Annotated in this window: 31 protein-coding genes and 2 pseudogenes (1 of these 33 running past the window's edge); 18 read left to right on the forward strand and 15 right to left on the reverse strand. The window is 72.8% G+C overall.

The features are described 5' to 3' along the window. Positions 1-334 precede the first annotated feature (334 nt). Together ACF1BE_RS13410 and ACF1BE_RS13415 are read right to left on the reverse strand one after the other, a co-directional pair. Positions 335-1,291, reverse strand: coding sequence for a hypothetical protein (locus ACF1BE_RS13410; RefSeq protein ID WP_392199145.1), 957 nt, complete (start codon positions 1,289-1,291; stop codon positions 335-337). A 238-nt stretch (positions 1,292-1,529) separates the two neighbouring features. After that, positions 1,530-2,324 (reverse strand): alpha/beta fold hydrolase, encoded by a 795-nt coding sequence (locus tag ACF1BE_RS13415; RefSeq protein ID WP_392199146.1) that lies wholly within the window; start codon positions 2,322-2,324, stop codon positions 1,530-1,532. Positions 2,325-2,425: 101 nt separating this feature from the next. Between ACF1BE_RS13415 and ACF1BE_RS13420 the strand changes: the two genes are divergently transcribed. After that, entirely contained in the window at positions 2,426-2,890 is a 465-nt protein-coding gene (locus tag ACF1BE_RS13420; RefSeq protein ID WP_392199147.1) for a MarR family winged helix-turn-helix transcriptional regulator, read from the forward strand. A 219-nt stretch (positions 2,891-3,109) separates the two neighbouring features. Further along, a pseudogene (locus ACF1BE_RS13425) lies at positions 3,110-3,422 on the forward strand (VOC family protein). A 385-nt stretch (positions 3,423-3,807) separates the two neighbouring features. Here the strand turns inward: ACF1BE_RS13425 and ACF1BE_RS13430 are convergent. Further along, complete coding sequence (locus ACF1BE_RS13430) at positions 3,808-4,002, reverse strand: antitoxin (protein WP_392199148.1); 195 nt, start codon at positions 4,000-4,002, stop codon at positions 3,808-3,810. 436 nt (positions 4,003-4,438) lie between these two features. Here ACF1BE_RS13430 and ACF1BE_RS13435 point away from each other — a divergent pair, with 436 nt between their 5' ends. From ACF1BE_RS13435 to ACF1BE_RS13445, 3 genes are read left to right on the forward strand one after another with little or no spacing between them, the layout of a single operon-like run. Further along, complete coding sequence (locus ACF1BE_RS13435) at positions 4,439-5,401, forward strand: ABC transporter ATP-binding protein (protein WP_392199149.1); 963 nt, start codon at positions 4,439-4,441, stop codon at positions 5,399-5,401. Beyond that, a complete protein-coding gene (locus tag ACF1BE_RS13440) occupies positions 5,398-6,792 on the forward strand; it encodes an ABC transporter permease (RefSeq protein ID WP_392199150.1) in 1,395 nt (464 codons plus the stop codon). Before ACF1BE_RS13435 ends, ACF1BE_RS13440 begins: the two co-directional genes overlap by 4 nt. A 55-nt stretch (positions 6,793-6,847) precedes the next feature. After that, complete coding sequence (locus ACF1BE_RS13445) at positions 6,848-9,598, forward strand: alkaline phosphatase family protein (protein ID WP_392199151.1); 2,751 nt, start codon at positions 6,848-6,850, stop codon at positions 9,596-9,598. Between the two features lie 283 nt (positions 9,599-9,881). Here the strand turns inward: ACF1BE_RS13445 and ACF1BE_RS13450 are convergent, their stop codons facing one another. After that, positions 9,882-10,247, reverse strand: coding sequence for a hypothetical protein (locus tag ACF1BE_RS13450; protein ID WP_392199152.1), 366 nt, complete (start codon positions 10,245-10,247; stop codon positions 9,882-9,884). 322 nt (positions 10,248-10,569) lie between these two features. Here ACF1BE_RS13450 and ACF1BE_RS13455 point away from each other — a divergent pair, with 322 nt between their 5' ends. From ACF1BE_RS13455 to tpg, 6 genes are all read left to right on the forward strand, one after another. Then, a complete protein-coding gene (locus ACF1BE_RS13455) occupies positions 10,570-10,890 on the forward strand; it encodes a hypothetical protein (RefSeq protein WP_392199153.1) in 321 nt (106 codons plus the stop codon). 24 nt (positions 10,891-10,914) lie between these two features. Then, a complete protein-coding gene (locus ACF1BE_RS13460) occupies positions 10,915-11,124 on the forward strand; it encodes an MBL fold metallo-hydrolase (RefSeq protein WP_392199154.1) in 210 nt (69 codons plus the stop codon). A 47-nt stretch (positions 11,125-11,171) separates the two neighbouring features. Next, the gene (locus ACF1BE_RS13465) at positions 11,172-11,765 is read left to right on the forward strand and encodes a hypothetical protein (RefSeq protein ID WP_392199155.1); all 594 of its coding nucleotides are present in this window, start codon (positions 11,172-11,174) and stop codon (positions 11,763-11,765) included. 173 nt (positions 11,766-11,938) lie between these two features. Beyond that, entirely contained in the window at positions 11,939-12,460 is a 522-nt protein-coding gene (locus tag ACF1BE_RS13470) for a GNAT family N-acetyltransferase (protein ID WP_392199156.1), read from the forward strand. A 203-nt stretch (positions 12,461-12,663) separates the two neighbouring features. Continuing rightward, a complete protein-coding gene (gene tap / locus ACF1BE_RS13475) occupies positions 12,664-14,868 on the forward strand; it encodes a telomere-associated protein Tap (protein WP_392199157.1) in 2,205 nt (734 codons plus the stop codon). Positions 14,869-14,881: 13 nt separating this feature from the next. Then, the gene (tpg, locus tag ACF1BE_RS13480; protein ID WP_392199158.1) at positions 14,882-15,439 is read left to right on the forward strand and encodes a telomere-protecting terminal protein Tpg; all 558 of its coding nucleotides are present in this window, start codon (positions 14,882-14,884) and stop codon (positions 15,437-15,439) included. 158 nt (positions 15,440-15,597) lie between these two features. Here the strand turns inward: tpg and ACF1BE_RS13485 are convergent, their stop codons facing one another. Both ACF1BE_RS13485 and ACF1BE_RS13490 read right to left on the reverse strand, forming a co-directional pair. Further along, complete coding sequence (locus ACF1BE_RS13485) at positions 15,598-16,179, reverse strand: SRPBCC family protein (RefSeq protein WP_392199159.1); 582 nt, start codon at positions 16,177-16,179, stop codon at positions 15,598-15,600. 337 nt (positions 16,180-16,516) lie between these two features. Then, positions 16,517-20,209, reverse strand: coding sequence for a hypothetical protein (locus tag ACF1BE_RS13490; RefSeq protein ID WP_392199160.1), 3,693 nt, complete (start codon positions 20,207-20,209; stop codon positions 16,517-16,519). Between the two features lie 390 nt (positions 20,210-20,599). Between ACF1BE_RS13490 and ACF1BE_RS13495 the strand changes: the two genes are divergently transcribed. From ACF1BE_RS13495 to ACF1BE_RS13505, 3 genes are all read left to right on the forward strand, one after another. Beyond that, complete coding sequence (locus tag ACF1BE_RS13495) at positions 20,600-21,106, forward strand: hypothetical protein (protein ID WP_392199161.1); 507 nt, start codon at positions 20,600-20,602, stop codon at positions 21,104-21,106. Positions 21,107-21,446: 340 nt separating this feature from the next. Then, positions 21,447-22,859, forward strand: a complete 1,413-nt coding sequence (locus ACF1BE_RS13500; protein ID WP_392199162.1) for a hypothetical protein — start codon at positions 21,447-21,449, stop codon at positions 22,857-22,859. A 928-nt stretch (positions 22,860-23,787) separates the two neighbouring features. Then, a complete protein-coding gene (locus tag ACF1BE_RS13505) occupies positions 23,788-24,660 on the forward strand; it encodes an NAD(P)-dependent oxidoreductase (protein ID WP_392199163.1) in 873 nt (290 codons plus the stop codon). Positions 24,661-24,863: 203 nt separating this feature from the next. Here ACF1BE_RS13505 and ACF1BE_RS13510 read toward each other — a convergent pair whose 3' ends face one another. From ACF1BE_RS13510 to ACF1BE_RS13530, 5 genes are all read right to left on the reverse strand, one after another. After that, a complete protein-coding gene (locus ACF1BE_RS13510) occupies positions 24,864-25,094 on the reverse strand; it encodes a ferredoxin (RefSeq protein WP_392199164.1) in 231 nt (76 codons plus the stop codon). Between the two features lie 50 nt (positions 25,095-25,144). Next, a complete protein-coding gene (locus ACF1BE_RS13515) occupies positions 25,145-26,362 on the reverse strand; it encodes a cytochrome P450 (RefSeq protein ID WP_392199165.1) in 1,218 nt (405 codons plus the stop codon). Between the two features lie 21 nt (positions 26,363-26,383). Further along, positions 26,384-27,559: an acyl-CoA dehydrogenase family protein gene (locus ACF1BE_RS13520; protein ID WP_392199166.1), complete on the reverse strand. Its 1,176-nt coding sequence runs from the start codon at positions 27,557-27,559 to the stop codon at positions 26,384-26,386. 198 nt (positions 27,560-27,757) lie between these two features. Then, positions 27,758-28,174 (reverse strand): YybH family protein, encoded by a 417-nt coding sequence (locus ACF1BE_RS13525; RefSeq protein WP_392199167.1) that lies wholly within the window; start codon positions 28,172-28,174, stop codon positions 27,758-27,760. Between the two features lie 52 nt (positions 28,175-28,226). Then, positions 28,227-28,604 carry a YybH family protein gene (locus tag ACF1BE_RS13530; RefSeq protein ID WP_392199168.1) on the reverse strand — a complete coding sequence of 126 codons (378 nt, stop codon included), beginning with the start codon at positions 28,602-28,604 and terminating at the stop codon, positions 28,227-28,229. 333 nt (positions 28,605-28,937) lie between these two features. Between ACF1BE_RS13530 and ACF1BE_RS13535 the strand changes: the two are divergent. From ACF1BE_RS13535 to ACF1BE_RS13550, 4 genes and pseudogenes are all read left to right on the forward strand, one after another. Next, a pseudogene (locus ACF1BE_RS13535) lies at positions 28,938-33,107 on the forward strand (type I polyketide synthase); the annotation flags it as partial. A gap of 49 nt (positions 33,108-33,156) precedes the next feature. Further along, the gene (locus tag ACF1BE_RS13540; RefSeq protein ID WP_392199169.1) at positions 33,157-39,618 is read left to right on the forward strand and encodes a type I polyketide synthase; all 6,462 of its coding nucleotides are present in this window, start codon (positions 33,157-33,159) and stop codon (positions 39,616-39,618) included. A 276-nt stretch (positions 39,619-39,894) separates the two neighbouring features. Continuing rightward, the gene (locus ACF1BE_RS13545; protein ID WP_392199170.1) at positions 39,895-41,331 is read left to right on the forward strand and encodes a flavin monoamine oxidase family protein; all 1,437 of its coding nucleotides are present in this window, start codon (positions 39,895-39,897) and stop codon (positions 41,329-41,331) included. A 110-nt stretch (positions 41,332-41,441) separates the two neighbouring features. Beyond that, complete coding sequence (locus tag ACF1BE_RS13550) at positions 41,442-42,071, forward strand: TetR/AcrR family transcriptional regulator (RefSeq protein ID WP_392199171.1); 630 nt, start codon at positions 41,442-41,444, stop codon at positions 42,069-42,071. A gap of 258 nt (positions 42,072-42,329) precedes the next feature. Here the strand turns inward: ACF1BE_RS13550 and ACF1BE_RS13555 are convergent, their stop codons facing one another. The 4 genes from ACF1BE_RS13555 to ACF1BE_RS13570 form a co-directional block, all read right to left on the reverse strand. Next, a complete protein-coding gene (locus ACF1BE_RS13555; protein ID WP_392199172.1) occupies positions 42,330-42,809 on the reverse strand; it encodes a hypothetical protein in 480 nt (159 codons plus the stop codon). A 20-nt stretch (positions 42,810-42,829) separates the two neighbouring features. Further along, on the reverse strand, positions 42,830-43,360 hold the full coding sequence (locus ACF1BE_RS13560) for a flavin reductase family protein (RefSeq protein ID WP_392199173.1): 531 nt from the start codon (positions 43,358-43,360) through the stop codon (positions 42,830-42,832). A gap of 114 nt (positions 43,361-43,474) precedes the next feature. Beyond that, positions 43,475-57,346 (reverse strand): SDR family NAD(P)-dependent oxidoreductase, encoded by a 13,872-nt coding sequence (locus ACF1BE_RS13565; protein WP_392199174.1) that lies wholly within the window; start codon positions 57,344-57,346, stop codon positions 43,475-43,477. 246 nt (positions 57,347-57,592) lie between these two features. After that, positions 57,593-57,671, reverse strand: partial view of an aspartate aminotransferase family protein gene (locus tag ACF1BE_RS13570; protein ID WP_392199175.1) — the final stretch only. 1,511 nt of this gene lie beyond the right edge of the window; only the last 79 of its 1,590 coding nucleotides appear in the window; the start codon falls outside the window, past its right edge; it ends in the stop codon at positions 57,593-57,595.

A 57,671-nucleotide genomic window follows, 5' to 3' on the forward strand; every position in this document is an offset into this window, starting at 1 on the left:
CGCACGTGGGAACCTGCTGGCCCCTCTGGTTGTAATCGGGGGGGGCTGGGGGGCGTTATCCTAACTAAACACCCTCCCCCCCCCCACCCGGCGGGGGGGGGTCGACCATCACTCGACCCGCACCGACTCGGGGAAGAACACCGCGGCGACCCCTGCCCCGGCCGGGTCGGCGGCGCCGAGTGCGGCAGCGGCCGTCATGGCTGCCGGGTCACCAGTTGCACGGCAGTTGTTCGAGCGGCCTGCCGGACACCGGGCGGTCCGCGCTCGACGACGCCTCGGACCATCTCGCCCCCCTGCTCACCGACGCGTTGCGGAACCGGGCACCGGGTGCGGGTCACATACCGGCCGTCGCTCTGCGGCGCGCTTGCTCGAACTCCTGGACCGGGTCGCCGCCGGCCTGCCAGGGCCAGGCGGTGACGGTGCCGTCGAGCGCGTCGAAGACCGCACGGGCCTCCGCCCGCCGGTCGGCGGCCAGCAACGCGTAGGCGAGGGTGTTGAGATCGGCCAGGGCCGCGGCGTGGTTCAGGAATCCCGGCCGTACCCAGGTGGGGGCGACCCGGTCGAGGGCCTGGGCCGCCATCGCCTGGGACCAGTGGTTGCGCGCCACCAGCGCCTCGAACCCTCCCCGGTCGAGCACGGCGTGGTACTGCTGGACCTGGGCCGTGAGTTCCGTCGCCGCGCAGGGTGCGTTCGCGGGCATGCGGGCCCGCAGGGTGTCGACGAACTCCAGGACCTGGATGCGCGATCCGGCCTCCTCCGGGCTCAGGTAGCCCAGCATGCCCAGGTAGGCCTCACGGTTCCAGCGGTCACGCGCGAGCACCTCGTTCCACACCCCGAACACCCGGGGCTGCGCCCAGCGTTCCACGCGTGCCACCGCCAGGAGAGCGACCCAGGGGGTGGGGTCCTCCGGTGCGAGTTCGGCGGCCCGCAGACAGCTGTCCACGGTGCCGGCCGCGTCCTGCAGGCCCCCTTGCCTGCGGGCGTGGGCGACCTCGGTCCAGGCGTGCAGGACGAGTGCGTTCGCGTCGCGCGGCTCGCGCGTGGCCCAGGACCGCGCCAGATGCGATCCGGCGAGGAAGCCGGCCAGCACACCGATGCGGTGCGACCGGCGGTCCCAGTCGCCGGGCTCCTGGCTCAGCAGCCGGGACAGTTGCGCGGTGCACAGGTCCGTCGTCGCGATCGTTCCGGTCCTCGTGGTCGCCAGCAGGGACTTCAGCAGCCTGCCCAGGTCCTGGTCGCCGAGTTCCGGCGCCAGGCGTGCCCCTCGACGGCGACGCGATAGAAAAGCCATGGTCGGAGGCTAGAGGGGCATTCATATTACGCAAGGTGTGCGCCGAGATCGTTATCTGTCACCGGCCGTCGTGTCCCTGCGCGCACGACCACCGGCCTTGAGCAAGCCGCTCCCGACGGGAAGGCCAGCCAGGAGGTCCCGTCCGGGGGCGGTGACAGAGCCACCGGGTACGGCGACCTCGGCCGGGGCAGGCCTGGCGGGGGATCGACGCGCCGCGCCGGCAGGTACTGCCCTGTGCTCACTGCCGGCCCGACACGGCCCTCGGCATCCTCGACCAAGGCGTGGTGAACTCCGCGACGGCTGCGAGCACCGTCTCCGGCGTCTCCAGTTGCGGGAGGTGCCCGGTGCCGGCCAGCGGCCGGAACACGGCGCCGGGGATGGCGGCGGCGTACGCCTCGCCGTAAGCCGGCGGTGCGATCCGGTCGGCGGTGCCCCATGCCACCAGGGTGGGCACGCGCGTCGCCGCCAGCCGCCCGGCCAGCGTCGTGTCGGCCATCTCCCGGCCCGCGTACGCCGACAGCGTCTCGCGGTTGGCGGCCATCGCGGCACGCTGAACGTCGGTGAGCCGGTCGGCGGCGGCGAGCGGGGAGCGGGCCGGGTCGTGGAAGGAGAGCGCGGCCACCTCGTCGGGGCGGAGGGCGAAGAAGTCGGCGAGCGGGTGGCCGGGCACGGTGATTCCGACGCCGTTGAGGATGACGGAGGCAGTGATCCGCACCTCGTCCAGCAGGCCCATCTCGGCGGCGATCCAGCCGCCGATCGAGTTGCCCACCACGGTGACGCCGGTCAGCCCGCGCTCAGCCAGCAGTGCGGTGTACGCGGCGGCCAGCGCACGGATGTCGTCCAGGGCGGTGGGGCGCGGTGTCCCGTCGAAGCCGGGATGGGTGGGGAGCAGCACCCGGGCGGAGTGGCGTTCGGCCAGCAGGGCGGCGAACGGCCGCATGGAGGCGGGCCCGGCGCCGCCGTGCAGCAGCAGGACGGGACGGCCGGAGCCGGTCTCCTCGACGGTGAACGGGACGGGTGCGGTGGTGTTCATGAGGTCTCCCGGGCAGGTGCGGCGACATCTCGACTCGTATGTCAACATGCTTATATAAGCGACCTTAGATCAGCTTCCTGAGTTTGCGCTAGCCTGAATCTGTGACCCGAACCCCGCAGCAGGTCGCGCTCGCCGTGAAGCGCCTCCAGAACCGCCACCACCGCGCGCTGACCTCCGCCCTCGCCCCGCTCGGCGTCTCTCTCGCGCAGTGGGACACCCTCCGCCATCTGCACGCACACCCGGACGCCTCGCTGCACGAGCTGGCCCAGCTCACCTTTCAGACCGACCAGGCGTTCGGCACCCTCGCCGCCCGGATGGCGGCCCGGGGCCTCATCGAACGCGTCCCGAGCCCCGGCCGGGCGGTCCGGCACGCCCTCACCCAGCACGGTGAAGAGATCCGGCGGGAGGGCGAGCGCCGGGTCGCCGCCGAGGTGGAGCGCTCACTCGCCCCCCTCACGAAGTCGCAACTCGACCAGCTCGGCGCACTGCTGGAGCAGGTACTCGCGGCCGGGGAGGGACAGGCCCTCTCGTTCCCGGTGCCGGGGGCGGAGGGCTTCACGGACTGATGTGATCTTCGCCCGAGCCGGTACGGACAACTCCGCGCGGCCCGCGGGGCGGGGCGCGGAGCCGAAGCCAGGGTGCCTCACTCGGGTGGCCCCTCGACACCCGCATACGAGCGGGTCCTGCGAACTCAGCTCGTGTGCGGGTGTCGAGAATGTGGCGCCGGCTCCGTCCTAGGGGTACCAGTGGCCACGACGGCCGGCGCGACGGAGAAGAAGAACCACATGACGCTCCAGCGGATGGACAACGTCGGCGTCGGCGTCGATGACCTGGAAGCCGCCATCGCCTTCTTCACCGAACTCGGCCTGGAGCTGGAAGGCACGGCACAGATCGAGGCCTCTTCGCGGACCGCACCGTCGGACTCGACGGCGTCCGCAGCGTCATCGCGATGATGCGGACCCCGGACGGCCACAGCAAGCTGAAGCTGACGAAGTACCACACCCCCGCGTGGTGGCACAGTACGAGGACAGTTACCGGCTGTGCTACCTCCGGGGCCCCGCGGGCATCATCGTCGCCCTGGCCGCACGGATCAGCTGACGGCCCGTCGCGATCGGCACGCGACCAACCACAACGTTGCTGCTTCCGGGTGGCATCCTCACCTGCTTCGCCTGTCTCGGCACCTGCGCAGCCCGCCGCACGGGCCGAGCCCGCCGCCACGCCTCGGTGGATGCGGTGACGGCCGCCTACCAGCGTGCGTACGGCACCGGCCGGCCGTTGGACGGTGTGGGCCACATCTGGCACCTGCAACGCCCCCTCGCCTCCACCGGCCGGCCCGAGCCACAGTCCGACGGGGCCGCACTCGAGTGGCGCCGCTCCGCTCGTCCTGCCATTCGACCGGGCCGTGGCGTGCGGTGAGTCGGGGACAGAGCGGGTCCCCGGCGCGTGGCGCCGGGGACCCGGATCGAACCTTGAGCGCTCGTGACTACCGCTCCGTCGTCCCGTCGCCCTCGTAGGAACGGCGCACCGCGTCGGCAGCCTTGTCGGTCTGGGCGTCGTACTTGTTGCCCGTACGCTCGTCGACCATGCGCTCAGCGCCCGTGACGCCCTTGTCGGCCTGGTCCGGGTGGCTCTTCGCCATCTCCTTGGCCTTGTTCGCCATGTCGCCCAGCTTGCCCATGGGTACCTCCTGAGAGCTTGCGTGCGTTGTGCCAAGGCGACGGGTACCCGCAGTGTCCGGCCTCTCACCACCTTTGTCTGCCCGGACCACTCAGTGCCGACAAGCTCCGCACGACCGGGGCGCCCCCTCGCCGGCGTCTTCGGCCGGTCCGGGACGTGATCCGGACGAGACGGCCCGCTCGCGGTCGTACGCGTCCGGCAAGAGCGAGGGCCCCTGCGGGCAATTCCGCCGCCACCGCAGGATCCGGGCACTGTGGGACCAGATCTGTTTCCTCTGCGCCGGCGTCCCGTCAGACCGCGGGCAGGACGACCAGCGGCGCGGCGGACGCCGGTTGACTCGCGTTTGGGATTCCGTTCGCTGAGCGTTCAACCGGTCATCCCTGCCAGTGTCGTGTGTGCTTCCTATGGTCCCTAAGACTTTCCGAAAGAAGGGGCTCATGGGCTCACCGCTCGCGATCCGGGCTCGCGGCATCACCAAGTGCTTCGGTGATGTCGTCGCGCTCGACGGCGTCGACCTGGATGTGACGCAGGGACAGATCCACGGCTTGGTCGGCCCGAACGGCGCCGGCAAGACGACGCTGCTCGGCCTCCTGCTCGGCCTGGCCGTGGCCGACAGCGGAAGTCTGGAGATCCTCGGCACGCCGGTGGGCCGGGCCGTCGAAGCGCCCGGCGGTGTCGCCGGTTTCGTGGACGGGCCGGGGCTGTACCCCTCGCTCACCGCCCGGCAGAACCTCGCCGCGCTCGCCGCTCTGCGGGGTGAGGACACACGGTCGGGCGCGATCGACGACGCACTCCGACAGGTGGGGCTCACGGACGTCGCCGACGACCGCACCCGCGGCTTCTCCCTGGGTATGCGCCAACGGCTCGGCCTCGCCGCGGCCCTGCTCACCGAGCCGCGGCTGCTCGTCCTGGACGAGCCCTCCAACGGATTGGACCCGGCGGGAAAGAAGCATGTCCACGGTGTTCTCACCCGGCTCGCGCGGCAGGGAACGAGCGTCGTGATCTCCAGCCACCGCATGGACGACCTGGAGGCCCTGTGTTCCGAAGTCACCATCCTCGCGACCGGGCGGACCGTCTTCTCAGGGCCGCTGGGCGAACTGGCCACCGAGAACCGTGAACTCGACTACCGGCTGACGACGTCCGACCCGCAGCGCGCACGTCGGCTGGCCGCCGACACACCGGGAGTCCGCGCGGTCGACGGCGGAGCGGGACGCCAGGGCGGGGAGGTCCTCGTGGTGCGCGCGTCGGTGCCCGCCGTCGACGCCTTGGTGGTGCGGCTCGTCCACGAGGGCATCGCGCTTCGCGAACTCACCCCGCTCGTGTCTCCGTTGGAGGCGGCGTTCCTGGCTCTGACCGGGCAGCGGGAGAGCGAAGCCCAGCGTCAGGAGGCCGGTCGATGACCGCAACCACAACTCCCGCCCCGACCTCCGTGCCACCTGCTCAAGCGGACACGTCCGCATCGGGCCGCGTCACGGTCGCCCGCAGCTACCGCTTCGAGATCGTCAAGCTCCTCTCCCAGTGGCGGATCCGCCTCCTGCTCCTCGCCTGCTGGCTCGCGCCGGCGTTCTTCGTGGCCGGGGTGAGCGCGCAGAGCACGCTGCCCACGGACACCCTGTTCGGCCGCTGGATGCACGCCACCGGGTGGGCCGGGCCGCTGGTGACGCTAGGTTTCGCCGGCACCTGGGCGCTTCCGCTGCTCACCGCCGTCGTCGCCGGCGACGTGTTCGCCTCCGAGGACCGGCTCGGCACGTGGCGGCACCTTCTCGTCGCCGTCCGTTCGCCCCGGCGGATCTTCGCGGCGAAGGTGCTGGCCGGCCTCACCGTCATCCTGCTGCTCGTGGCCGGGCTGGCCGTCTCCGGCACGGTCGGCGGCCTGGTGGCCGTCGGCAACCGGCCGCTGGTCGGCCTCGACGGCCATCTGCTCGCGCCGGGGGACGCCGCCGGCACGGTCCTGCTCGCCTGGGCCTGTGTGCTCGCCCCGACCCTGGCCCTTGCCTCGATCGGACTCCTCGGGTCGGTCGTACTCGGGCGCTCCCCGATGGGTCTGCTGCTGCCCGCGGTCATCGCGCCGGCGATGCAGCTCGCCCAGATGCTGCCGCTCCCCGTCGCCGCACGTCTCGCCCTGCCCGGCGACGCCTTCCTCACCTGGAACGGCCTGTTCACCAGCCCGGCGCAGGTCACCCCGCTCCTCATCGGCATCGCTGTCAGTCTCCTGTGGGCCGTGGCGGCGACGGCGCTGGCCCGAGTCCTCTTCCTGCGGCGTGATTTCACCAACCCCACCGACGACGGCTCGGCGCGCCGCGCGGTCACCACGGCCGCCCTGCCGCTCGCGGGACTGCTCGGCGTGACGGTCGCGGTCGTGGCGGCGACGACCACGGCCACCGGCTCCGGGATCGAGCAGGCCAAGGTGCAGCACTCGCTCGCCACCGAGTTCGCTCACCTGTACCGCGTACAGACCGACCAGCTTCACCGACCCGCCGTCACCGAGGCGCAGTTGAGGGCTTCGGCGGCGTGCACGAAGGCCGGTGTCCAGGACCGTGACCAGGGCCCGGGCAACGACTGGCGGTGTGTCGTCTCCTGGCATCTGCCGGGCGTCGCGGCCACCGGGTCGGCCGTCTACCAGCTCGACATCACCGCAGACGGGCGGTTCGTCGCCGACGGCGACGGGCCGAAGGAGGTGAACGGCTACTTCCTGGTGCGGACCCCGACCGGAGACGCACCGAACCCGCTGTGGCAGTTCGACGGCGGCATCGACCTGCTCGCCACCTCCCCGGACTCCCCGGCTCCCTGAACTCTTCCTCTCCGGCCACCCCCCGAACTCTCCGAATCACCGAAGGAATGAGGTCATGCAGATAGCACGCCGCCGTCGGCAGGCCGAGAAGAAGTACCACGACCTGCTGGGCAGACGTGTCAGCCACCGGGCCACGCTGGTCACGGCATGCATCACCACGGCCGCCCTGGCCACCGGCACCGCCGTCGCCGAGACCCGCCAGTTCGGCACCGCCCAGGTCGGCCAGGTCACGGACAGCGGCCAGGTCGTCTCCGCCGACCAGTACATCGCCCCCTACGGCGACCGCCTCGTCATCGACGACGGCAAGATCATGTCGTCGGCGGTCAGCCCGGACGGCAACCACCTCGCCGCCGCGGTCACCGACGGCGACGCCACGCTGATCGTCATGGACCTCACGACCGGGCAGGTCAAGCAGCGTGTCGGCACCAGTGCCGCCGACGACCTGCGCATCAGCAGCGGATCCGTCGGCCAGGAAGGCCCGACGTACTCACCCGACGGCAAGCAGCTGTGGCTGGGCCAGGCCGACGGCTACACCAGGTTCACCGTGAACGCGGACGGCACCCTCGCCGACCCGGTGACCGTCAAGGTCCCGGCCGACGGCGGCAAGCAGGCACTGGTCGCCGCGGCGGTGTTCTCCGCCGACGGGTCCACCGTGTACGCCGCGGTCAACGGGCAGAACCGGGTGGTGGCGATCGACGTGGCGACCGGGGCCGTCACCCGGAGCTGGGCGGTGGGCAACGCCCCGCGCGGCATGGCCCGGGTCGGTGACAGGCTCTACGTCAGCAACGAGGGCGGACGGCCCGCGAGGGCCGGGGACTCCACGCTCAACTCCTACGGCACCCAGGTGCCGGCCGACCCCGAGACCGGCGCCACCACCACGGGCACGGTCAGCGTCATCGACCTGGCCGAACCGTCCGCCGCCGTCGCCACCATCGACGTCGGCCTGCACCCGACCGCCGTGTACGCCCGGCGCGGCGCGGTGTTCGTCACCAACACCGCCGACAACAACGTGTCGGTCATCAACACCGCCAACGACAAGGTCGTACAGACCATCTCCACCCAGCCGTGGCCGGAGGCATCCGTCGGCTACGAGCCCGACGCCGTGACCCTCACCGACGACGGCCACCTGCTGGTGACGCTCGGCCGCGCCAACGCCGTCGCCGTCTACCGCTACACCTCCCCGCAGGAGCCGGTCAGCTACATCGGCCTCCTCCCGACGGACTACTTCCCCGCCGAGATCGCCACCGCGGGCAAGAAGGTCGTCGTCTCCCACACCCGCGGCATCGACGCGCGCCGCCCCGACAGCGCCGGCCACGGCACCCACGACACGACCTCCAGCCTGACGCAGTTCACCCTTCCCAGCGACCGTGTCATCCGCTCCCGGACCGCCAAGGTCTTCCGGCAGAACGGCTGGAGGGCCGCCTCCGTCCCGCTGGCCGAGGGCCACCGCCACGCCAGGCCGCAGCCGGTCCCGGCGCGGATCGGCGACCCGTCGACGATCAAACACGTCTTCCTGATCGTCAAGGAGAACCGCACCTACGACCAGGTCCTCGGTGACATCCCCCAGGGCAACGGCGACCCGTCACTGACGCAGTTCGGCGAGAACGTGACGCCGAACCAGCACGCACTGGCCGAGCAGTTCGGGCTGTACGACAACACCTACGACATCGGCACCAACTCCGCCGAGGGCCACAACTGGCTGATGCAGGCCGACAACCCGGAGTACACCGAGTCCTCGGCCGGCGAGTACAAGCGCAGCTACGACACCGAGGACGACGCCCTCGGCCACCAGAAGACCGGCTTCCTCTGGACGGGCGCGCAGGCGGCCGGCAAGAGCGTGCGGAACTTCGGCGAGTTCCAGCAGTTCCTGACCAAGCCGTCCGGCGCCAGCTGGCAGAACCTGTACTGCGACGCCAGGAACATGGACACGACCGGCCAGGCCACCGCCTACCCCCTGAACTCCTCATCACCGATCCCGTCGCTCAACAGCGTGTCGGTGCCCGGCTTCCCGAAGTTCGACACCAGCGTCCCGGACCTGTACCGGTACGAGATCTGGAAGCAGGACTTCGAGAAGAACGGCCCGGCGAACCTGAACATGTTCTGGCTCTCCAGCGACCACACCGGCGGCCCGGCGAGCCCGGCCGCCCAGGTCGCCGACAACGACCTCGCCACCGGCAAGATCATCGACAGGATCTCGCACAGCAAGTACTGGAAGGACTCGGCGATCTTCGTCGTCGAGGACGACTCCCAGGCCGGCCTGGATCACGTCGACGGCCACCGCGCCCCGGTCCAGATCATCAGCCCCTGGGCCCGGCACAACACCGTCGACAGCCACTACTACTCGCAGATCACGATGATCCGCACCATCGAGCAGATCCTCGGGATCCACCCGATGAACCAGAAGGACAGCGCGGCCACCCCCATGCGGGACGCGTTCACCCGCCACGCCGACGACACGCCGTTCACCGCCCTGCCCAACCGCACCTCACTGACCGACGGCCTGAAGACCCCGCCGTCCTGCGGCGTGGACTCCCCCGCCGCACAGGACCCCAAGGCAGCGGCCGTACCGGCGGCGAAGACACCGGCGGACAAGAAGTCCCTCGCCGCAGCGTGGGACGCCTGGAAGTCCAAGCAGCATCTGACCGGCCCCCACGCCATCCCCGACTACGCCAACCCGGCCCAGATGAACCACCTCACCTGGTACCAGACCCACAACTGGACGCGCCCGTACCCCGGCGAAAGCGAGATCCACAGCCCCAGCGACGTACCCGGCGCCTACCTCCCGTCGCCGGAGTCCGACAACTGACACACCGCATCACCCGCTCGGCTCCGCGCAACGGGCTCGCGGTGCGGCCGGCCGTCCGGGCGCGGACGGCAGAACGGCCCGTCGCGGCCAGGCGGCGCCGACCGGGTGCTGCCCGGAGTGCGGCTTGCGCCGGCCAGGAGCAGCGGCCGCACCGGGCCGGGCCGAACGCAGGAGCCGGCGGGAACAGCCAGCGGTGCGCAGTGGCATCGCCGGCGGCCGGTCTCGGCGCCGGGCGGCCCCGCCCACGAGCCGCTGGACGGCTGAGGAAGGGGTTGCCGTCAGTTCAGGTGAGCGACCAGCGGAGTGCACTCGTGGGGTCCTCGGCCCATGCGTACTGGGTGGTGCCGCTGTCCGTGACGGTCATCCCGAAGTCGTACGGGTCAGGGCCGCCCAGCTCCAGCCACATGTCCCAGGCTGCCTCCAACTCGTCGGCCAGCCGCCGGGGGCCGCCCTGGAGGGGGATCGTCCGACCGCCGGCGACAGCAGAGAGCACCGCCCAGGACTGCCCGGAGTCGTGGATCCAGGCGTTGAGTCCGTCAGCGTCCTCAGCGAGGGCGATCCCGAGGTGGGTCAGGGCGACGTGCAGCGCGAACCGCAGATGCACGTCGCCCCGAAGTGGGGTGAGGTCGCGCAAGAACGCGATCGTCACGACCACGGCCTACTTCCTCGCGGGATCCACCCGAGCTGGACAGGACTGCGCCCAGGCGTACGAGGGGCACGCCGGCGCTTGGTAGGGCACCTCGCCTGAGCTCCGAAATGGACGGCCTTTGCTCGTTCTGACCCTGACCTGCTCCGATGCGCCGACTACGGAAAGCACCCGTTTCAGCGTCGATCCGCCTCGTCGGGGCGCCCGGGCAGATCCTGTGAAGTAGCCCGCTGGCAGAGGGGTGGGAAATAGGCTTGGCACCGCGGTCGTCGGGCGCAGATCGGCTGCGCTCGCGCTGTCGCCACAGACGGGAGTGAAGGCCGGCATGGGCTACCTGGACGGTATGGAACCACGCCTCAGGACAGCGTTGAAGCTCCGCAAACTCTCCCTCCACGAGCGGGCGGACCGGAACGACTACTTCGACGTGTACTGGGATGACGGTCTCAAGGAGGCCCCCGACGACCACGGGCTCCCTGTCGGGGTCCTGAACGTGTCCGCCTTCCGCTCCGGCTTCACGCAGCGGAAGACCGAATTCTGGTGCGTCACCGTCTCCAAGCCCGTGGTCCACGAGGTCGCCGGCAGGCTTCCTGACATCAACGAGGCCATCCGCGTGTTCCTTCTCCATCTCCCCCACCGATACTCCTGAACCAACCACGGCGGTGCCCTTGAGTTGGTCGATGCCGGACGGCCGGCCCACGTCGGGCAGCTGCGCGAGCACCTGGCCGACTCCGGCCGCTCCGTGACCGACGTCCGCGCCGTACTCCTGACCCACGGCCACCCCGACCACACCGGCCTGGCCCACACCTTCCGACAGGGCGGCGCCGACGTCCGGGGCCACCGGCAGGACGCCGCGTGCGGATCAAGGTGTCGTGGCCGATGAGTAGAAGTACTCATGACGCCCACCGAACTGTTGGGCAGGATCGGGGGATGACGACGCTGAGGAAGACGAGAGCCCGGCTCGGGTTGCTGCCGTTGACGCTGATGGTCCTGCTGGCGGCGGGGTGCGGAACCCAGCGGGCAGAAGGGACCGCCGACTCGTACCGGCGTTCGCATCCAACGCCGACCGGTATATCGACGCCGAGTACACCAGCGGACTTCCCCTGCCCCGGCGAGAGCCCCGAGCCGACGGCATCCACGGCCGCCACTACCCCCAGCTCAACCGTGCCGCCGACCGACCACTACGCCGAAAACCACGGCTTTGACGTGCCCATCGCGCTCCACGGCAAGAGCCGCTGCGACGGACTCACCGCCGTCGGACGCGTCAAGAGCGCACTCGAACCGCTGCGCCGGCGGGGCGACTTCAGCCCGGACAACGTCCGCGACGCACTTACCGGCCTCGGCTACTCCGCCGGGAAGGTGCAGGCACACCAGGACGGGTCCGGAGGGGTCGGCTTCCTCATCGACATCGGTGTCTCTCCTTGGTGTGTGGAAGGCACGATGAGCAGTGACTCCACCAAGGCGGATGCCTTCGGCGGCTACCCCGACGGCACTGACTGCGAGCCTCCGAGCGGCGGCCACTGACCTCGTTCGACGCCGTCCGCCAGGACGACCTGCCCAGCCTCCACACTTTCGCGGCAGGAATCGACCGAGACCGCGACGCGGTCATCGCCGGACTCCCCCTGCCTGGAACTGTCGGCGGCCGGCTCTTGGTCCCGGTGGGAGAAATGCATTGCCGTGGCATCACGTCGGTCGGCATGCTCACGGCCGTGATCACTGCACACGAATCCACCGATGCCACCGTGGTCGTACCCGTCCGCGTGCGTGACCTGCTGCCCCGGGACCTGCCGGCATGCTCCTGGTCGGGCTCGGCCACCCACCTACGCCATGTGGAGCGGGAATTGGCCCGTGCTGCGGCCGGCGAGGTGGACTACCTGGCTGTATGCACCTCCGTGGATCTGCCGGTGGCGATCGGCGGTGTCGACTATCAGGTCTCCGAGGGAGCCGGAACCTTGTGGCAGCTCGCCGTGCTCCCGGCACTCCAGTCCCTCGGCCTGGGAACGCTGCTGGTGCGAGCGGCCGAGCAGAGGATCAGGAACCGCGGCCTGCACAGGGCCGAACTCGCCGTAGAGGAGAACAACCCTCGGGCTCGCGCCCTGTACGAGCGCCTGGGCTACGTCGCGTACGGTCGCGAGCCCGATGCCTGGGACGAGGAAGGAGCTGACGGGTTGATCCGTCGCCACGAGACGATGTGCATTCTCATGCGAAGGGGCCTGTGAGTGCGCGGCCGGTGTCGATGCCCGAGGGATCGGCCGGGCGGTCAGACACGTGCGCTCCTTGGCCAACTCCGACGCTGGGGCCCCCGGGCGGCAGCCAGGCGTGGGGGAAGTTGCCGTCCCGAACGCGGTTGGTACGCAAAATGTACGCGAAAAGGGCGTGAATGGTCGGGTTCATGGAGTAGAGTGAGGACCGGAGGTGCCCCATGTCCGAGTTGTTCGACGCGGTCGACGCGCTGGTCGCGTCCCGGTCCCCACTGCCGCCACCGGCCGAGCGCAGGCGGCTGCGCCAGGCTCACGCGCTCACTCTGGACGAAGTGGCCGCCGCTCTGGATGTGCGACGGGCGACCGTCGGCGGCTGGGAGTCGGGCAAGACCGAACCGCGGCCGCCGGAGCGGGAGGCGTACGCGCGCCTGCTCAAGCAACTCGCCAAGCTCTACCCCGTCCCCGGGACAACCGATGCCTCTCAGGAGGACACCGCGGTGCCGCAGGCGTCGACCGCTGCGGCACCCTCAGCGCCGGGGCAGCCCGCGGGCGGGGCAGAAGAATCTCCGTCGGCTCCCCCGGCCCCAGTTCGGGCACGTCCGCGTGCGGAGCGGGCGTCGCAAGGCTCGCGCCGTCCGGGTGCCAAGGAGGCCGCCCCGGCCCCGGCGAGGACGCCCGCGCCCGGCGGCGCGTACGCGCACGGTCCGCTGCTCGTCCTCGACGCCGACACCGAGAAGCAGGTGACCGGTTACGGCGTCGGCGGCCTGATCCTGGACGTGCCCGCGAAGTCGCTGCCCGCCCTGATCGAGTGGACGTTGGCCGAGGCGCGGCTCGGGGCGGAGAAGCTGCACGGTTCGGGCAAGGACGCCGACCCGCTGCTGGTGCTCACCGAGGCCGCGTGCGAACGCTACGGAATGCCCGGGCAGTTGTCGGAGTCCGAGCGGCTCGCCGGGCGGCTTCCGGAAGGCCACAAGGTCATCAGGCAGCTTCAGCGTGCGCAGTGGCAGCTCACCAAGCGGGGGCTGGGGCCGTGGGCACGGATCTACCGCCCCGCCCAGGGGGGCCGCCGGCAGTGTGTGCAGCTGTGCATCCCCTCGTGGCGCGCTCTGGAAGACCGCGCGTGGGGCCATGCCGCGCAGTTGGAGCCGGCGGAACTCGCCCGGGTGCTGGGTGTGTACGCGACCCGAGTGGTGACGCCGGTGGGTTCCACCGCGGTGACGGGGCTGCACCTGATGACCGCGCTCAGCCCGCCGACCCGCGCGAGCGAGCCGGACCAGGACGGCCGGCGGCACCGCGAGCACCGGCCCGGTTCGCTGGGTGTGGAGCCGATGGACCCGGCGCCGTGCGAGGCGACCGACGGCCACCCCGTCCTGGCCCACCTGCCCCGCTTCCACGTACGCGGCCCCGGCGAGAGGCTGTTCGAGGAGGCCTACGACTGGGCGCGGGACCTGACCGATGACGAGTGCATGAAGCGCTACCTGGTCGGCCTCGACGTGAACCTGGCGTTCGGCGCGGCCGCCAACGGCGCGGTCGTCGGCCTGGCATCGCCGCCCGAGCACGTCACCAACCCGGTTTTCGACCCAGCGGTGCCCGGCTCCTGGCTGGTCGACCTCTCCCACGTCGACCTGTCCCGGGTGAAGGTCGGCAAGCAGTGGCGCCGGCTGGACGGCGACCTGCTGCCCGGTCCGTTCACGCCCACCGGGGAACGCCCCGAGGGGCCGGCCTGGTACGCCACCCCGACGGTCGCCTACGCCGTGGAACTCGGTTACGACGTCGCCCCGCTGGAGGCCTGGGTACGCCCGGAGAGCGGCCGGTTCCTGGACGGCTGGTACAAGCGGCTGCGCGACGCCTACGTCGCGACCATGGCGGACCTCGGCGTCGCGGAGAAGCTGCCCCCGGCCGAGTTCCTGAAGGCGATGGACGGTTACAAGAGTCGGGACCCGGAACTGGGGATCGTCGTGGACGCGGTCAAGATGACCGTCAAGGGCGGCATCGGCAAGCTGCGGGAGAAGGCGCGCGGCGGCGGCTGGAAGCCCGGGCGGACGTGGCCCGCGCTCGCCCGCCCGACCTGGCGCCCCGACATCCGCGCCATCGTGATCTCACGTGCCCGGATCAACATGCACCGCAAGATGCTGCATCTGGCGGCGGCCACCGGGCAGTATCCGGTCGCGGTCCTGTCCGACTGCGCCGTGTACGCCGCCGACGGACCCAGCCCGTTGGACGTCCTGCCCTACGACAGCGACGGCAAGACCGTGCCGGGCTCGTTCCGGCTCGGTGTCTCCCCGGGGATGGTCAAGCACGAGGGCAGCCAGAGCGTGCTGTGGGGCGCGGACGTCCTCGAACAGCTCAGCGCCGACGGCAAGGTCGCCAACCTCGCCCGCTACATCAAGACCGGCGAGGTCACCGCCATGGACACCGGAGAGTAGGAGAGGTACGGCGATGGTCACGGTCGGGGAAGGGCTCGACAAGGCGGTGCAGGGGACCTTCACCCGGCCCATCCCCAAGTCCGCCGGGGCGCGGATGCGTTACCTGGTCCGAGCGCACCAGCGCAGCACCCGGCGCGTGGCCGAGTTGCTCGGCATCAGCCAGCGCACCGTCGAGCGGTATGTGAAGAACCAGATCAGAAACCCCCGGCCGGAGCTGGCCGACCGGCTGGAGCACGAGGTCCGCACACGCTGGCAGCCGCAGATCCGGGCCAAGGCGAAGCACACCGCGGCCACCACCGGCGGCATCATGATCGATGTTCAGGCCCGGTTCGGCTACACCGCTGCCCCGGGCAGTACCGACGACGCCCGCGTGCGTCATCTGACCCTCGCGCTGCCGCCCCACCAGGCCGCCCGTCTCTTTGCGGCTCACGAGGGCGGCGCCACCGAGGCTCAGCTCCGCCAGGTCGCGGCCGAGGCCCTGGGCGAGGTCTACTTCCGCGACAACGGCCGCCGCGCCCACGGCCTCGAGGTAGAACTCACCGACCTCCTCGACCTGGAATTCGAGTTGTAGGGCGGGGCAACACGGCGACACGACGGGCGGTGAGCAGCAGTGGTGTCTGCGGTGAGGGTCGAGCGGTCACACCCCACGGCCCAGCGGTGCGTCAGCGCCCGCGGGTGCGGATGTCTGCCCCGGCTGCGCAGGCGGGCAGAGCTGTGGCAGCAGGGGCGTCACGGACCGTGCCGCTGGCCGGGGAGCTGACCGCCCAAGGCCGGGCGGCGGGCGCTCGCCGAGCTGCGCGGGGTTGAGCCTGTGGTGCTGGCGCGTGCTTTGCCGGGCTTCACCGGCGAACAGTGCCTGACCGGCCTCAGCTTGGGCTGCTGCTCCACGTAGGCGGCCAGGTTCGCCAGGGAAGAGGCGAGCCCCGCAGCATGGTCCTTCGCGGAGATGCCGTCCGGGACGTCCTCTGCGAAAATGTCGACGCGTGTCCCCGCTTCGGCAGCGGTGACTTCCCAGACCATGGTCATCGTGCCGGCGTAGGCAGCATCGTCGGAGACGAAGTCCACCGCGTGCACGATGCGCACGCAGGGGACGATATCGACGTAGCGAGCCTCTACGATGTCGGCATTCCCGGTCGTCTTGCCGGGCGCGCCGGACGCGTCGGTATAGGTGAGCACCAACCGGTACGACCCGCCCGGCCGGGCATCGAAGCGCTCGAACCTGCCAGTCATCCCGGCGGGAGGGAGCCATGCCAGGAGCGCCTCGCGATCGACGAGTGCGGCCCAGACGCGATCGGGTGGCGCAGCGATCACCCGTGACGCCGTGTCCCTACGTGGCATGGCGTGACCCTAGCACCCTCGCGCGACGCCCGGGCCCGCACAGATGCCCAGCGCAGTGCGGGTTTTCAGTGACTACTGCCGCCATCTGGTCATGCCTGTCGTGACCGGGAGGTGGCGCGCTCTCTTCGCCCGGCCTGACGCCGCAGTGCCACGGTCCCGTTGCCCCCGCAGGCGTCGTTGAGCGGCATCGCATACGTGCACGTCCGCCCTCGCGGAAGGAGAGGTACTCGGCACAGCGGCGGGGTATTGCGGCACGCCTGCCGGTGCCGTCGGCAACGCGGAGAGCAGTACCGGCCGGTCGGCACAGCGGTCAGCAAAGCCTGCGGTAGGGCACTTCGGGGATCATTTGGTGCCACTCCGCTGCCGAAGGGCCACCGTCGGCGCGTGTGCAGACCGTGGCCGCCACCGCCTTCGGTGACGCCTGGTAGGTCTGTGACGGAACATGGTCGCTCGCCGCGTACAGGGTTTCTGCGTCGGGGGCGAACGTCAGGGCCTGTACGGAGTCGCTCGGAGTGAGGAGAGTCGTTCCCAAGGGCTGGTTGGCGGCCACGTCCCACAGCCGCACAGTGCCGTCGTGGCCGCCAACGGCGAGGGTCCCACCTGCCCTGGAGAAGGCCAGGGCGGTGACCGGTGCCGCAGCGTCCTGGTGGTCGCTGGTGAAGAGGCCGGACATGACGCCGAGGCGTCTTCTCAGGTCGCCGTCGAGCAAGGTCACTCGTCCGGAGAGGTCTCCGACTGCCAGGTACTTCCCGTCGCGGCTGAAAGCCAGCGTTCCTATGGACTTCTGTGGCGGGGGGGTCGAGGTGACGCCGCCCGAGGTGACATCGTCCGGCGTGTCGAAGCCGAGTGGAAGTTGCCCGACATGGCCTGTGGACACGTCGGCGTACCGGCCGTTCGAGGCGGCGAGCAGATGTCCGTCGCCGCTCACGGCCATGCGGTCGCCGCCCAGGCCGTTGATCAGCCGAATCCGTGACCGGCTGCGCAGCCCCCAGACCTCGGTCCACTCCGCGCCGTTGTCCGACCGCACCGCGACGAAGAGCTGTCCGGCGTTCGGGCTGAGGGCGATCTGACGGACGACCGCCGGGCGCTTCAGACGCAGGCTGAGCGTGGTGGCCCGCTTGCCGGCCTCGTGCCACAGCACGACATGCTGCCGGGTCGTCGGTTCGTCGATCGGCAGCAGCGCGTAGGCAGCCGTACCCCCGGTCGCGCTGAAAGCCATGGCAGGAAGGCATTCACCATTCAGTTCACCGCCCCGGTCGCCGGGAGAGGCCGCGTCCCCGGGGCAGTCCGCGGCGGGCAGTTGCGCGATGTCCCGGCCGGTGCGCGGGTCCGCGAACCAGAACCGGTCCTCGTCTCCCTCCCGCCGCGCGACGACGAGCCGATCACTGCCTGGGCTGTACCAGGTACCGTCCGACGGCTCGCCGCGCCAGGGCAAGCGGGGCACGTCTCCCAGCGTCATCGTGCGGACCACGACTTCGGACGTGGTGTCCGTTCCGGTGCCGGCGATGTATCTGATGAACCTGCCGCTGGGGTCGAGGCGGAGGTCGTCGGACGAATCGGCGGTGACCGGATAGGTGATCACCGGATCGTCAAGGTGAGGCCGCCGCCAGACATCGATGCTCGTGCTGCCGGACGCGACCAGGAAGCGACCGTCACGGCTGTACCGCAGGTCCGTGTAGCCGTCGGCGGCGAACTGATCGACCTGCCGGCCCGAGGTGGTGTCCCAGGTCGACACGGAGCCGCCGACGGCTGCCGTCACCCGGTGGCCGTCCGGGCTGAAGGCCGCGGCGCATCCGTCCTTCGACCGGACGGCGGGTGTGTCCTCCAGCGTGATGCGCCTCCCGCCCTCGACCCGCCACAGCTGTACCCGGCCCTGCTCGGGGCACAGTGCGATCAAGCGGTCGTCCGGGCTGATCTTCGCGCTGTCGAAGCTCGGGACCGGGTGCTGGAAGAGCGTACGGCGCCTGTTCAGGTTCCACAGCCGCAGCTTGGCGGTGCCCGAAGCGGCTTCCTCGCCGGCCAGCAGTGTGCGGCCACTCGGACCGAACACCGTCACCCCCGGTGCTCCCGGGCCGAGCCGGCTTCCGGCCGGGCGCCCGCGGGCGATGTCCCAGATGACCAGTCCGTCGTCCGTCGACAGGGCGAACCGGCGTGCGTCAGGGCTGAGTGCCGCAACACTCCAGGAGCCGCCACCAAGGCCGGTGAACACTCCTGTCCGTCGATGCCCGGGGACGTCCCACCTGATCACTTTGCTGTCCGAAGCCTGCACCAGGACGTTGCCGTCCGCGCTCAGGAGGAACTGCCCCGCCGGGGACGCCCCGAGTGGTGCGAACCGGTCTTCCTCGCGCTGCATCGCCGCGGCATACAAAGCCGACCGCGTTTCCACGGTGTCCGCCGTGCGCCAGGCCGCCAGGCTCAGCCGCATCGCCGTCAACGGGTCGGAGTAGCGTGTGTTGTCCGCCAAGGCCGCCACCCGTTTGGCGGCGGCCTCGGTACGACGGTGCTCGCTGGCGCGGTTCTGCTGCCAGGCGATGCTGCCGGCCAGCACAGCGAGTACGACGACGAGGCCGAAGGCCCCGCTGCGGGCGCGCCGACGTCGTTGTTCGTAGCGCAGACGGTCCTGGCTGGCGGTCAGGAACTCCGCTTCCTGCTTCGTCAGCGCTGTCCGGCGGTCGACGGCGGGAAAGGCTTCCTCGGCGACGGCCAGCCGGGTGCCTCGGTACAAGGCGCCTGGGTCTCGACCGAGGGCGTGCCAGGTACGGGCGGCTTCGGTGAGCTGGCGGTGGGTGCGCAGCCGTTCGCGGTCCTCCTCGATCCAGGCCCGCAGCCGCGGCCACGAGGAGATCAGGGCTTCGTGGGCCAGGTTGACGGTGTCACCGTCGAGGGTGAGCAGCCGAGCGCGGGTGAGGTGTTCCAGGACGGCGGCGGTGTCATCGGCGTCGCCGAGGTGGAGTTCGGCGCGGACGGTGGGGCGGCCTGTGTCGGGGGTGCCGTCGCCGGGGGTGATCAAGCGGAGCAGGATACGGCGGGCGAGCTCGGCGTGGCCGGGGGCGAGGCTGTTGTAGGCGTCTTCGGCGCTGCGGGCGAGGGCGCCGTGCAGGCCGCCGGCCGCCTCGTAGGCTGCTTCGGTCAGGGCCCGGCCTTTCCGGCGGCGCCAGGTTTCCAGCAGGGCGTGGGACATCAGCGGCAGGCCGCCGGGTTCGCCTTCGACCTCGGCGACGATGCGCGCGGTCAGGGTGCGTTCGACGATGAGTCCGGATGCCCGGGCGGGCCCGACGATCGCCTCCCGCAGTTCCTCGCGGTTCATGGACGAGGTCAACAAGGTGGCGTCGCGCAGGGCGTCGGCCAGCCGGCGATGGCCTGCGAGGTGTCCGAAGAAGTCGGCCCGCACGGCGATCAGCACGCGCAGCCGGTTACTGGGGTCCTGGGCCGCGAGGAGCCGCCCGAGGAACCGCGATCGTTCGTCGGGGTCGGTGCAGAGGGTGTAGAGCTCCTCGAACTGGTCGATCACCAGCCAGGTGTCGCCCTGGTCGGCGTCCTTGGGGGCCAGCCGCTGTTCGTGGGTCCGCAGAGGGCGGTCGCCGGGCGTGAAGATGCGCAGGGCCGCTGGTCGCAGCGCCGGGTCGTCGACGGTCCGCACACGGGGGATGAGACCGGCCCTCAGCAAGGACGACTTACCGCTTCCCGAGGCACCGACGAGGGCTGTGATCCGATGGTGACGTACCAGTTGCAGAAGGTCGTCGATGAGCTGGTCACGGCCGAAGAACAAGGCCGCGTCGTCCAGCTCGAAACGGACCAGGCCCCGGTACGGAGCGGAAGTGTCATCGTCCGTCTGCGGCTCGGCCGCTTCTTCCTCGGCAGCCAGGCGCCAGCGCGCCTCCCACTCCCCTGGGTCCCCGCCGCAGGCCTGCGCGTAGGCGAGGACCACCGGCAGGGTCGGCAACCGCTCCCCGGAAGCCGCCTGCGACAGCGTGCTCGCGCCTTGACCGGTGCGAGCGGCCATCGTCCGGTAGGTGGGGTTGCCGGCCTCAGTCCGTAATCGGCGTAACTCGGACGCCAACCGCTGTGCCGGACCCGCGCCGGGATCCAGTGGCCTCTCGGGACGCCCCGCCATCGGTCATTCCTCTCCCCCGCCGCCCCCCGTGGACGCGGGACCGACGCCGACAAGCTACGCGCGCCGTGCCGCATCGGCAACCTTGGCCATCTCCGCTGTTCAGCCTTGCCCACCCCCGTCTGAACAGGACAGACGGCATTGATCGGACCTGCAGGAGAGGGCTGCCATTCAATGTCGCGGCCGCTGAACTCGATGTCAGGCACCAGCCGGGTCGACGCCGAGAAACGTCGACCACGTCTGGCGTGCAGATGTTCACTCCTCTCGAAAGGAACACGCGTCATGAACGCATCCCGGCGCTTCACGCTCGCCGTCGCAGCCCTCGCCTGCGGTGCGGCTGTCGCCTCCGGGCCGGACGCAGGCGCCATCACCCCCGCGTCGCAGCCCGCCGCGAGCACCGCCGCCCAGCAGCCGGCCTCCTCAGCACACCTCGACGAGGTGACGAAGGACGGGATCGCAGCGCAGGCGTCCCGCCACCGCCAGTGGGGCCCGAGCTGGATCTCCGGCTCGTACCTCACCGCCCACGGCAAGAAGTGGGTGTCGCAGCCCTACCGGTCCAAGGGCAGGACGGCCTACGCCTACCTGCGGTGCTACAACACCAACGCCAAGATGCAGGTCCGCGTCTACAACGTCGAAGCCGGGCGGTACATCGCCAACAGCGGTTGGACGCGGTGCAACCCGAACACCAGCATCAAGACCGGGACCACCAGCTTCCAGCGTCTCGACCACCTTCGCATCGTGGTCAACGGCGACCAGGGCTCCTACGTGTCGGCCTACTACAAGAAGTAAGCCACGGGCGACGCGGGCCGGAGCGGCAACCGGCCCGCGCCGTCCTCCACGCTCCGCGCCATCGACCTGGCCGAAGCCCCACGGGGGTGGGCATCGGCCAGGCTCCGTCCGACCGGCGCCAGCCGGTCGTCCCGGTCACCGGCATGGGCCTGACCCTCAGGACGAACGCCGTCAACCGCGCGACAGGGCGTGCGTCAGCGGCAGCGGCGGCAGGCGGTCCGGCGAGGGCTCAGGGGTGTGTCGAGCCGGTGAAGATCCCCGGAGGCCTCTTCGCCGGTCCGGCCGGGCACCTATGCTGCCGTGAGCATTTCAAGATCACCTGCAGAAAACCCACGGGGACATGAACAAGTACACAGTGACGGCCGTCGGCCTCGTCCTTTCGCTCGGGCTCGTCTCGGGCTGCGGTTCCTCCGACGGCGGCGACTCCACCGCCAAGCCGAAGGACGGCAGCTCGGCCGGCGCGACGCCCAAGGGACCCGCCTACAGAGGGCCGGCGATACCCGGCCTCGCCGCCAAGCCCGCGTGGAGCCTGCCGCCCGCCCACGCCATCGACCTCGGTGACACCCTCCTGTTCGTCAAGGACGCCCAGGGCCAGTACGCCCTCGGCCACGGGTATGCGTGGGAACCGGTCGACGGCTCGGTCGGCACCGTCCACTTCACCGACGACCCAGAGCCGGTCACCCTGGAGTTCCGGGACGTGAAGACCGGCGAGGTACGCAAGAGCCTCAAGGTGACGACCGACCGCGTGGCCGCCACGACCTGGCACGACGGCGTCCGGGGGGTCGCGGTGTTCGCCGGCGCCACCACGGAGTCGGACGGCCTGAGCGAGGAGAGGACCACCACCACGGTCACCGTCTACGGCGGTGACGGCGCGATGCTGGGCAAGGCCACGAGCGAGGCGGAGAAGTTCGACGTCCACGAGGGCTACATCATCGAGCAGGACGGTGACGAGAGCCTGAAGCTCACGCCCATCGCCGGCGGCGCAGCCCGCAAGGTCACCTGCACCGGACAGCTGGCGAGGTGCGCCTTCGACTCGCGCACCAACGAGATCGACGGCGGGCAGGCCCACGCACCCCTGATCACCGGCAAGTACGCCTTCCACGTGGAGAACGCGTCCAACTACGACAACGAGCGCGAACAACTCGTCATGACCGACCTCGCCACCGGCAAGAAGGCCTGGAGCACCGCGGACGTCACCCCGCCGGTGGGCGTGGAGCTGGACGAGGACGGGAAGCGCACCAGCGGTTCCCTCCGGGTCCTCGACGTGCGCGACGGCCGCGTCCTCACCGCCTGGGGGGCGGGCGCCTTCTCTCCCGACACCTGGGTGACGGCGACGTACGACATCGCGAGCGGCGAACAGGTCGGCGGCTCCTCGAAGTACTCGTACGCGGACGACCCCACCGACACCGTCAACACCGAGGGCTCCTCCGTCTTCTCGCCCGACCACACCCTGGCCGCCGCTCGGACGAAGCAGGGCACCGCCGTGTGGCAGCTCGCCGACGGCAAGGAGGTCTGGGCGCAGAAGGAGGGCGAGAAGGCGATGAAGCCGCTGCGCTTCTCCCCGAACGGCGTCCTCTACGGCTCCACGAAGGACGGCTTCAGCGGAACTGTGTTCCTCGCCGTCGACGGCCGCACCAGGAAGGTGCTCGCCAAGAGCCTGCCCGAGCAGGACCTCCCGGTCTTCTCGCAGCCGTCGGGCTACGGCTACATCAGCACGGAGAAGGGCTTCTTCGTGTTCCCGGCCCAGGGCTAGGCCCTCTCGTTCGGATCATGCCGGGCTCGCGGGCCCTGGCACCGCGCCTCGCCGCGTTGTCGTCGGACCAGTCCTCCTGGCGGTCGCGTCGGCGCTGCTCGGTCACGCCTCCGAGCAGCGCCGCCCGCGCCGCGTCGGGCGGGACCTCGGCCGTCGTTCGCCTGTGTGCGTACCGGCACATCGTCCGGAGCCGGTTCCGCCGGCGACGTCGCGACCAAGCAGCCGCCGCCCGACGCTGTCATTGCATGTGACGCGGGCCTTCCCGCGCGGCCGGGCGTCCGGTGGTGCCCAACGGGTCCGCGGCCGCGCGTACGTGCCGAGTTCGCCGGCCATGCGGCAGGTTCCGGGGTCACGGCGAGTGTGACGATCCGCCGCGGTGTCCTGGTGTCGTACTGGTGGTGCTGGAACACCGGCCGCAGGCAGCCGCCGAGCCGGGAAGCACGACGTACGACGTCACGGACGTGACCCGTCCGGGGGCGGCGCCGCGGGCGGGATCGTCTCCACCACGGCAGATCCCGACCGTTTTGACCAGGTCCTGAGGACTCCGTGGCGACTCGCGACGGCGAGCGCGCCGCGTCGTGACCTCAAGGGCGGCTGGACCGGCTCCCTGCCATGGTGCCCTCGTGCGGAACGCAGCGGATGCTCGACACGCACTTGGTGCAGTCCGGCCGACTACGAGCCCGAGGCCACCGCGGAGTTGGTGGCGCCAAGCCCCGGATGCCCGCGCTTGCGGACAGGAACCTTCGACCCGCACACGCGCTGAGACAGCTCCCACAAGCCGACACCCGCGCGACGCGCCGCCGGATCACACGCCGACTCCCGACACTAGGTAGAGCGTTCGTCCTAGAAACGTGCTACGTTTTTTCCCGAGCTTGTTAGAGCGCTCGTTTCACAGTTTTGCCAGCAGACCAACGGAGGTTCCCCGCCCATGAGCAGCAACCAGTCCGTCACCGTCATCGGGCTCGGCCCCATGGGACAGGCGATGGCCGACGCCTTCCTCGACAACGGACACGAGGTCACCCTCTGGAACCGCACCGCGTCCCGGGCCGACGCCCTGGTGGCCCGCGGGGCCGTCCTGGCCAAGAGCGTCGAGGACGCTGTTCAGGCCAACGAGCTGGTGGTCCTCAGCCTGACCGACTACGACGCCATGTACGCCGTCCTGGAACCGGCGGCCGACGTGCTCAAGGGCCACGTCTTCGTGAACCTCAGCTCCGACACCCCGGAGAAGACGCGGGCCGGTTCCCGCTGGATCACCGAGCGTGGCGGCGTGCACCTCACCGGCGGGGTGACGGTCCCGCCCGCGGGCATCGGCAAGCCCGAGTCGAAGACCTTCTACAGCGGCCCCCGCGCCGCCTTCGACCGGCACCGCGGCAGCCTGGAGGTGCTCACCGGTACCGACTTCCGTGGTGAGGAGCCGGGGCTCGCGGCGCTGATGTACCAGATCGGCATGGCCATGTTCTGGCCGTCCATGCTCAGCTACTGGCAGGCGATCGCCCTGGCCGAGGCGAACGGGCTGACGGCGGCGGACATCCTTTCCCACGCCAACGACACGATGCTCGCCATGCCGCACTTCCTCGGCTTCTACGCCGAGCGCATCGACGCCGGCAACCACGAGGGCGACGTCGACCGGCTGGCGATGGGCCTGGCGAGCGTCGAGCACGTCAAGCACACCATCGGCGACGCGGGTGTGGACACCTCGTTCCAGTCCGCGGTGGTGGAGCTGTTCCGCCGCGCGATGGACGCCGGCCACGCGGCAGACAGCTTCTCCAGCATCGTCGAACTGCTGAAGAAGTCCGCGTGACGTCCGGGGAATCCGCCTGACCTCTCCCCTACCGGGCCCTCCTGACCCGGGTGACGGCGAAACTGCCGGCGCCCGGGCCAGGAGGGCCCTGGCGTTGCGGGACGAGCGGGCCTTGCGGGAGGACGGACGAGGGGCGCCGTGCGCACCGCCGCCATGGGCCGTCGGTGTGTACGGCGCCCCTGAGGTCGCCCGGAGCCGTTCGCCTACGGCGCCTTCACCTCCGGCGCCGTCGAGGCGTCGGCCGGCACCAGCCGGACCGCTTCCGTCGGACAGACGTCCAGCACGCCGGACGCGGCCTCGATGTCCCCGAGGTCCGTCAGTTCGGTGCGGCTCACCACCGCGTGTCCCTCGGGGCCCACCCGGAACAGTTCCGGGTGCATCGCCTCGCAGGTCCCGGCGCCGGTGCACACCGTCGCGTCGATCGACAGGAGCATGGGCCCGCCCCGTCTTCCGGTCCCGGGCGGATCGGACACGTCCCGCCCGCTCACAGCTCTACCGGCAGGGACGGCAGGCTGCGCAGCAGCCAGTTCTCCTCGAAGAGGATCTCCTCGCGGGGGACCGCCAGGCGCATCCTGGGGAACCGTTCGAGCAGCGCCGGGACCGCGACACCGGTCTCCAGGCGGGCCAGTGCCGCCCCCATGCAGTTGTGCAGTCCGTGCCCCAGGGCCAGGTGCCGCTGCCCGGCGCGGGTGATGTCCAGCCGCCGGGGATCGGCGTACTTCTCCGGGTCGTTGTTGGCCGACTGCAGACCGGCCACGACGGGGGTGCCGGCGGGTACCGGCACTCCCCCGATCTCCAGGTCCTCCTTCGCCAGCCGGAACAGGCCGACGCAGAAGGCGCCGTCGTAGCGCAGGAACTCCTCGACCGCGGTCGGCACGTGCTCGGGGTGCTCGCGCAGCAGCCGCAGCTGGTCGGGGTGGTCCAGCAGGGCGAGGACCGCCGAGCCGATCAGATTGCGGGTGGTGTCGATCCCCGCCATGATCATGACGGCCACCAGCGAGACGAGTTCGTCCTCCGTCAGCTGGTCCTCACCGTCCCTGGCCTGGACGAAGTGGGAGGTGAGGTCGTCGCCCGGAGCGCGGCGCTTGTCAACGATGAGCTCACGGCCGTAGTCCACGAGCTCCTCGAACGCGGCGGCCACCTCCGCCTCGTGGTCGGGGTTTTCGGGGTCGGCGTGGAACGCGCGCTCGATGGCGTCGAGCATCTCGCCGAACCGTTTGAGCGGGAACCCGAGGATTTCGCCCGTGACGTCGGCGGGTATACGGCCTGCGTAGTCCATGATGTCGGGGGCGTCCGACTTCTCCAGACGGGCCAGGCACTCGCCGACGATCCGGTCGACCGGCTCCTTCCAGGCCGCCACCCGGCGCGGAGTGAACGCGCCCATCGCCAGCCGCCGCACCCGGGTGTGGTCGGGCGGGTCGAGCACGGTGAGGATGCGGCCGATCAGCGTCCCGGCCCCGAAGATCATGCCGGAGCGGCGGAACTCGTCGCTGCCCCATGCCTCCCCGTCGTTGCTGAAGCGCTGGTCGCTCAGCAGGGCCTTCACGTCGTCGTAGCGGGACAGGAACACCATCGGCACGTCGCCGACGGGGAACCGGAACCGGTGGACCGGGTCGTGCACGCGAAGCCAGTCGTACACCGAGTACGGGTCGCGGTAATAGGCGGTGTCGAACAGCGCGGGAGCCTGAGAGGTGGTGCCCATAGTCGGCCTCCAAGGGGCGGCTCAGATGTAGTCGGTGCCGGGTTCCAGATCGAGCAGGACACGGCCGTGAGCCTCGAGGGAGCTGGTGGGCGTCAGTAGTCCGTGCAGGGACAGCGCCGAGATGTCGCGGAACGCGCGCTGGAAGTGGTTGCTGCGCAGGATGGTGGACGCCGAGCTGATGTCGTACAGCATGCGCACCGCCTCCTGGGTGGCCTCCACTACGTAGCCGACCTGTCCGCGGACCGCCACCTTCTCCGCGACGGTCATCTTCTCGCCGCGGTCGGCACGCTCCTGGATGACGCCCAGCCAGTCCCGGGACAGCGCCTCGCAGGCGGCGATCTGGTTCGCCGCGCGCCCCACCGCGATCTGCGTGTAGGGGTGTTCGCGCTGGTCGGTCCAGTTGGTGTAGGTGATGGCCTTACCGGCGATCCGCTCGGCGAACAGGTCGAGAGCGGAGCGGGCGATACCCAGGTACACCGGAGCGCAGGTGGCCAGGACGTAGCTGAGCAGGTTGTAGTTGCGGCCCTTGGTCTCCGCGTTCCAGCGGTCACCGGTGGAGGCGTCGTAGACGGAGGCGTCGACCACGCGGTGCGCGGGGACGAACACGTCCTTCACCGTGGACGTGGCGCTGCCGGTGCCCGCGGCGCCGAACACGTCCCAGTCGTCCGCGATCGTGATGTCCTCGGCCGGTACCAGCGCGAAGAGTTCCTCCTGCCGGCCGTCGGCGTGTTCGGCCATGGCCGCGTGGATGTTCCACTGCGCCCCGGGCACGCCGGTGTTGAACCGCCAGCTGCCGCTGAGCCGGTAGCCGCCCTCCACGGGGGTGAGCGTGCCGGACGGGGTGAAGCCGCCGGAGACGCGCACCGAGCCGCCCGCGAACACCTCCTCCTGGGCGCGGTCGGGGTAGAGGCTGACGATCCAGGCAGTGGAGACCCACACCATGGCCACCCAGCCCGTCGAGGCGCAGCCCCGGGAGATCGCGGCCAGGATGTCCGCCTGTTCTGTCACGGGGAGGTCCAGCCCGCCGAATCGCTCGGGAACCGCGGTGCGGAAAACGCCGGCTTTCTCCAGCAGTTCGATGTTCTCGTCGACGAGCCAGCGCTGCTTCTCGGTTTCCATTGCATTCTGGCGGAGCGTGGGCACCGCTTCCTGCACCGCCTTCAGGATGTTCTGCGCTTCCGTGCCGAGCGGGCTCATTCTGCCTCCATTGGTGGTTCTTGTCTCCGCGGGCGTGAGATCGCCCGTTCGCGGCGCGGCTTCACCGTATTCGTGGCGTGGAATCGGACGCCCATTTCGCGGCAACGGGCCGCCCACCGGCCGGCGCGGGCGGGTGGACGTGCGAGGCCCCCGGGCCGGGAGGGGGAACCGGACCGGGGGCGGCCGACGCGTCCGGGGTCAGTCGGAGACCAGGCCCCCGTCGACGGGCCGGTCGACGGCCATCAGCCACCTGCCGTCCTCGCCTCGGCGCAGCACGTCCGTGCAGCTGCCCTCCAGGTGCATCGGCCGGCCGTCGCCGTCCGTGCCGTCGATGACGAAGCGCACGCCGATCAGCGCCACGTCGCCGGCCACCCAGGAGTGGGTGACCTCCGCCTGCAGCTTGGGCTTGGTGGCGAGGAACTCCTTGAAGAACTTCTTACGGGCCGCTCCGGTGAGGGGCTCTCCCGAGAAGTTGGAGATGGCGTCGGCGCGGTAGAGCTTGTCGAACAGTTCGCCGTCGCCCGAGTTGAACACCTGCAGGAATATCTCGTTCTGCGTGTCGGTGTCGTCGGTGAGGTCCGGCTTGTCGAAGTCGATGTCGACGGTGAAGTTCATGGCTGGGAAACCTCCGGTTGCCTTGGCTGGCCGATGTGCGGGGCGGCACGGCTCACTTCTGGCCGTACGGGTCGTCGATGGCGTACCGCCAGTTGCCGTCCGCTCCGCGGCGCAGTACGTCGAGGCCCACGCCCTCGAGGTGCTCGGGCTTGCCGTCCTCGTCGGTGGTGTCGATGGACCAGTCCACGACGAGCAGGGCGGTGTCGTCCGTGACGAACGACTGTCGCGGCACAGCCGTCATCCGCGGTCCGCGGGCGAGGAATTCACGGACCGAGTCGATACGGTCCTGACCGGTCAGCGGCGTCCCCGGTTCCCAGACGGCGACGGCTTCCTCGGTGTACATGGCATTGACCGCGTCCGCGTCGCCGGCGTTGAACGCCTCGACGTAGAGAGCGGTGTGCTTTTCGACGTCGTGCGTGAGTTGCGCCATGTTCACTGTCTCCTTCTTTCGCGCGATGACCGGGCTTCATCCATTTCCACGGCTCCCGCCAGGAGGGTAACGAGGGGCTGACAACCGGGCGTCAACTGCCAGGTAATCGACGCCTGCGGACGTTCGCATCCCTCTGGATTACCGGCGCGTGATCGGCCGGTCATTAGGCTCGGCAGCCCGGTCCGACGCCAAAAGCTGTACGCGGACCGGCGCGCGGATCGCCGCGCGCGCCGAAGCAAAGGGCGGGAAAGACCGTTCCGTCTCCTGTCCGAACGATGCCGGAACACTCACTTCACCTCGGGGAGCTGAACACCAATGGCGGGCGAGGAAAGACTTCGCGACTACCTCAAGCGAGCCATCGTGGACGCCCGTGAGGCGCGTGAGCGTTTGCGCGAGGTGGAGGACAGACAGCGGGAGCCGATCGCCGTCGTCTCGATGGCGTGCCGCTTCCCGGGCGATGTCGCCTCGCCCGCCGACCTGTGGCGGCTGGTGACCGACGGCGTCGACGCCGTGACGCCGTTCCCGGACAACCGGGGCTGGGACCTCGGCGCGCTCTACGACCCGGACCCGGAGCGGCTGGGGACCAGTTACAGCCGTGAGGGCGGATTCCTGCACGATGCCGACCGCTTCGACCCCGCGTTCTTCGACATGTCGCCCCGCGAGGCGCTGACGACCGATCCGCAGCAGCGCCTGCTGCTGCAGACCGCGTGGGAGGCGCTGGAGCGGGCCGGCATCGCCCCGCGTGACCTCCGCGGCAGTCGTACCGCCGTGTTCACGGGGGTCATGTACAACGACTACGGCTCCCGGCCGGGTCTGCCGGCGCGGAACGCGGAAGGATACCTGTTCAGCGGGAGCGCCGGCAGCATCGCGTCGGGGCGTCTGTCGTACATGTTCGGTCTCGAGGGCCCGGCGGTGACGGTGGACACCGCCTGCTCCTCGTCCCTGGTGGCGATGCACCTGGCCGCCCGCGCACTGCGGGCCGGGGAGTGCTCGCTGGCGTTGGCCGGCGGCGCGACCGTGATGGCGACGCCGGTGGCGTTCACCGAGTTCTCCCGGCTGCGGGGGCTGGCGCCCGACGGACGCATCAAGTCCTTCGCCGCCGCCGCCGACGGCACCTCCTGGTCCGAAGGAGTCGGCCTCCTCGTCCTCGAACGTCTCTCCGACGCCCGGCGCAACGGCCACCCCGTCCTCGCCCTCCTGCGCGGCTCCGCCGTCAACCAGGACGGTGCCAGCAACGGACTGACAGCGCCCAACGGTCCCGCCCAGGAACGCGTCATCCGCCAGGCCCTCGCCGACGCCGGACTCCAGCCCGCCGACATCGACGCCGTCGAGGCCCACGGCACCGGAACCCGCCTCGGCGACCCCATCGAAGCCCAGGCCCTGCTCAACACCTACGGACACCAACGCCCCGCCGACCAACCCCTCCACCTCGGCTCGCTCAAGTCCAACATCGGTCATGCGCAGGCCGCCGCGGGGGTGGGCGGCGTGATCAAGATGGTGGAGGCGATGCGGCACGGCGTGCTCCCCCGCACCCTGCACGTCGACGAGCCCACCCCCATGGCCGACTGGAGCTCCGGCGCCGTCCGCCTCCTCACCGAGCAACGCGACTGGCCCGACACCGGACGCCCCCGCCGCGCCGCCGTGTCGTCGTTCGGCTTCGGCGGAACCAACGCCCACGTCGTCCTGGAACAGGCGCCCGCGGACGGGGACGAGCCCGGCGCGACAGAGGAGCCGACGCCCCGAGGGAAGGCCGCCGGCGCGGCGCCGGCGCCCGCACCTCCCGTCCTGCCCTGGCTGCTGTCCGCGAAGTCCCGGACCGCCCTGCGCGCCCAGGCCGAGCGCCTGCTCACGCACGTCCGGACGCATCCGGCCCGCGACCTCGACCTCGCCCACTCACTCGCCACCACCCGCACCGTCTTCCGGCACCGGGGCGTTGTGCTGGCGGCGGACCGCGACACCCTGGCAGCGGGCGTGCAGGCGCTGGCGGCGGGCCGCACGGCGCCCGGCGTGATCCGGGCGGAGGCGGTCTCCGGCCGCACCGCGCTGCTCTTCACGGGGCAGGGCGCGCAACGCATCGGCATGGGCAGGGAGCTGTACGAGGGCTTCCCCGTATACGCCCGTGCCTTCGACGCCGCGGCGGCCGCGCTCGAACCGCACCTGGGCGATTCCCTCGGCGAGGCCCTGCGCACCGGGCACCGCCTCGACGAGACGGCGGTCACCCAGCCCGCGTTGTTCGCGATCGAGGTCGCCCTCCACCGCCTGCTGGAATCGTTCGGCGTGGCCCCTGACTTCGTGGCCGGCCACTCCGTCGGGGAACTCGCCGCCGCCCATGTCGCGGGGGTCCTCGACCTGGCCGACGCCGCGGCCCTGGTCGCCGCCCGGGGCCGCCTCATGCAGAGCGCCCCGCCCGGCGGCGCGATGATCGCCGTCCAGGCGAGCGAGGACGAGGTCGCCGCTCTCGTCGAGTGCCATGCGCACCGCCTCGCCGTGGCCGCCGTCAACGGGCCCCGTGCCGTGGTCCTGGCCGGGGACACCGAGGCCGCCGAGGAGGTGGCGCGGCTGCTGCGCGCGGCCGGCCACCGGACCACTCGGCTCACCGTCAGCCATGCCTTCCACTCCCCGCACATGGACGGCGTCCTGGACGAGTTCCGCCGGGTCGCCGCCCGGCTGACCTACCGGGAACCGAGCATGGCGGCCGTCTCCACGGTGACCGGACTGGCCGTCGCTCCGGGGCAGTGGTCCTCGCCCGAGTACTGGGTCCAGCAGATCCGCCGGCCCGTCCGCTTCCTCGACGCGGTGCGCACGCTGGAGTCGGCGGGCGTCACCACCTTCCTGGAGGTGGGGCCGGACAACGTCTGCGCCGCCATGGCGGCCGACTGCCTGCGTGAGCCCGAGGGCAGGGCGACGACGGCCTCGCTGCGTCGGGACCGGCCCGAGACGCCGGCCCTGCTGTCCGCTCTGGCCGAGGTGTTCGTCCGGGGGGCCGCGGTGGACTGGGCGGCCCTGTTCGACGGCACCGGGGCGCGGACGGTGGACCTGCCGACGTACGCCTTCGACAGCGAACGCTACTGGCTCGAGCCCGTGACCGGTGGCGAGCCCGCCTCGGCCGGGCCGGTCACGGGCCACCCGCTGCTGGGGCCGGCGACCGCCGTCGCCGGGCTGGACGAGGTCCTGTTCACGCGGCGGGTCTGGGCGGGCACGGCCCCGTCGCCCTACCGGCACGAGGTGTTCGGCGTGGACGTCGTCGCGGCGTCCGCGCTCGTCGAGCTCGCTCTGCGCGTCGCCGACGAGACGGGCTGCGCCGGCGTCGAGGACCTGAACCTGCGGTCACCGCTGGTGCTGCCGGCCGACGGGGCGGTGGAGGTGCAGGTCCGGGCGGGCCGGCCGCGGCAGGACGGCGGGCGCGGCCTGACCGTGCACTCCCGGCCGGCGACCTCGGCGAACGCCGGAGCGGACGACGCGCCGTGGACCCTGCACGCCGAGGGGGTCCTGCTGCCGGACGCGTCCGCTCCGGGGGCGGGGACCGGCGGCGCCACCGGCTCGCCCGGCGGCAGGGAGATCCGGCTGCCCGACGACCGGGCCGAGGAGGCCGAGCGGTACGGGATCCACCCGTATCTGATCGACGCGGCCCTGCGGTCCCTGCCGCAACGGCCCGCCCCGGACCACGTTTCGGCGCCGGTCGCCTGGCAGGGCGTACGGCTGCACGCCGTCGGGGCCACCGTCGTGCACGCCGAAACAGTGCACCGGGACGCGGACACCACGTCCGTCCGGCTCACCGATCCCGCGGGTGCGCTCGTGGCCACGGTGGACGCGGTCCGCTTCGACGACGTACCGGCGCGGGACTTCCGTGCCCCGCTGGAGACGTCACGGCTGCCGGCCGCAGCGGGGGGAACCGGTCCGGTACGGCCCCGGGCCGCCTCGGACGCCGCTCGGTCGCCGGGCGACGGGCTGGCCGCACTGCCGGAGGCGGAGCGGGAACACGGGGCGCTGGAGTTGGTCCGCACCGAGGTGGCCGTGGTCCTCGGCCACCCGTCAGTGGACACGATCGCGCCGGAGCGGCCGTTCCAGGAGCTGGGGTTCGACTCGGTGACCGCGGTCGAGCTGCGCGACCGGCTCAGCGCCGCGGCCGGAATCCCGCTGCCCGCCACCGCCGTCTTCGACTGCCCGACGCCGGCCGCGCTCGCCGCCCGGTTGCTGGAGCTGACGGCGGCGCAGGACGACGGCGCGGCCGTGGCGCTGAAGGCCGGCCTCGACCGGCTGGAGAAGCTGCTCGCCGCACCGCCCGAGGACGCGGCGCGGCGCATGGAGATCGCCGAGCGGCTCCGGGTCCTCGCGGCCGCGCTGCACACCCCCACGGACGATCCGGCCCGCAACGGTGTCCCCCGTTCGTCCGTCCCGGCCGCCGCCGCGGCCGACACGGACGCCTCGGCGGCGATCGGGACCGCCTCCACCGACGAGCTCCTCTCCTTCATCGACTCCGAACTCGGCCGGTCCGCGCACTGACCGCGCCACCGAGCCCACCCCCACGTGCGCCGAGGAGAATCGATCACGCATGTCCCACGAGCCCAGTGAAGACAAACTCGTCGACTATCTCAGGTGGGTCACCGCCGACCTGCACAAGGCCCGACGGCGCATCGCCGAACTGGAGGCGGGTACGGGCGAACCCGTCGCCGTCGTCGGCATGGCCTGCCGCTTCCCCGGTGGCGTCGCCTCCGGGGCCGACCTGTGGCGGCTGGTCGCCGACGGCGTCGACGCCATCTCGCCGTTTCCCACCGACCGGGGCTGGGACCTGGACCGTCTCTGGGACCCCGACCCCGACCGGCCCGGCACCACGTACACGAGGGAAGCCGGGTTCCTGCACGACGCGGCCCTGTTCGACGCGCCCTTCTTCGGCATCTCCCCCCGTGAGGCCCAGGCCATGGACCCGCAGCAGCGACTGCTGCTGGAGACGGCCTGGGAGGCGCTGGAGGACGCCGGCATCGACCCGGCGTCCCTGAAGGGCAGTTCCACCGGGGTGTTCGCCGGCGTGATCGAGCAGAGTTATCTGGGGCTGGAAGGGCCGCAGGAGCTGGAGGGGCATCTGCTCACCGGCAAGCTGTCCAGCGTGGCGTCGGGACGTGTGTCGTACACGTTCGGTCTCGAGGGTCCGGCCGTCTCGGTGGACACCGCCTGCTCCTCGTCCCTGGTGGCGATGCACCTGGCCGCCCGCGCACTGCGGGCCGGGGAGTGCTCGCTGGCGTTGGCCGGCGGCGCGACCGTGACGGCGACCCCGAGCGGGTTCGTCGACTTCTCCCGGCTGCGGGGGCTGGCGCCCGACGGACGCATCAAGTCCTTCGCCGCCGCCGCCGACGGCACCTCCTGGTCCGAAGGAGCCGGCCTCCTCGTCCTCGAACGTCTCTCCGACGCCCGGCGCAACGGCCACCCCGTCCTCGCCCTCCTGCGCGGCTCCGCCGTCAACCAGGACGGTGCCAGCAACGGACTGACCGCACCCAGCGGTCCCGCCCAGGAACGCGTCATCCGCCAGGCCCTCGCCGACGCCGGACTCCAGCCCGCCGACATCGACGCCGTCGAGGCCCACGGCACCGGAACCCGCCTCGGCGACCCCATCGAAGCCCAGGCCCTGCTCAACACCTACGGACACCAACGCCCCGCCGACCAACCCCTCCACCTGGGTTCCCTCAAGTCCAACATCGGGCACACGGTCGCGGCCGCGGGGGTGGGTGGCGTGATCAAGATGGTGGAGGCGATGCGGCACGGCGTGCTCCCCCGCACCCTGCACGTCGACGAGCCCACCCCGATGGTCGACTGGAGCTCCGGAGCCGTCCGCCTCCTCACCGAACAGCGGGACTGGCCCGACACCGGACGCCCGCGCCGCGCCGCCGTGTCGGCGTTCGGGGTGAGCGGGACCAATGCGCACGTGATCCTGGAGCAGGCGCCCGACGCCCCCACGGCGACGACCGCGCCCGGCGACGACGACTCCTCGACGAGCGCACCTCCTCCCGTCCTGCCCTGGCTGCTGTCCGCGAAGTCCTGGACCGCCCTGCGCGCCCAGGCCGAGCGCCTGCTCACGCACGTCCGGACCCGTCCGGCCCGCGACCTCGACCTCGCCCACTCACTCGCCACCACCCGCACCGCCCACGAGCACCGCGCCGCCGTCGTCGGGACCGGACGCGAGGACCTGATGGCCGGTCTGACCGCGCTGGCGTCCGGCGGCCAGGACCCGCGCCTGCACCGGGACAGCCGGGACCACGGCCGACTGGCCTACGTCTTCACCGGCCAGGGAGCCCAGCGGGCCGGCATGGGGCGGCGGCTGTACGAGACCTTCCCCGCGTACGCGACCGCGTTCGACGAGGTGGCCGCCGCCCTGGGGCCGCATCTCGCGCAGCCGGTGACGGAGGTGATCCGCACCGGCCGGGGGCTGACGGAGACGGTCAACGCCCAGCCCGCCCTGTTCGCGGTCGAAGTGGCGCTGTACCGGCTGCTCGAGTCGTTCGGGATACGGCCCGGCCTGGTGGCCGGGCACTCGGTCGGTGAGCTGGCAGCCGCCCATGTCGCGGGCGTCCTCGACCTGGCGGACGCCGCGGCGCTGGTGGCGGCCCGCGGCCGGCTGATGCAGTCCGCGCCGCGCGGCGGCGTCATGGTGGCGGTGCAGGCCGAGGAGGCCGAGGTCGCCGAGCTGCTCGCCGCCCGGCGGGGGCTGGCCGTCGCGGCGGTCAACGGCCCGGCGGCCGTCGTGATCGCCGGGGACGCGGACGCCGCCGCCGAGGTGTGCGCGGTGCTGGCCGAGCGCGGCCGGCGCACCCGCGTCCTGGACGTCAGTCACGCCTTCCACTCCCCGCACATGGACGGCGTCCTGGACGACTTCCACGAGGCGGCCGCCCGCGTGACCTATCACGCCCCGCGCATCCCGGTGGTCTCCACCCTCACCGGCGAGCCGGCCCGCGGCGACGAACTGCGCGGCCCCGGCTACTGGACCGCGCAGCTGCGCGGCACGGTGCGGTACGCCGACGCGGTGGGCGCGCTGCGGGCCGGGGGGGCCGGCACGGTGGTCGAACTGGGCCCGGACGCGGTCCTCGCTCCGCTGGCCGCGCAGACCGAGGACGGCCTGACCGCGCTGGCCCTGCTGCGGCGGGAGCACGACGAGGCGGAGACCGTGATCACGGGCCTGGCCCGGCTCCACAACCGGGGCGTGCCGGTGGACTGGGCGGCGTTGTTCGCCGGCGCCGGCGCGCGGCGGGTGCCGCTGCCGACGTACGCCTTCGAGCGGAGGCGCTACTGGGTGGCGCCGCGGGAGCAGGGGGGACAGGACCCGGTCGGTCTGGGGCTGCGCCCCGGCGAGCACCCGCTGCTGGGCGCCGCGGTGCAGCCGGCCGGCTCCGACGAGGTGCTGTTCACCGGCCGGCTCTCGCCGCACGTGCGGCCGTGGCCGGCACGGCACACCGTGGACGGCCGGGCGGTGCTGCCGTCGTCGGTCCTCGTGGAACTGGCGGTCCGCGCCGGTGACGAGGTGGGCTGCACCGTCCTGGAGGAGTTGGAGACCGGACCGCCGCTGGTGCTCCCCGAGGGGGCCGGACTCCAGGTGCAGGTCCGGGTGGGCGGCGAGCGCTCCGACAGGCGCGAGGTGACCGTGCACGCGCGGCCCGACGGCACCGAGGTGCCGTGGACCCGGTACGCCCACGGCCGGCTGGGCACCCGACTGCTTAGCCCGGCCGAGAGCCCGGCGCAGTGGCCCCCGGCCGGCGCGGAACCCGTCGATCCCGCGGAGGTGCGGGCGCTGCTGGCGCGCGGCGACGAGTGGTACGGGCCGGTGTACCAGGAGGTGACGGCGGCGTGGCGGAGCGCCGACGCGGTGTTCGCCGAGGTGGCCCTGCCGGCGGCGACGGCGGCACAGGCCGCCGAGTACCTTCTGCACCCGGCGCTGCTCGACGCCACCGTGCACGCCGGGCGCGCCGTGGCGAGCGGCGGTGCGGAGGCCGCGCCGCAGACCGTGACGCGGTGGCGGGGGGTACGGCTCCTGGCGCGCGGGGCCGCCGCCGTGCGGGTGCGGCTGGCGGTGGACGGCGACGAGGGGACGACGCTGGCGCTCGCCGACCTGGCCGGGCTGCCCGTCGGCTCGATCGACGCCGTCACGGTGCGCCCGCTGGCGCCGGGCGAGATCGCCGAGGCGGCGGCGAGGCCCGCCGACAGCCTGTCCGCGGTCGACTGGAGCGTCCTGACCGCTGCGCCGCCCCGCCTGCCGGTGCGACGGGGTCTGCTCGGCACGGCTCCCGCCGCGGTCCGGGGGGCCAGGTTCGCCGACGCCGAGGACGCGGCGGCCGCACTCGCCGGCACGCCCCTGGACGCGCTGGTGCTGGTGCATCTGCCGCCGCGCACCGAGGACATGGCGGCGGTACACCGTACGACGGGCGAGGTGCTGGAGACGGTGCAGCGCTATCTCGCCGAGGAGCGGCTGTCCGACGTCCCGCTGGTGGTCGTGACGCGCGCCGCGGTCCGGGCGCGGCCCGAGGACGAGTGCGATCCCGGCGCGGCGGCGGTCTGGGGGCTGCTGCGGTCGGTGCAGTCGGAGGCGCCGGGCCGTGTCGTGCTGGTCGACACCGCCGACGACGACGCCGATCCGACCGCGGCCCTGGAGACGGTGTGGGCCTCGGGCGAGCCGCAGGCGGCGGTGCGGGCGGGACAGGTGTATCTGCCCCGGCTGCGGCCCGCTCCGGCCGTTTCGACCGATGCCGCGCCGAGGATCGGTCCGCACGGCACGGTGCTGATCACCGGCGGCACCGGCGCCCTGGGCGCGCTGTTCGCCCGGCACCTGGTCCGCCGGCACGGGGTGCAGCAGCTCCTGCTGGTCAGCCGGCGCGGCGAGCAGGCCCCCGGCGCGGGGGAACTGACCGCCGAACTCAAGGAGCTCGGGGCGCAGGTCACCGTCGCGGTGTGCGATGTGAGCGACCGGGCCGAGGTGGCAGGGCTGTTGGCCGGCATACCGAAGGAGCATCCGCTGACCGGTGTGATCCATCTGGCCGGCGTCCGCGACGACGGTCTGGTCGGGGCCCAGACCCGGCGGCGGCTGACGGATGTGCTGCGGCCGAAGGCCGACGCGGCCTGGCATCTGCACGAGCTGACCGCCGACATGGACCTCTCCGCGTTCGTGCTGTTCTCCTCGGTCGCGGGCGTCGTCGGCGGTCCCGGACAGTCCACGTACGCGGCGGCCAACTCCTTCCTCGACGGCCTGGCCGAACTGCGGGCGGCCCGCGGGCTGCCCGCCACCTCGATCGCGTGGGGTCTGTGGGCGCGGGACGGTGGAATGTCCGGCGATCTGAGCGAGACGGACCGGCGGCGCATCGCGCGAAGCGGCTTCCTTCCGGTGACCGACGAGTCGGGCCCGGCCGTCCTGGACCTGGCGCTCGGCCTCGGCCGGCCGACCCTGGTCGCCTCACCCCTGGACCTGACCGCCGTACGCGAACGGACGGAGATCCCGCACCTGTTCCGGGAACTGGTCCGCGCCACCCGACGCCGCACCGCCCAGGAGACGGCGGCGGCCGAACCGCTGCCGGCGCGACTGGCCGGACTCGCGGCGGAGGAACAGCTGCGGATCGTCACCGAGGCCGTGAAGGCGGAGGTCGCCGGCGTGCTCGGGCAGGTCGGCACCGAAGGCGTCGCGGTGGACCGCCCCTTCCAGCAGCTGGGGTTCGACTCGCTCACCGCCGTGGAACTGCGCAACCGGATCGGTTCCCTCGCCGGCGTGCGGCTGCCCGCCACCCTGGTCTTCGACCATCCCACCCCGGCGGCGCTGGCCGGCTATCTGCTGGGCGAACTGACAGCGGACGCAGCGGACAGGCCGGCCGGACCGCGCACCCCCGACTTCGCGGCCGAGGCGGTGCTCGCCGAGGACGTGTGCCCGGCACCGGTGGTGGTGCGGTGCGTGACCGACCCGGAGCGGGTGCTGCTGACCGGAGCCACCGGGTTCCTCGGCGCGTTCCTGCTGCGGGATCTGATGCGCACCACCAGGGCCACGGTGCACTGCCTGGTGCGAGCGGCCGACGAGGCCGCCGCACGGGAGCGGCTGCGGGAGAACCTGGAACGGTACGCGGTGTGGGGGGACGTCGATCCCGACCGTCTGGCGGTGGTCGTGGGCGATCTGGCACAGCCCCGGCTGGGCCTGCCCGAGGATGCCTTCGACGCGTTGGCGGCCACGGTGGACGTGGTCTACCACAACGGCGCCCAGGTCCACTGGCTGCACCCCTACGAGGCGTTGCGCGCGGCCAATGTGCGGGGTACCGAGGAGGTGCTGCGGCTGGCCGCGCGCCATCGCAGCGTGCCGGTCCATTACGTGTCGACCGTCGGGGTGTTCGCCGACGCGGCTGAGGACGGCCGGCCGCTCAGGGTGACCGATCCGACCGGACCCGCGGAACGGCTGCCCAGCGGCTATCTGCAGAGCAAGTGGGTCGCGGAGCGGCTGATCGCCGCGGCGGCGGAACGCGGCCTGCCGGTCTCCGTCTACCGGGTCGACGTCGTCTCCGGCGACCAGGTCAACGGAGCCTGCCAGACGAACGACTTCGTGTGGTTGAGCATGAAGGGCCTGCTCCAGGCGGGCGCGGTGCCCGCGGACGTCGATGGCCGGTTCCATCTGCTGCCGGTGGACTACGTGAGTGCCGCGATCGTACGTATGGCGAGCCGGCCGGAGTCGGCGGGTGGCACCTTCCACCTGTTCAACGAGAGTCCGGTGAGTCTGCGCGAGTGCGTCCGCCGGCTGCGGGCGCTGGGTTACACGCTGGAGGAGACGGACTGGGAGGACTGGCGCCGGCGGGTCCAGAAGGACCGCGACAACGCGATGCTGCCGCTGCTGCACGCCTTCGAGATGATGACCGGCGACACCGATCGGTTCTATCCGCCGATGGACACCACGGAGACCGAGGCCGCCCTGGCGGGCAGCGGCATCGTCTGCCCGCCGGTCGACGAGGAGTTGTTCGCCCGGTACGTGCGGTACTTCGTGCGGACGGGGCACTTCCCGGCGGCCTGACCCGAGCGATGTGCAGTGCCCGGCCGGCGCCCTCGGGGCGCCGGCCGCGGCATTTCGCGGGCCTGCCGCGGCATTTCGCCGAGGCGGCCGCGAGGGTGCCGGTGGACTCGCGCCGAAAAGGGAGCCCCCTGTTCCCCGCCAAGGGCGGAGGTAAACCGTCCAATTACCGCCTGGTGACCGATTTCGGCCACCCATCCGGTTAGCTGTTCCCGGCCGAATCAAGCCACATCCCGCTGCTGCACAAGCGGTCGATCCGTGACAAAAGAAGGTTCGACGATGAGTTCACGTCCAGTTTCCGCACCCCGGCACGCCGCCACCGCTTCACCCGGACGCCGTCTGTTCCTCAAGGCGGTGGGCACGACCGCGGTGGCCGGGGCGGTCGGCACGATTCCGTACACCGGCTCCGCCGCCCACGCCGCGGAGGAGGCCTCCCCCGACGTGATCGTGATCGGCGCGGGATACGCCGGCGGCGCCGCCGCCCGCGAACTGGCCGCCCAGGGGATGAAGGTGACCGTCCTGGAGGCGCGCAACCGCATAGGCGGGCGCATATGGACCGACACCATGTCCGGTCAGCGGATCGAGCTGGGAGGCGGCTGGCTGAGCCCCGACCACCAGCTGGTCGCCCAGGAGATGCAGCGCTACGGCCTGACCACCATCGGCGACGTGGCGCCGACCAAATCGCTCATGCCGGCCTCGAACGGCTTCCAGACGCTGAATCCGGCGGACGCCAACGCCTATCTGGGCGGCCTGTTCGAGCATTTCTACGACGGTTCGCAGCAGTACTTCGCCCACCCCAAGGACCCTCTGTACCGGGCGGACCTCCTGCAGCAGCAGGACCAGCTGTCCTTCACCGACCGCATCGCGCAGCTCTCCATGTCCACGCTCGACAAGCAGTGGCTCGCCGGGTACTTCACCGCCTACACCGGCAACGAGAACAGCACCCGGGCCATGACGTCGATGGCGCAGTGGTGGGCCCTGGGCGGCTGGACCATGGAGGGCTGGGAGAAGCAGACCGCCTTCAAACCGACGGGCGGCATGACGGAGCTGCTGCAGAAGATGCTGGCCACACGCGGCATCACCGTGCTGCTGTCCTCGCCGGTCGCCGCGGTGACCAGCACGTCGAGCGGCGTCCAGGTGCGGCTGGCCAGCGGCCAGGTGCTGAAGGCCGGCGCCGTGGTGGTGGCGACGCCGGTGAACGTCTGGCCGACCATCCAGTTCAGCCCGGGCCTGCCGAGCGCGCACACGGCCGCGGCCACGGAGGGCGTGGGCGTCTCCCTGGCCACCAAGCTGTGGATACATCTGAGCGGGAACGTGGAGGCGGTGTACGCGCAGGGCACCGAGAACTCCGCCCTTCCCCTGATGATTCCGCAGCAGGAGCTTCCCGGCGGCGGCCGGCTGATGATCGGGTTCGCCGGCTCGTCCCTGAACGTGGCGGACCAGGCGGCGGTGCAGGCCGCCGTACGGACGTACATACCGGGCGCCACCATCGTCAGGTACCGCGCGCAGCAGTGGGGCGCCGACCGCTGGTCCCGCGGTGGGTGGGGCCTGCGGCGTCCGACCCAGCTGCTGCGCCAGCTGCCGGCACTGCAGCAGCCGTACGGCCGGGTGCTGTTCGCCGGGGCCGACATCGCCTCCGGCTGGAACGGCGCCTTCATCGAGGGCGCGGTGGAAACGGGGCTGCGCGCTGCGCAGCAGGCGGCCGTCCTCGTCTGAGGAGGACGGTCCCGGCCAGGCGGGCGTACGGCCTCCCGGGCGGCGCGGCCACCGGCCGCCCGGAAGCCGGCTCGGACCGCCACGGCTGAGAAGAACGCTCTACGGGTACCATGGGGAGGGTGAAAACGAAGCCACCGGACGACACCAATCGATCGGCAGCCGCCCCGGAGCCCGTGCCCGCGACCCGCGAGCGCATCATCCGGGCGGCATCACGGCTCATGCAGCGACAGGGCTACGACGGCACGGGCATCAAGCAGATCTCGCAGGAGGCCCAGGCCACTCTCGGCTCTGTCTATCACTTCTTCCCGGGCGGCAAGCAGCAGCTCGCCCTCGCGGCCATCAGCCGCGGGGACCAGGAGTTCGTGGAGCAGCTACGGGCCGCCCTGTACAGCGATCCGGATCCCGTCCGCGCGGTCGTGGCCCTCTGCCGGGACCTGGCCGACGGCCTGCGGGGCTCGGACTGGCTCGACGGCTGTCCGATCGCGACCACCGCCCTGGGGACCGTCGGCCGCCTCCCCGACATCCAGTCGGCCGCGGCGGACGCCTTCGCCCGCTGGCGCGGCGTGGTGTTCGACCGGCTCCTGGAGTCCGGCTTCCGTGAGAGCGACGCCCGCGACCTCGCGCACACGGTGATCAGCACGCTGGAGGGCGCCGAACTCGCCGCCCAGGTCTCCCGCAGCAGCCGGCCGCTCGAGGTGGCCGGCCTCCACCTGTCCCGGCTGATCGCCTCGTACCGCTAGGGTCTTTCGTTCGGATCACGCCGGATCCGGGAGCGGGTTCCGGCACCGGGTGCGGTGGGCGTGCGCGCCTTCACGGGTGACGGGCGCCGGCTCTGACGGCAGTCGTGTGGCCGGTCGCGCGGAGGGTTCCGCGCGACCGGCCACACGACGTGTCCGCCCCCGCCGAGTCGGCCCGTACCGGACGACTCCGGGCCGTCAGGCAGCCCGTAGTGGACGGCGCCGGCCGTCAGGCGGCTCGCGGCCGGCGACTGCGGGCCGTCAAGCGGCTCGCGCCGAGCGCCGGGCCGTCCGCAGGGAGCGGCCCAGCTCCCGCACCAGGTCGGCCGGAGGGACCGTCCCCGCCGGGAACCGCCGCCTCTCGCACACCGTCAGTGCCGCGCACTCCAGCAGCAGTGTGCGCACCAGCGCCTCGTGCGCCGAGGCCAGCTCGCTCGGCGCCTCCGGCAGGGGCAGAGGTTCCTGCCGGGCGGCGGCCAGCGCGACGGACACGATCTGCCGCCCGCGCCGCCGCATCACCGCCTGGAGGGCCGCGTCCCGACGATCCGGAGGACCTAGCACGGAGGGCAGCGCCGCGTCGAAGGAGACCAGTACCGCGGTCGCGAACGGGTCGGCGGGCAACCGGGCACCGACCGCCGGACCGGCGGCGCCGACGAGGACCCCCGACGCCTCCCTCGCCCGGGCGAGCCCCGCGTTGAGCGCCTCGACGAACAGGCGTCCCACCACGGTGTCCGTGCTCACGGACCCCTCGCCCAGCCCGGTCACGACCGCTCCGACTCGATCGAGCGGAATCCGCCGTCGAAGAACAGCAGCCCCGAACTTCCCTCGGTGCGCGTGGCGCCGACCACGTCACCGACGAAGATCGAGTGGTCTCCCGACTCGTGGGAGTCCGACAGCTCGCATTCCAGCCAGGCCGTCGCGCCCCGCAGCAGGGGGGCCTTGGTGACGGGGCCCGGAGTCCAGTCGAGACCGTCGAACTGCTCCGGTCCCAGCGGCCGCTTCTTGTCGGCGAAGTAGCGGGCCAGCGCCTCCTGACCGGAGCCCAGTACAGAGACCCCGAAGTGCCGCGCGGACCGGATGGCCTGGTGCATGACCGCGTCGTGCGCGACGCAGCACAGCACCGTCGGCGGGTCGAGCGAGACGGAGCTGAAGGCGTTGGCGGTCATGCCGTGGATGTGCTCGCCGCCGACGCTGAGCACGATCACCCCGGTGGCGAAGCGGGCCATCACCTCGCGCAGCGGATACGGCGCCGGCGCCTGGTCGGCAGTTTCCTGGACGGACAAGGACTGCATGGCGAACCCTTCGGGAGTTGGCGGGGAACGGACGCGGACCGCGCAGGGACCGCATCCGGGTGGTCGTAGCGTCTGAGGAGCCGGCCGGCGTCCTCGCCGGCCGGCCGGGAACGGTCAGTCGAATTCGTCGACCAGGGCGAACAGCTCCTCGTCGGTGGCGGCGTCCAGGTGGGCCTCCTCGTGCGGGGCGGGGTCCCGGCCGGGGTCGCCCGGCACGGCGGTGCCCACGAGGGACAGGAGTTCGCGCAACCGGGCCGTGATCCGCTCGCGGGCGTCGTCGTCCGCTGCCAGGGTCCCGATCGCCGAACCCATCCGGTGCAGTTCGGCCAGCACCGCGTCGCCGCTCGGGGCCGCCTCGCGTTCCACCAGCTCCGCGAGGTGCCGGGCCAGGGCAGTGGGGTTGGGATGGTCGAAGACGAGGGTGGTGGGCAGCCGCAGGCCGATGGCCTGCCCTAGCTGGTTGCGCAGTTCCACCGCGGTGAGCGAGTCGAAGCCCAGGTTGTCGAAGGGCAGTTCCACGGCGACGGCCGCGGGCTCGGCGTGCCCGAGCACCCCGGCGACCTGGCCGCGCACCAGCTCCAGCAGGGCGCTGACGCGTTCCGGCCGGCTCAGCCCGGCCAGTTGCGCGAGCGGTGAGAACGCCGCGCCCGGGTTGTCCTCGGCCGCCGCGGGCGTCCCGCGTCCGGTGGGCCGCGGTACCAGGCCGCGCAGCACCGGCACCGCCCGCTCTCCCTGGCGGCGCAGCACGTCCAGGTCGACGCCGGTCAGGGCCACCACCGGCTGGGTTCCGGACAGGGCGAGATCGAACAGCGAGGTGCCCTCGTCGTCGGACAACGGCCGCAGTCCGATCCGCGCCAGTCGCCGCAGATCCGTCTCGCCGAGGCCGGAACTGATCGTGCTGGTGCCGGCCCACAGGCCCCAGGCCAGCGACGTGCCGGGCAGCCCCAGCGCGTTGCGGTGCTGTGCCAGCGCGTCCAGGAAGGTGTTGGCGGCCGCGTAGTTGGCCTGTCCCGCGGTGCCGAGGAGACCGGCGACGGACGAGTACAGGACGAACGCGGACAGCTTCGCCTCCCGGGTCAGTTCGTGCAGGTTCCACGCCGCGTCGATCTTCGGGCGCAGCACGGCGTCCAGGCGGTCGGGTGTCAGGTCGCCGACCACGGTGTCGTCCACCACGCCCGCGGTGTGCACGACGGCTCGCAGGGGGAAGTCGGGGGAGACGGCCGCGAGCACGTCGGCGAGCGCCGCGCGATCGGCCGCGTCGCAGGCCGCGAACGTCACCTCGGCGCCGAGACGCTCCAGTTCGGCCCGCAGCCCCGCGGCCCCGGGGGCCTGTTCGCCGCGCCGCGACAACAGCAGCAGTCGACGCGCCCCGTGCGCGGTGACCAGGTGGCGTACCAGTATGCCGCCCAGCGTGCCGGTGGCCCCGGTCACGAGCACCGTGCCGTCGTCCCAGCGGGGTGCCTCGGCCGCCGGCTCCGGAGCGGCGGCCCGTGTCAGCCGGGGCGCCAGCAACCGGCCGCCGCGGACCGCGGTCTGCGGCTCCCCCGCGGCGACCGCCGCCCGCAGACCGTCGTCGTCGCAGCCGTCGGCGCCGACGTCGATGAGGGCGAACCGGTCGGGATGCTCGGTCTGGGCGGCCCGCAGCAGTCCCCACAGTGCCGCTCGCTCCAGGTCCTCGACCGGCTCGCCGGGTTCGACGGCGGTCGCGCCCCGGGTGAGGACCACCAGCCGTGTGCCGGCGAACCGGTCGTCGGCGAGGAACGTCCGGAGGACGGTGAGCGCGCCGTTCAGCTGGGCTCGGGCCCGGTCGGGCAGGTCACCGCGGCCTTCGACCGCCGGCGGTTCCCACAGCAGGTTCGTGGGCCGGGCATCGGCCGCCGCCCGCAGGTCGGGGCACGAGCCGACCGACGCCAGGGGGGACGTGCCCAGAGCGCGCCAGCCGGCGGCGTCCACGGTTGCGTCCGGTGCCGGCAGGGGTGACCAGGACAGCGGGAGCAACCCGTCGCGCCCCGCGCCGGCCGCCCGCACGGCGGCGGCGGACAGCGGGCGCAGGGCCAGCGAGCCCACGAAGGCCACGGGCAGGCCGGAGCCGTCGGCCACCGTCAGCTCGGCCTCGAGGGTGCCGGCCGCGGTGTCCCGCGGCAGACGCAGCCGTACACGCAGCGCCGAAGCACCGGTGGCGTGCACGGTCGCGTCGGACCAGGCGAACGGCAGACGGGCCGGGGCCGACCCGTCGGCGACGCCGGGGAGCAGCGGGTGCAGGGCCGCGTCCAGCAGCGCCGGGTGGAGTCCGAACCGCGCCGCCTGGTCCCGCGTTCCCTCGGGCAGGGCCACCTCGGCGAAGAGCTCGTTCTCGCCGCGCCACAGCCGGCGCAGGCCGCGGAAGGCGGGCCCGTAGGCGTAACCGTGCCCGGCGAGCGTCTGGTAGACCCCGTCCAGGCCGATCTCCTCGGCGCCCGCCGGAGGCCACACCAGCAGCCCCTCCGCCCGGCCGGCTCCGGCTGCCAGCGTCCCGTGGGCGTGGAGCGTCCACTCGTCGTCGCCGGCACTGCCGTGGATGTCCAGCGGGCGTTCGCCGTTCGCGTCGGGCGCGCCCACCGACACCTGGATCTGTACGCCGTCGTGCTCGGGCAGTACCAGGGGTGTCGCGAGGTTCAGCTCCGCGACCCGGTCGCAGCCCACCTGGTCGGCTGCGCGGACCGCGAGCTCCAGCAGTGCCGTGGCCGGCAGCAGGACCGATCCCGCCACCGCGTGCTCCGCGAGCCAGGGGTGTGTGCGCAGGGACAGCCGGCCGGTGAACAGCGCCTCGTCCCGGCCGGCTCTGCGCACCGACGCGCCGAGCAGCGGGTGGTCCACGGCGTCCAGGCCGAGCACCGCCGGGTCCCCGGTGGGGCCGGCCGGTGCGTCGAGCCAGTAGCGCCGGCGCTGGAAGGCGTATCCGGGCAGTGGCACCGGGCGGGCGCCGGGCAGCAGTACGGACCAGTCGGGTCCGGCGCCCTGCAGCCGCAGCAGCGCGAGCACCGTGACGGCGGTCTCCTGCTCCGGCCTGCCCCGGCGCAGGGCGGAGGCCAGCACGCCGGGTTCCTCGGTCAGGCCGTCGCCGGCGAGGGCCGTCAGGACGCCGTCCGGGCCGAGCTCGACGAAGTGCGTGACGCCCTCGTCCTGCAGGTGCCGCACGCCGTCGTGGAAGCGCACGGTCCGCCGGATGTGCCGGGCCCAGTAGTCCGGCGAGGTGAGCTGCTCCTCGGTGGCCAGGTCGCCGGTGACGTCGGAGACGACCGGGACGGCGGGCGGCCGGAAGGTCAGCCGCCCCGCCACGGCGCGGAACTCGTCGAGGACCTCGTCCATGTGCGGTGAGTGGAAGGCGTGGCTGACCGTCAGCCGCCGGGTGCGCAGGCCCCGCTCCGACCAGTGGGCGGTCAGTGCGTCGACGGCCTCGGCGTCGCCGGAGACGACTACCGCGCGCGGTCCGTTCACGGCGGCGACGTCGATGCTTCCGGCACTGCCGCCGCGCGTCTCCAGGTCGCGGCGGACCTCCTCCTCGGTGGCCTCGACGGCGGCCATCGCCCCGCCGTCGCGGGCCGACCGCATGAGGCGGCCGCGCTCGACCACCAGCGTCGCGGCGTCGGCCATGTCGAGCACGCCCGCCACGTGCGCGGCGGCCAGTTCGCCGACCGAGTGGCCGAGGACGACGTCGGGCCGTACGCCGTGGTGCTCGTACCAGCGGAACAGCGCCACCTCCACCGCGAACAGTGCCGCCTGGGTGAAGTCGGTGCGGTCCATCAGCGTGGCCTCAGGGGTGCCCTGAGCGGCGAACAGCACGTCCTTGAGCGGGCGTTCGAGGAGGTCGTCGAGGTGCGCGCACAGCTCGTCCAGGGCCTGTGCGAACACGGGCGAGGACTCGTACAGTTCGCGTCCCATGCCCGGACGCTGGCTGCCCTGCCCGGTGAACAGGAAGGCCGTCCGGCCCGGCCGCGGCGCGCGCCCGCGCAGCACGGCCGGGGAGGGCCGGCCCTGCGCAAGGGCCCGCAGGCCGTCCAGGAGGGCGTCGCGACCGCTGCCGACGACGACGGCACCGTGCTCCAGCACGGACCGGCCGGTCGCCAGCGTCAGGGCGACGTCGGCGGGTTCGAGCTCCGGGTGGTCGCTCAGGTGGGCGAGCAGCCGTGCCGCCTGCGCGCGCAGGGCGTCCTCGCCGCGGGCGCTGAGGATCCAGGGGACGGCGCCCGTGACCGGGGCGGGCGCCGGCGCGGGCGCGGGCGGGGCGGGCGGCTGCTCGATGACTACGTGGGCGTTGGTGCCGCTGATGCCGAAGGAGGAGATGGCCGCCCGGCGCGGCCGCCCCTCGCGCGGCCATGCTCGGGCCTCGGTGAGCAGTTCCACCGCCCCGGAGTCCCAGTCGACATGCGGGGTGGGCTCCTGAAGGTGCAGGGACCTGGGCAGCACTCCGTGTTCCATGGCCTTGATCATTTTGATCAGGCCGCCGACGCCTGCCGCCGCCTGGGCGTGCCCGATGTTCGACTTCAGCGAGCCGAGCCACAGGGGGCGGCCGTCCGCCGGCCGCTCCTGCCCGTAGGTGTTGAGCAGGGCGGTCGCCTCGATCGGGTCGCCCAGCGTGGTGCCGGTGCCGTGTGCCTCGACCGCGTCCACGTCCGCGGGGGTGAGGCCCGCGTCGGCCAGGGCCTGGCGGATGACGCGCTCCTGGGACGGGCCGTTCGGCGCCGTCAGCCCGTTGCTCGCGCCGTCCTGGTTGACCGCCGAGCCGCGGACCAGTGCCAGTACGTGGTGTCCTCGGCGGCGGGCGTCGGAGAGCCGTTCCAGGACGAGCACGCCGACGCCTTCGGACCAGCCGGTGCCGTCGGCGTCCGCGGCGAACGACTTGCACCGGCCGTCCGGAGCCAGTCCGCGCTGCCGGGAGAACTCCACGAACGTCGTCGGCTGCGCCATCACGGTCACACCGCCCGCCAGGGCCAGGTCGCACTCGCCTCCGCGCAGCGCGCCGGCCGCCAGGTGCAGCGCGACCAGGGAGGAGGAGCAGGCGGTGTCGACGGTGACGGCCGGGCCCTCGAGGCCGTACGTGTAGGCCACCCGGCCCGACAGGACGCTGGAGAGGTTCCCGGCGAGCAGGAAGCCCTCGAACTCGCCCGCCGCGCCGGCCGCCCGGACGCCGTAGTCGTCGTACATGGCCCCCGCGAACACGCCGGTCGGCGTGGAGCGCAGGGTGGCCGGGTCGATGCCCGCGCTTTCGAAGGCCTCCCAGGCGGTCTCCAGCAGCAGCCGCTGCTGGGGGTCGGTGGCCGTCGCCTCGCGCGGCGGCATCCCGAAGAAGTCGGCGTCGAAGAGGTCGGCGTCGTGCAGGAAGCCGCCGTGCCGGGTGTAGCTCGTGCCGCCCTGCTCCGGGTCGGGGTCGTACAGAGCCGCGAGGTCCCAGCCGCGGTTGGCGGGGAACTCGCTCACCGCGTCCACGCCGTCGGCGACCAGCCGCCACAGGTCCTCCGGGGAGGACACGCCGCCGGGGTAGCGGCACGCCATGCCGACGATCGCGATCGGCTCGTCGGCCGTCGCACGGCTGCGGGCGGACCCGGACGGTGCGGGCCGGTCCCTCGCCGTCACCAGGGTCAGCAGACGGTCGGCGACCGCGCGGGGCGTCGGCTGGTCGAAGACGAGGGTGGCGGGCAGACGTGTGCCGGTGGCCCGGCCGAGCTGGTTGCGCAGTTCCACGGAGGCCATCGAGTCGAGCCCGATGTCCTTGAAGGTGCGTTCGGGTCCGACGGCGCGCGCTCCGCTGTAGCCGAGGACGGCCGCGACCGTGGTGCGGACCAGGTCGAGGACCGCTTCGGCCCGCTTGTCCTCGGGGAGCGCGGCGATCCGCCGCGCCCAGTCGGACCCGCCGTCCGCACGGGTCGCCGCGGTACGCCGGGTCGCGCGCGCCGGCACCAGTTCGCGCAGCAGGGGGTGTGGCCGTACGGTCGCGGCGGCCCGCACCGTGACCGCGGCGAGCAGCGGGCCGCCCGTGGTCAGCGCGGCGTCGAACAGCGCCAGGCCCTGCTCGGCGGTGAGCGGCGGCAGTCCGGCCCGCCGCCAGCGGGCGCGTTCGACGTCCGTGAGGGTGGCGCCCATGCCGCTGCCGGTGTCCCACAAGCCCCAGGCCAGCGACAGGGCGGGCAGTCCGCGGGCGTGGCGGTGGTGCGCGAGGGCGTCCAGGGCGGTGTTGGCAGCCGCGTAGTTGCCCTGGCCGGCCGTGCCGAGGAGTCCGGACACCGAGGAGAACAGGACGAAGGCGGCGAGGTCCGCTCCGGCGGTCAGTTCGTGCAGGTACCAGGCCGCGTCGGCCTTGGGGGCGAGCACGGCGGCGAGGCGCTCGGGGGTGAGGGAGAGCGCGGTGGCGTCGTCCAGGATCCCGGCGGCGTGCACGACGGCCGTCAGCGGACGGTCGTCGGGTACGGAGCCGATCAGTGCCGCGAGGGAGTCGCGGTCGGCGACGTCGACCGCGGCGAGGGTCACCGTCGCCCCCAGGGCGCGCAGTTCTCGGTCGAGTTCCTCGGCGCCCGGCGCGTCGGGGCCGCGGCGGCCGGCGAGCAGCAGGTGCCGTGCGCCGTACCGGGTCACCAGGTGACGGGCGAAGAGGGCCCCGAGTCCGCCGGTGCCGCCGGTGACGAGGACGGTGCCGTCCGGGTCCAGCGCGGGCGGTGCGGCGGCCGGCTCGGGCCGGGCCGGCGTCAGGAGCGGAACCAGCGCCCGGCCTGAGCGGACGGCGGTCTCGGGCTCACCGGCGGCCAGCGCGGTGTCCAGCGCTCCCGCGCCCGTGTCCGCGGGGTCGAGGTCGACGAGCAGCAGCCGGTCCGGGTGCTCGGAGCCCAGGGAGCGGACCAGGCCCCAGACGGCTGCGGCGGCGGGGTCCGCGACGTCCTCGCCGGGCAGGACGGAGAGGGCCCCGTGGGTGACGACGGCCAGGCGGCAGTCACCGAACCGCTCGTCGGACAGGAACGTCTGGACACCGCTCAGCACGCGGGCGGCAGCCGCACTGCCGGCGTCGGGGCCTCCGGTCGCCCGCAGGACGAGGATCTCGGCCGGTTCGGTGTCCGCGAGGTCGTCGTCGGTCTCGGTCCACCCGGGAGGCGGCCCGGACGGCGAGGCGGCGGCCGCCCAGTCGAGCCGGTACAGGGAGCCGGCGGCGGGCGCGGCGAGCCGCTTCTTGGCCACCGGGCGCAGTGTCAGGGACTCGATCTCGGCGACGGGCGCCCCGGCCGGGTCGGTCAGCGACACGCTGACCGTGTCGTCGCCGGCGGGGCTGATCCGGGCCCGCAGTTCCGTGGCGCCGCCCGCGTGCACGGTGACGCCGGACCAGGCGAAGGGCAGGCGGATGACGTCGTCGTCCGAGGGTGTCGCGGAGGCCAGGACCAGCGGGTGGAGCACGGCGTCCAGCAGTGCGGGGTGCACCGCGAACCGGCCGGCGGACTCGCGCAGTTCCTCGGGGAGCCGTACCTCGGCGTACACGTCCGCTCCCTCGTGCCGTACCGACACCAGGTTCTGGAAGGAGGGCCCGTAGGAGTAGCCGAGAGTCTCCAGGCGGGCGTAGGCGTCGTCGTCCGGCGCGGGCCCGGCGGCGGTCGGCGGTGGGTCCAGGGCCGGCCGGGCGGTGGGCGTCTGCGCGGTGAGCGAGCCGGAGGCGTGCCGGGTCCAGGGCCGGGCGGGGGTGTCGTCGGCGTCGGGCGCGGAGTGCACCGTGAACACGCGCCGGCCCGCCTCGTCGGGGGCGCTGACGGCGACCTGGAGGCGTACGGCCCCGGTCTCGGGCAGTGGGAGGGGCGCTTCCAGCGCCAGGTCCTCCACGCCCGGGGCGCCCAGGTGGTCGCCGGCGGTGACGGCCAGTTCGAGGAAGGCCGTGGCGGGCAGCAGTACGGTTCCGGCGATGACGTGGTCGGCCAGCCAGGGCTGGGCGCTCACGGAGATACGGCTGGTCAGTACGGCGTCTCCGCGTTCGGCCAGGTCCACGACCGCGGTGAGCAGGGGGTGGTCGGCGGGGTCCAGACCGAGGCTCCGGGCGCCGGCGGCGGACTGCGGGGCCAGCCAGAAGCGCTGCCGCTGGAAGGCGTAGGTGGGCAGGTCGACCGGCGCGCCGCCGGGAAAGAAGGTGGCCGGGGCGAGCGGTGCGCCGGCGGTGTGGGCGCGGGCGATGCCCTCGGCGACGGTCCCGGCCTCGGGGCGGCCGGCCCGCATGAGGGGTACGGCGGTGAACGGCTCGCCGTCCGCGGCGACACGCGCGAGTGGCGCGAGTACGGCGTCGGGGCCGAGCTCGACGGCCACGGTGGCGCTCTGCCGGGCCAGTTCCCGGGCGGCGTCGAGGAATCTGACGGTCGCGCGGATCTGCCCGGTCCAGTAGTCCGGTGAGGTCAGCGCGTCGGACGTGGCGAGGGCGCCGGTGACGGTGGAGACGACGGGCAGGGCCGGCGGACGGTAGGTGAGCCCGGCGGCCACCGCGCGGAACTCGTCGAGGATGCCGTCCATGTGCGGGGAGTGGAAGGCGTGGCTCACCGCCAGTCGCGTCGTCCTGCGGCCGCGGGCCCGCCACGCGTCGGCGATCTCCTGCGCGGCGGAGGCGTCCCCGGAGACGACCACGGACCGGGGGCCGTTGACGGCGGCGATCGCCACCTCGTGCTCCCGGCCTGCCAGGTCGGCCAGGATCTCCTCCTCGGTGGCCTGTACGGAGATCATCGCGCCGCCGGGGGCGGCGGCCTGCATCAGCCGGGCGCGGGCGGCCACCAGGGCGGCGGCGTCCTCGAGGGAGAACACGCCGGCGGCATGGGCCGCGGCGACCTCGCCGATGGAGTGCCCGGCCAGCAGGTGCGGCGTCATGCCGTGGTGCTCCAGGAGGCGGAACAACGCGGTCTCGACGGCGAACAGCGCGGGCTGGGTGTAGCGGGTCTCGTCGAGTGCCGCGGCGGCCTCGCTGCCCGCCTCGGCGAACATCACCTCGCGCAGCGGCCGGGGAAGCAGTCCGTCGAAGGCGGCCCAGACCTCGTCGAGGGCGGCGGCGAAGACGGGGTGCGCCTCGTACAGCCCGCGGCCCATGCCGGGGCGCTGGGCGCCCTGACCGGTGAAGAGGAACGCGGTGCGGCCCGCTGCGGCGGCGTCACCCGTGATGAGGCGGGGATGCCCGGGTGCGTCCTGGTCGGCGAGCGCGGACAGGGCGGCGAGGCGTTCGGACAGGTCGCCGCCGAGGACCACGGCCCGTCGTTCGAACACGGTCCGGGTCGCGGCCAGGGACCAGCCGACGTCCGTGACGTCGGTGTCGGGTCCGAGGCTCCGCCGCAGACGTTCCGCCTGGGCACGCAGCGCCGCGGTGTCACGCGCGGACAGCACCCAGGGGGTGGGGAACCGCTCGTCGTCCAGGGCGCGTGCCGTCCCGTCCGGGCCCGCGGCGGGCAGCGGGACGGGTCCGGCGTCGGCGGCATGGGCCGCGGGCGCGGACGCCGGGCCCGTGGTGCCCGGATCGGGGTTCTCGCGCGCGGGCAGTCCCGTCTCCGGCCGGCCGGGCTCGTTCGGCGAGGTGGCGCCGGAGCGGACCGAGGGCGTGGGTGACGTGGTGCCGGCGGCGGGCTCGTACTCCAGGACCACGTGGGCGTTGGTGCCGCTGATGCCGAACGAGGAGACCGCTGCGCGGCGCGGTCGGCCTGTCGCGGGCCAGCTCCTGGCCTCGGTCAGCAGTCCGACGGTCCCCGCGGACCAGTCGACGTGCGGGGTCGGCCGGTCCACGTGCAGGGTCCCGGGCAGGATGCCGTGCCGCATGGCCTGCACCATCTTGATGACGCCGCCCACCCCGGCGGCGGCCTGGGCGTGGCCGATGTTGGACTTCAGCGAGCCCAGGTAGACCGGGTCCCGGTCCTCGCGGTCGCTGCCGTAGGTGGCGATGATCGCTTCGGCTTCGATGGGGTCACCCAGCGTGGTGCCGGTGCCGTGCGCCTCGACGGCGTCGACGTCCGCGGGACCGAGGCCGGCGTCGGCGAGCGCCTGGCGGATGACCCGCTGCTGGGCCAGCCCGCTGGGGGCGGTCAGCCCGTTGCTGGCGCCGTCCTGGTTGACCGCGGAACCGCGGATCACCGCCAGCACGCGATGGCCGTTGCGGCGGGCGTCGGAGAGCCGCTCGACGAGCAGCATGCCGACGCCCTCGCCCCAGCCGGTGCCGTCGGCTGACGCGGCGAACGACTTGCACCGGCCGTCCGCGGCCAGACCGCGCTGGCGTGAGAACTCCACGAACATGCCGGGCGACGACATCACGGCGGCGCCGCCCGCCAGGGCCATGCTGGTCTCGCCGGAGCGCAGGGAACGGATCGCCAGGTGCAGCGCGACCAGGGAGGACGAGCAGGCCGTGTCCGCGGTGACCGCGGGTCCGATCAGACCGAGCTGGTAGGCGATGCGGCCGGACATGACGCTCGCCGTGCTGCCGGTCAGCACATGTCCCTGCACGCTCTCGGGCGCGTCCTGCATACGGGGCCCGTACTCGAGGGACGTGGCGCCGACGAAGACGCCGGTACGGGTGCCGCGCAGGTCCTCCGGCAGCAGCCCGGCCCGCTCCACCGCCTCCCAGGACGTCTCCAGCAGCAGCCGCTGCTGCGGGTCCATGCCGAGCGCCTCGCGCGGTGAGATGCCGAAGAAGGCGGCGTCGAACTCACCGGCCCCGGCGAGGAATCCGCCGTGCCGGACCGCGCTCTTGCCCTGCCGTTCCGGATCGGGGTCGTAGAGGTCGTCGTCCCAGCCGCGGTCCTGCGGGAAGGCGGAGACTGCGTCGACGCCCTCGTGCACCACCCGCCAAAGGTCCTCGGGCGAGGCGACGCCGCCCGGATAGCGGCAGGCCATGCCGATGACGGCGATCGGCTCGTCGCCGTCCGCGGCTGCCGGGGCGGGGGCGTCGGACCCGGCGGTGGCGCCGAGCAGTTCCGCCTCGACGAACGCGGCCAGCGCACGGGGTGTCGGGTGGTCGAAGACGAGACCGGTGGGAAGTGGCAGCCCGGTGGCGGTGGCGAGCGCCGCACGCAGTTCCGTGGTCATCAGGGAGCTGAATCCCAGCTCCTGGAACGGTGTGTGCCGGTCGATCGGCTCGTCGCCCGTGTATTGCAGGACCGCGACGACGTGCTCGTCGACCAGCTCGGCCACGGCCCGCCGGCGCTCGGCCGCGGACATCGCCGCCAGCCGCTCGCCCAGCTCGCCGCGCGCCCGCGGGACGGTCGTCTCCTCGGCGGGCGCGGGCGCGGCGTTCGGTGCGCCGGCCGTGGGGTCGCCGGGCACGAGGTGCGTGTGCGGCGCCCTCGCACCGGGATCGTCCAGCCAGTGACGGGTGCGCTGGAAGGCGTAGGTCGGCAGGTCGATGCGGCGCGCGGCGGTCCCTCGCAGGAACCGGCCCCAGTCGACCGGCGCCCCGTGGACGTGTGCGGTGGCCAGCGCGGTGACGAAGGCTTCGGTCTCCCGGCGGTCCTGGCGCAGCAGGGGCACCGCGGTCAGTTCGTCCGCCGTCTGCCGGGCCAGCGGGGCCAGTACCGCGTCGGGGCCGATCTCGACGAGGGCGACGACTCCCCGCGTGTGCAGCGTGCGTACGGCGTCGGCGAACCGGACGGTGCCGCGCAGCTGGCCGGCCCAGTAATCGGCGGTGCGCAGCTCGTCGCCGTGGGCGACGTCCCCGGTGAGCGTCGAGACCACCGGGACGCGGGGCGCGTGGTAGGTGAGCTGCGAGGCGGCCCGGTGGAAGTCCTCCAGGACCGAGTCCATGTGCGGCGAGTGGAAGGCATGGCTGACCGCCAGCTTGCGCACGCGCCGTCCTCGGGCGCGCAGCGCGTCGGCCACCTCGTCGGCCGCGTCGGCGTCGCCGGCGATGACGGTGGCCTGCGGCGCGTTGACCGCGGCCAGCGCCAACTGCGGCCGGTCCGCGAGTAGTTCGGTCACCTCGGCCTCGTCCGCCTGTACGGCGATCATCGCGCCGCCGCGACGCGCGGACTGCATCAGCCGAGCCCGTGCGGCCACCAGCGCGGCGGCGTCGGGCAGGTCGAGGACTCCGGCGACATGGGCGGCGGCGAGTTCGCCGATGGAGTGCCCGGCCACGAAGTCGGGCCGTAGGCCGAACGACTCGGCGAGCCGATGGAGGGCGACCTCCACGGCGAACAGGGCCGGCTGCGTGTTGACGGTGTCGTCGAGCCCCCGGCCGGTGCGGATCACCTCGGCGGGTGAGACGGGCAGGTGGACCGCCAGCGCCTCCGCCACCTCGTCGAACGCGGCGGCGTACGCGGGGAATGCCGCGTGCAGCCGCATGCCCATTCCGATGCGCTGCGCGCCCTGCCCGGTGAAGACGAAGCCGACGGGGCCGGGGCGGGCGGTCCCGGTCACCACGGCCGGGTGGGCACGTCCTGAGGCAAGGGCCTCGGTCCCGGCGAGCAGCCCGCGCGCGTCCGGGGCCAGGACGACAGCGCGGTGCCGGAGGGCGGCGCGGGTGGTGGCCAGGGACCAGGCCACGTCCGCCGGCGAGGGCTCCGTGCCGGTGGCGAACGCGTGCAGCCGTTCCGCCTGGGCGTGCAGCGCGGCCCGCCCGGCGCCGGAGATCACCCACGGCAGGAGATCCGGTTCGCCCCTGTCGGCGTCGGCCGTCCCGAGGTCTGCGTCCGCTGCGTCGGCTGTCCGCGCGGCCGGCGGACTCACGGGGGCCTGCGCGAGCACGACGTGGCAGTTGGTGCCGCCCATGCCGAAGGAACTGACGCCCGCCACCAGCGGCCGGCCGGGGTGCGGCCAGGGCCCGGTCTCCGTGCGCACGGTCAGTCCCAGCTCGGGCAGCGGGATGGCGGGGTTGGGCGTGGCGAAGTTCAGACTCGGGGGCAGCAGTCGGTGGTGGATGGCGAGCAGCGTCTTGATGAGGCCGGCGATGCCCGCCGCGCCCTCCAGGTGGCCGATGTTGGTCTTGACCGAGCCGACGTGCAGCGCGGCGTCGCGCGAGCGTCCCGCGCCGAGTTCCGCACCCAGGGCCGCCGCCTCTATGGGGTCTCCGACCGGGGTGCCGGTGCCGTGCAGTTCCACGTACTGCACCTCGTCGGCGCCCACTCCGGCGCGGGTGCGGGCGGCGCGCAGCACCTGCCGCTGCGCCTCCTCGCTGGGGACGGTCAGGCCGGGGGTCGCGCCGTCGTTGTTGACGGCGCTGCCCAGGATGACGCCGTAGACGCGGTCCCCGTCCGCCACCGCGCTGCTCAGCGGCTTGAGGACGACCACGCCGGCGCCCTCGCCGGGCACGAACCCGTTGGCGCGCGCGTCGAAGACGTAACTGACGCCGTCCGGCGAAAGGGCGCCGAACCGCTCCTCGGTCAGGGTGTGCTCGGCGAGCAGGTTGAGGTTGACGCCGGCGGCCAGGGCGGCGGTGGACTCGCCGGTGCGCAGGCTCTCGCAGGCCAGGTGCACCGCGACCAGCGACGAGGACTGGGCGGCGTCCACGGTGAGGCTCGGGCCGCGCAGCCCGAGGTGGTGGGAGACGCGGTTGGCGATGACGCCCCGGTTGACGCCGGTCATGGTGTGCTGGGTGATCGCCGCGCCGCCCCGCTGGTAGAGGAGGGACGTGTAGTCGTCGCGCAGGGTGCCGACGAACATCGCGGTCCGGCTGTCGCGCAGGGACGCGGGGACGATGCCGGCGTCCTCCAACGCCTCCCAGGACAGTTCCAGGACGAGCCGTTGCTGGGGGTCCATGGCAGCCGCCTCGCGCGGCGAGACGCCGAAGAAGGCGGCGTCGAAGGCGTCCACGGCGTCGAGGAAGCCGCCGCGCCGCACGGCGGCCCGGGCGGGCGGCGCGAAACGGCCGGCGGGCACGTCCGTCACGGCGCTGGACCCGCTGGCCAGCAGCTCCCAGAAGGCCGAGGGGCCGGCCGCGCCCGGCAGCCTGCAGGCGAGACCCACCACGGCGATCGGTTCGGTGCGGTGGTGGCCGGTCGCGACGCCCGCCGGAGCGTGCTCACTCATCATGACGTCCGCTGCCCTTTCGTAGCTGAATTCCCCAGAAGGTGAAGTGCGCGAGGCCGCACCGGCGCCGTGCGGTCGGGTTCCGTTCCCCGCCGGGCCGTTTTCCGTTTCTCCGGCCGTACCACGGCCGCCGGTCGATCCGGCCTTCCGGTGCGTTCTCCCCCGGTCGGCCGCTTGCCGTTTCCCCGTCGGACCTCTCGCGTCCGCGCGGTACGGCCGGATGTTGCGCGTGGTGCCGGTCCAGCGGCCTCAGGCCGGAACGGCGAGCCGGTCCGCGGCCTGGTCGCGGACGATCAGGCACACGTCGGTCAGTGCCCGCTCCAGGCAG

Origin of the sequence: Streptomyces sp. NPDC014991 (assembly GCF_043080665.1) — a bacterium.
Classification (GTDB): domain Bacteria; phylum Actinomycetota; class Actinomycetes; order Streptomycetales; family Streptomycetaceae; genus Streptomyces.

Coding starts and splice junctions, on each gene's coding strand:
- ACF1BE_RS13515 (WP_392199165.1), bottom strand. CDS start 26,362: ATGGGCACCACCTCTCAGGCTCCCGCGCTGTTCGACACCGCCTATTAC.
- ACF1BE_RS13550 (WP_392199171.1), top strand. CDS start 41,442: ATGGGGAGGGTGAAAACGAAGCCACCGGACGACACCAATCGATCGGCA.
- ACF1BE_RS13445 (WP_392199151.1), top strand. CDS start 6,848: ATGCAGATAGCACGCCGCCGTCGGCAGGCCGAGAAGAAGTACCACGAC.
- tpg (WP_392199158.1), top strand. CDS start 14,882: ATGGTCACGGTCGGGGAAGGGCTCGACAAGGCGGTGCAGGGGACCTTC.
- ACF1BE_RS13560 (WP_392199173.1), bottom strand. CDS start 43,360: ATGCAGTCCTTGTCCGTCCAGGAAACTGCCGACCAGGCGCCGGCGCCG.
- ACF1BE_RS13520 (WP_392199166.1), bottom strand. CDS start 27,559: ATGAGCCCGCTCGGCACGGAAGCGCAGAACATCCTGAAGGCGGTGCAG.
- ACF1BE_RS13500 (WP_392199162.1), top strand. CDS start 21,447: ATGAACAAGTACACAGTGACGGCCGTCGGCCTCGTCCTTTCGCTCGGG.
- ACF1BE_RS13510 (WP_392199164.1), bottom strand. CDS start 25,094: ATGCTCCTGTCGATCGACGCGACGGTGTGCACCGGCGCCGGGACCTGC.
- ACF1BE_RS13435 (WP_392199149.1), top strand. CDS start 4,439: ATGGGCTCACCGCTCGCGATCCGGGCTCGCGGCATCACCAAGTGCTTC.
- ACF1BE_RS13415 (WP_392199146.1), bottom strand. CDS start 2,324: ATGAACACCACCGCACCCGTCCCGTTCACCGTCGAGGAGACCGGCTCC.
- ACF1BE_RS13530 (WP_392199168.1), bottom strand. CDS start 28,604: ATGGCGCAACTCACGCACGACGTCGAAAAGCACACCGCTCTCTACGTC.
- ACF1BE_RS13540 (WP_392199169.1), top strand. CDS start 33,157: ATGTCCCACGAGCCCAGTGAAGACAAACTCGTCGACTATCTCAGGTGG.
- tap (WP_392199157.1), top strand. CDS start 12,664: ATGTCCGAGTTGTTCGACGCGGTCGACGCGCTGGTCGCGTCCCGGTCC.
- ACF1BE_RS13525 (WP_392199167.1), bottom strand. CDS start 28,174: ATGAACTTCACCGTCGACATCGACTTCGACAAGCCGGACCTCACCGAC.
- ACF1BE_RS13455 (WP_392199153.1), top strand. CDS start 10,570: ATGGGCTACCTGGACGGTATGGAACCACGCCTCAGGACAGCGTTGAAG.
- ACF1BE_RS13470 (WP_392199156.1), top strand. CDS start 11,939: ATGCTCACGGCCGTGATCACTGCACACGAATCCACCGATGCCACCGTG.
- ACF1BE_RS13565 (WP_392199174.1), bottom strand. CDS start 57,346: ATGATGAGTGAGCACGCTCCGGCGGGCGTCGCGACCGGCCACCACCGC.
- ACF1BE_RS13490 (WP_392199160.1), bottom strand. CDS start 20,209: ATGGCCGCTCGCACCGGTCAAGGCGCGAGCACGCTGTCGCAGGCGGCT.
- ACF1BE_RS13440 (WP_392199150.1), top strand. CDS start 5,398: ATGACCGCAACCACAACTCCCGCCCCGACCTCCGTGCCACCTGCTCAA.
- ACF1BE_RS13465 (WP_392199155.1), top strand. CDS start 11,172: ATGACGACGCTGAGGAAGACGAGAGCCCGGCTCGGGTTGCTGCCGTTG.
- ACF1BE_RS13495 (WP_392199161.1), top strand. CDS start 20,600: ATGAACGCATCCCGGCGCTTCACGCTCGCCGTCGCAGCCCTCGCCTGC.
- ACF1BE_RS13410 (WP_392199145.1), bottom strand. CDS start 1,291: ATGGCTTTTCTATCGCGTCGCCGTCGAGGGGCACGCCTGGCGCCGGAA.
- ACF1BE_RS13430 (WP_392199148.1), bottom strand. CDS start 4,002: ATGGGCAAGCTGGGCGACATGGCGAACAAGGCCAAGGAGATGGCGAAG.
- ACF1BE_RS13505 (WP_392199163.1), top strand. CDS start 23,788: ATGAGCAGCAACCAGTCCGTCACCGTCATCGGGCTCGGCCCCATGGGA.
- ACF1BE_RS13545 (WP_392199170.1), top strand. CDS start 39,895: ATGAGTTCACGTCCAGTTTCCGCACCCCGGCACGCCGCCACCGCTTCA.